The organism is Bartonella sp. CL434QHHD, assembly GCF_042195145.1.
In the GTDB taxonomy this organism is placed as follows: Bacteria; Pseudomonadota; Alphaproteobacteria; order Rhizobiales; family Rhizobiaceae; genus Bartonella.
This window is the reverse complement of sequence record NZ_JBHINT010000005.1, coordinates 1-54,882: the sequence shown is the minus strand read 5'-3', so window position 1 is coordinate 54,882 and position 54,882 is coordinate 1. Positions and strand designations below refer to the sequence as shown.

At 39.3% G+C, this 54,882-nt stretch carries 65 protein-coding genes, 1 tRNA gene and 4 pseudogenes (1 of these 70 only partly in view); 44 read left to right on the top strand and 26 right to left on the bottom strand.

The genetic code is table 11. The annotated features are described in order from the left end of the window. The 3 genes in view from ACFILN_RS00720 to ACFILN_RS00710 are tightly spaced (at most 22 nt apart) and all read right to left on the bottom strand, a layout consistent with a single transcriptional unit that may run on beyond the window. Positions 1-2,323, bottom strand: the 5' portion of a protein-coding gene (locus ACFILN_RS00720) for a VirB4 family type IV secretion/conjugal transfer ATPase (RefSeq protein ID WP_375670639.1). It extends 38 nt beyond the left edge of the window; only the first 2,323 of its 2,361 coding nucleotides appear in the window; it begins with the start codon at positions 2,321-2,323; its stop codon lies off the left edge, out of view. After that, positions 2,320-2,646: a type IV secretion system protein VirB3 gene (locus tag ACFILN_RS00715; protein ID WP_375612517.1), complete on the bottom strand. Its 327-nt coding sequence runs from the start codon at positions 2,644-2,646 to the stop codon at positions 2,320-2,322. Before ACFILN_RS00715 ends, ACFILN_RS00720 begins: the two co-directional genes overlap by 4 nt. A 22-nt stretch (positions 2,647-2,668) precedes the next feature. After that, positions 2,669-3,016 (bottom strand): TrbC/VirB2 family protein, encoded by a 348-nt coding sequence (locus tag ACFILN_RS00710; RefSeq protein ID WP_375657485.1) that lies wholly within the window; start codon positions 3,014-3,016, stop codon positions 2,669-2,671. A 158-nt stretch (positions 3,017-3,174) separates the two neighbouring features. Here ACFILN_RS00710 and ACFILN_RS00705 point away from each other — a divergent pair, with 158 nt between their 5' ends. Next, the gene (locus ACFILN_RS00705; protein WP_375643286.1) at positions 3,175-3,918 is read left to right on the top strand and encodes a nuclease; all 744 of its coding nucleotides are present in this window, start codon (positions 3,175-3,177) and stop codon (positions 3,916-3,918) included. A 583-nt stretch (positions 3,919-4,501) separates the two neighbouring features. Here the strand turns inward: ACFILN_RS00705 and ACFILN_RS00700 are convergent. Together ACFILN_RS00700 and ACFILN_RS00695 are read right to left on the bottom strand one after the other, a co-directional pair. After that, positions 4,502-4,945 (bottom strand): hypothetical protein, encoded by a 444-nt coding sequence (locus ACFILN_RS00700; RefSeq protein ID WP_375630955.1) that lies wholly within the window; start codon positions 4,943-4,945, stop codon positions 4,502-4,504. A gap of 3 nt (positions 4,946-4,948) precedes the next feature. Continuing rightward, positions 4,949-5,287 carry a YqjD family protein gene (locus tag ACFILN_RS00695; protein ID WP_375613241.1) on the bottom strand — a complete coding sequence of 113 codons (339 nt, stop codon included), beginning with the start codon at positions 5,285-5,287 and terminating at the stop codon, positions 4,949-4,951. A 928-nt stretch (positions 5,288-6,215) separates the two neighbouring features. On the opposite strand from ACFILN_RS00695, the gene ACFILN_RS00690 reads away from it, so the two are divergent. The 3 genes from ACFILN_RS00690 to ACFILN_RS00680 all read left to right on the top strand — a co-directional run bounded on the left by ACFILN_RS00690 (position 6,216) and on the right by ACFILN_RS00680 (position 8,593). Beyond that, positions 6,216-7,118 (top strand): MotA/TolQ/ExbB proton channel family protein, encoded by a 903-nt coding sequence (locus tag ACFILN_RS00690; protein ID WP_375670638.1) that lies wholly within the window; start codon positions 6,216-6,218, stop codon positions 7,116-7,118. Next, the gene (locus ACFILN_RS00685; protein WP_375670637.1) at positions 7,115-7,696 is read left to right on the top strand and encodes a biopolymer transporter ExbD; all 582 of its coding nucleotides are present in this window, start codon (positions 7,115-7,117) and stop codon (positions 7,694-7,696) included. The genes ACFILN_RS00690 and ACFILN_RS00685 overlap by 4 nt, the downstream gene beginning before the upstream one ends. A 774-nt stretch (positions 7,697-8,470) precedes the next feature. After that, entirely contained in the window at positions 8,471-8,593 is a 123-nt protein-coding gene (locus ACFILN_RS00680; RefSeq protein ID WP_375670636.1) for a hypothetical protein, read from the top strand. A gap of 155 nt (positions 8,594-8,748) precedes the next feature. Here ACFILN_RS00680 and dut (ACFILN_RS00675) read toward each other — a convergent pair. From dut (ACFILN_RS00675) to ACFILN_RS00665, 3 genes and pseudogenes are all read right to left on the bottom strand, one after another. After that, positions 8,749-9,319, bottom strand: a pseudogene (gene dut, locus ACFILN_RS00675) (dUTP diphosphatase). Between the two features lie 82 nt (positions 9,320-9,401). Then, positions 9,402-9,932: a dUTP diphosphatase gene (dut, locus tag ACFILN_RS00670; protein WP_375643289.1), complete on the bottom strand. Its 531-nt coding sequence runs from the start codon at positions 9,930-9,932 to the stop codon at positions 9,402-9,404. A 259-nt stretch (positions 9,933-10,191) separates the two neighbouring features. Continuing rightward, on the bottom strand, positions 10,192-11,001 hold the full coding sequence (locus tag ACFILN_RS00665; protein ID WP_375627767.1) for a VIT1/CCC1 transporter family protein: 810 nt from the start codon (positions 10,999-11,001) through the stop codon (positions 10,192-10,194). 1,070 nt (positions 11,002-12,071) lie between these two features. Between ACFILN_RS00665 and ACFILN_RS00660 the strand changes: the two genes are divergently transcribed. Both ACFILN_RS00660 and ACFILN_RS00655 read left to right on the top strand, forming a co-directional pair. After that, positions 12,072-12,710, top strand: a complete 639-nt coding sequence (locus ACFILN_RS00660) for a hypothetical protein (protein WP_375670635.1) — start codon at positions 12,072-12,074, stop codon at positions 12,708-12,710. A gap of 293 nt (positions 12,711-13,003) precedes the next feature. Continuing rightward, entirely contained in the window at positions 13,004-13,216 is a 213-nt protein-coding gene (locus tag ACFILN_RS00655) for a hypothetical protein (RefSeq protein WP_375670634.1), read from the top strand. Positions 13,217-14,288: 1,072 nt separating this feature from the next. Here the strand turns inward: ACFILN_RS00655 and ACFILN_RS00650 are convergent. The 3 genes from ACFILN_RS00650 to ACFILN_RS00640 all read right to left on the bottom strand — a co-directional run bounded on the left by ACFILN_RS00650 (position 14,289) and on the right by ACFILN_RS00640 (position 16,301). Continuing rightward, positions 14,289-14,813, bottom strand: coding sequence for a type II toxin-antitoxin system PemK/MazF family toxin (locus ACFILN_RS00650; RefSeq protein WP_273790913.1), 525 nt, complete (start codon positions 14,811-14,813; stop codon positions 14,289-14,291). A gap of 297 nt (positions 14,814-15,110) precedes the next feature. Then, on the bottom strand, positions 15,111-15,683 hold the full coding sequence (locus tag ACFILN_RS00645) for a disulfide bond formation protein B (RefSeq protein WP_273790912.1): 573 nt from the start codon (positions 15,681-15,683) through the stop codon (positions 15,111-15,113). 12 nt (positions 15,684-15,695) lie between these two features. Further along, positions 15,696-16,301 (bottom strand): YqaA family protein, encoded by a 606-nt coding sequence (locus ACFILN_RS00640; RefSeq protein WP_273790911.1) that lies wholly within the window; start codon positions 16,299-16,301, stop codon positions 15,696-15,698. A gap of 222 nt (positions 16,302-16,523) precedes the next feature. Between ACFILN_RS00640 and ACFILN_RS00635 the strand changes: the two genes are divergently transcribed. Further along, positions 16,524-16,608: transfer RNA gene (locus ACFILN_RS00635), tRNA-Leu, on the top strand. A 1,589-nt stretch (positions 16,609-18,197) separates the two neighbouring features. Here ACFILN_RS00635 and ACFILN_RS00630 read toward each other — a convergent pair. After that, complete coding sequence (locus tag ACFILN_RS00630; protein WP_375630962.1) at positions 18,198-19,085, bottom strand: outer membrane protein; 888 nt, start codon at positions 19,083-19,085, stop codon at positions 18,198-18,200. Between the two features lie 646 nt (positions 19,086-19,731). Further along, positions 19,732-19,947 (bottom strand): annotated as a pseudogene (gene fumC, locus ACFILN_RS00625) (class II fumarate hydratase); the annotation flags it as partial. 720 nt (positions 19,948-20,667) lie between these two features. Between fumC (ACFILN_RS00625) and ACFILN_RS00620 the strand changes: the two are divergent. Next, a complete protein-coding gene (locus ACFILN_RS00620) occupies positions 20,668-20,838 on the top strand; it encodes a hypothetical protein (protein WP_375670633.1) in 171 nt (56 codons plus the stop codon). 278 nt (positions 20,839-21,116) lie between these two features. On the opposite strand, the gene ACFILN_RS00615 is transcribed toward ACFILN_RS00620, so the two are convergent. Next, positions 21,117-21,293 (bottom strand): hypothetical protein, encoded by a 177-nt coding sequence (locus tag ACFILN_RS00615; RefSeq protein ID WP_375670632.1) that lies wholly within the window; start codon positions 21,291-21,293, stop codon positions 21,117-21,119. Between the two features lie 133 nt (positions 21,294-21,426). Further along, on the bottom strand, positions 21,427-22,815 hold the full coding sequence (fumC, locus tag ACFILN_RS00610) for a class II fumarate hydratase (RefSeq protein WP_375630964.1): 1,389 nt from the start codon (positions 22,813-22,815) through the stop codon (positions 21,427-21,429). A gap of 227 nt (positions 22,816-23,042) precedes the next feature. Between fumC (ACFILN_RS00610) and groES the strand changes: the two genes are divergently transcribed. The 3 genes and pseudogenes from groES to groEL all read left to right on the top strand — a co-directional run. Continuing rightward, a complete protein-coding gene (groES, locus tag ACFILN_RS00605) occupies positions 23,043-23,339 on the top strand; it encodes a co-chaperone GroES (protein ID WP_005774667.1) in 297 nt (98 codons plus the stop codon). A gap of 58 nt (positions 23,340-23,397) precedes the next feature. Next, entirely contained in the window at positions 23,398-25,041 is a 1,644-nt protein-coding gene (gene groL / locus ACFILN_RS00600) for a chaperonin GroEL (RefSeq protein WP_273790908.1), read from the top strand. 70 nt (positions 25,042-25,111) lie between these two features. Further along, positions 25,112-25,317 (top strand): annotated as a pseudogene (gene groEL, locus ACFILN_RS00595) (chaperonin GroEL); the annotation flags it as partial. A gap of 688 nt (positions 25,318-26,005) precedes the next feature. On the opposite strand, the gene ACFILN_RS00590 reads toward groEL, so the two are convergent. After that, positions 26,006-26,203 carry a hypothetical protein gene (locus ACFILN_RS00590; RefSeq protein ID WP_375637789.1) on the bottom strand — a complete coding sequence of 66 codons (198 nt, stop codon included), beginning with the start codon at positions 26,201-26,203 and terminating at the stop codon, positions 26,006-26,008. A 167-nt stretch (positions 26,204-26,370) separates the two neighbouring features. Between ACFILN_RS00590 and ACFILN_RS00585 the strand changes: the two genes are divergently transcribed. Then, positions 26,371-26,685 (top strand): hypothetical protein, encoded by a 315-nt coding sequence (locus ACFILN_RS00585; protein WP_375670631.1) that lies wholly within the window; start codon positions 26,371-26,373, stop codon positions 26,683-26,685. A gap of 321 nt (positions 26,686-27,006) precedes the next feature. On the opposite strand, the gene ACFILN_RS00580 is transcribed toward ACFILN_RS00585, so the two are convergent. Genes ACFILN_RS00580 through ACFILN_RS00565 form a run of 4 tightly spaced genes read right to left on the bottom strand, consistent with a single transcriptional unit; the run spans position 27,007 to position 28,231 of the window. Further along, complete coding sequence (locus tag ACFILN_RS00580; protein ID WP_273790904.1) at positions 27,007-27,207, bottom strand: hypothetical protein; 201 nt, start codon at positions 27,205-27,207, stop codon at positions 27,007-27,009. Further along, on the bottom strand, positions 27,200-27,412 hold the full coding sequence (locus tag ACFILN_RS00575; RefSeq protein ID WP_273790903.1) for a hypothetical protein: 213 nt from the start codon (positions 27,410-27,412) through the stop codon (positions 27,200-27,202). The genes ACFILN_RS00580 and ACFILN_RS00575 overlap by 8 nt, the downstream gene beginning before the upstream one ends. Next, on the bottom strand, positions 27,336-27,572 hold the full coding sequence (locus ACFILN_RS00570) for a hypothetical protein (RefSeq protein ID WP_375606489.1): 237 nt from the start codon (positions 27,570-27,572) through the stop codon (positions 27,336-27,338). The genes ACFILN_RS00575 and ACFILN_RS00570 overlap by 77 nt, the downstream gene beginning before the upstream one ends. Then, on the bottom strand, positions 27,569-28,231 hold the full coding sequence (locus ACFILN_RS00565; protein WP_375643299.1) for a lysozyme: 663 nt from the start codon (positions 28,229-28,231) through the stop codon (positions 27,569-27,571). Before ACFILN_RS00565 ends, ACFILN_RS00570 begins: the two co-directional genes overlap by 4 nt. Before the next feature lie 324 nt (positions 28,232-28,555). Here ACFILN_RS00565 and ACFILN_RS00560 point away from each other — a divergent pair, with 324 nt between their 5' ends. Next, positions 28,556-28,834 (top strand): hypothetical protein, encoded by a 279-nt coding sequence (locus ACFILN_RS00560; protein ID WP_375637791.1) that lies wholly within the window; start codon positions 28,556-28,558, stop codon positions 28,832-28,834. Positions 28,835-29,007: 173 nt separating this feature from the next. Here ACFILN_RS00560 and ACFILN_RS00555 read toward each other — a convergent pair. Together ACFILN_RS00555 and ACFILN_RS00550 are read right to left on the bottom strand one after the other, a co-directional pair. Beyond that, positions 29,008-29,933: pseudogene (locus tag ACFILN_RS00555) on the bottom strand (YopJ/AvrA family T3SS effector serine/threonine acetyltransferase). A 340-nt stretch (positions 29,934-30,273) separates the two neighbouring features. After that, positions 30,274-31,218, bottom strand: a complete 945-nt coding sequence (locus ACFILN_RS00550; RefSeq protein ID WP_375670630.1) for a YopJ/AvrA family T3SS effector serine/threonine acetyltransferase — start codon at positions 31,216-31,218, stop codon at positions 30,274-30,276. Positions 31,219-31,921: 703 nt separating this feature from the next. Between ACFILN_RS00550 and ACFILN_RS00545 the strand changes: the two genes are divergently transcribed. Next, positions 31,922-32,071: a hypothetical protein gene (locus ACFILN_RS00545; protein ID WP_375670629.1), complete on the top strand. Its 150-nt coding sequence runs from the start codon at positions 31,922-31,924 to the stop codon at positions 32,069-32,071. A gap of 132 nt (positions 32,072-32,203) precedes the next feature. Further along, positions 32,204-32,395, top strand: coding sequence for a hypothetical protein (locus ACFILN_RS00540; protein WP_375670628.1), 192 nt, complete (start codon positions 32,204-32,206; stop codon positions 32,393-32,395). Positions 32,396-32,971: 576 nt separating this feature from the next. Here ACFILN_RS00540 and ACFILN_RS00535 read toward each other — a convergent pair. After that, positions 32,972-33,538, bottom strand: coding sequence for a hypothetical protein (locus tag ACFILN_RS00535; protein ID WP_273790898.1), 567 nt, complete (start codon positions 33,536-33,538; stop codon positions 32,972-32,974). Positions 33,539-35,318: 1,780 nt separating this feature from the next. Here ACFILN_RS00535 and ACFILN_RS00530 point away from each other — a divergent pair. The 24 genes from ACFILN_RS00530 (at position 35,319) to ACFILN_RS00415 (ending at position 47,157) form a co-directional block, all read left to right on the top strand. Continuing rightward, a complete protein-coding gene (locus tag ACFILN_RS00530; RefSeq protein ID WP_375665130.1) occupies positions 35,319-35,840 on the top strand; it encodes a hypothetical protein in 522 nt (173 codons plus the stop codon). A 38-nt stretch (positions 35,841-35,878) separates the two neighbouring features. Continuing rightward, a complete protein-coding gene (locus ACFILN_RS00525) occupies positions 35,879-36,403 on the top strand; it encodes a hypothetical protein (protein ID WP_375630975.1) in 525 nt (174 codons plus the stop codon). A 48-nt stretch (positions 36,404-36,451) separates the two neighbouring features. Next, positions 36,452-37,009 (top strand): hypothetical protein, encoded by a 558-nt coding sequence (locus tag ACFILN_RS00520; RefSeq protein ID WP_375670627.1) that lies wholly within the window; start codon positions 36,452-36,454, stop codon positions 37,007-37,009. Positions 37,010-37,220: 211 nt separating this feature from the next. Next, complete coding sequence (locus tag ACFILN_RS00515; RefSeq protein WP_375670626.1) at positions 37,221-37,487, top strand: hypothetical protein; 267 nt, start codon at positions 37,221-37,223, stop codon at positions 37,485-37,487. 568 nt (positions 37,488-38,055) lie between these two features. Continuing rightward, positions 38,056-38,277, top strand: coding sequence for a hypothetical protein (locus ACFILN_RS00510; RefSeq protein ID WP_375670625.1), 222 nt, complete (start codon positions 38,056-38,058; stop codon positions 38,275-38,277). A 10-nt stretch (positions 38,278-38,287) separates the two neighbouring features. Beyond that, positions 38,288-38,494: a hypothetical protein gene (locus ACFILN_RS00505; RefSeq protein WP_375670624.1), complete on the top strand. Its 207-nt coding sequence runs from the start codon at positions 38,288-38,290 to the stop codon at positions 38,492-38,494. Positions 38,495-38,618: 124 nt separating this feature from the next. After that, positions 38,619-39,137: a hypothetical protein gene (locus ACFILN_RS00500; RefSeq protein ID WP_375670623.1), complete on the top strand. Its 519-nt coding sequence runs from the start codon at positions 38,619-38,621 to the stop codon at positions 39,135-39,137. 8 nt (positions 39,138-39,145) lie between these two features. Further along, entirely contained in the window at positions 39,146-39,694 is a 549-nt protein-coding gene (locus ACFILN_RS00495) for a hypothetical protein (protein ID WP_375667232.1), read from the top strand. Between the two features lie 57 nt (positions 39,695-39,751). Next, positions 39,752-40,309, top strand: coding sequence for a hypothetical protein (locus ACFILN_RS00490; protein ID WP_375667233.1), 558 nt, complete (start codon positions 39,752-39,754; stop codon positions 40,307-40,309). 199 nt (positions 40,310-40,508) lie between these two features. Beyond that, positions 40,509-40,868 (top strand): hypothetical protein, encoded by a 360-nt coding sequence (locus ACFILN_RS00485; RefSeq protein ID WP_375670622.1) that lies wholly within the window; start codon positions 40,509-40,511, stop codon positions 40,866-40,868. A 507-nt stretch (positions 40,869-41,375) separates the two neighbouring features. After that, complete coding sequence (locus ACFILN_RS00480; RefSeq protein WP_375670621.1) at positions 41,376-41,579, top strand: hypothetical protein; 204 nt, start codon at positions 41,376-41,378, stop codon at positions 41,577-41,579. 289 nt (positions 41,580-41,868) lie between these two features. Then, the gene (locus tag ACFILN_RS00475; RefSeq protein WP_375670620.1) at positions 41,869-42,099 is read left to right on the top strand and encodes a hypothetical protein; all 231 of its coding nucleotides are present in this window, start codon (positions 41,869-41,871) and stop codon (positions 42,097-42,099) included. Between the two features lie 225 nt (positions 42,100-42,324). Continuing rightward, positions 42,325-42,690, top strand: a complete 366-nt coding sequence (locus tag ACFILN_RS00470) for a hypothetical protein (protein WP_375670619.1) — start codon at positions 42,325-42,327, stop codon at positions 42,688-42,690. A gap of 231 nt (positions 42,691-42,921) precedes the next feature. Then, a complete protein-coding gene (locus ACFILN_RS00465; protein WP_375670618.1) occupies positions 42,922-43,287 on the top strand; it encodes a hypothetical protein in 366 nt (121 codons plus the stop codon). Between the two features lie 13 nt (positions 43,288-43,300). Continuing rightward, positions 43,301-43,477: a hypothetical protein gene (locus ACFILN_RS00460; RefSeq protein WP_375670617.1), complete on the top strand. Its 177-nt coding sequence runs from the start codon at positions 43,301-43,303 to the stop codon at positions 43,475-43,477. Further along, positions 43,470-44,453, top strand: coding sequence for a DUF6990 domain-containing protein (locus tag ACFILN_RS00455; protein ID WP_375670616.1), 984 nt, complete (start codon positions 43,470-43,472; stop codon positions 44,451-44,453). The genes ACFILN_RS00460 and ACFILN_RS00455 overlap by 8 nt, the downstream gene beginning before the upstream one ends. A gap of 89 nt (positions 44,454-44,542) precedes the next feature. After that, a complete protein-coding gene (locus ACFILN_RS00450) occupies positions 44,543-44,917 on the top strand; it encodes a hypothetical protein (RefSeq protein ID WP_375637676.1) in 375 nt (124 codons plus the stop codon). Positions 44,918-44,927: 10 nt separating this feature from the next. Then, the gene (locus ACFILN_RS00445) at positions 44,928-45,500 is read left to right on the top strand and encodes a hypothetical protein (protein WP_375663574.1); all 573 of its coding nucleotides are present in this window, start codon (positions 44,928-44,930) and stop codon (positions 45,498-45,500) included. A 15-nt stretch (positions 45,501-45,515) separates the two neighbouring features. Further along, complete coding sequence (locus ACFILN_RS00440) at positions 45,516-45,692, top strand: hypothetical protein (RefSeq protein WP_273790878.1); 177 nt, start codon at positions 45,516-45,518, stop codon at positions 45,690-45,692. Between the two features lie 259 nt (positions 45,693-45,951). Next, complete coding sequence (locus tag ACFILN_RS00435; RefSeq protein WP_375670615.1) at positions 45,952-46,155, top strand: hypothetical protein; 204 nt, start codon at positions 45,952-45,954, stop codon at positions 46,153-46,155. Between the two features lie 81 nt (positions 46,156-46,236). Beyond that, complete coding sequence (locus tag ACFILN_RS00430; protein WP_375670614.1) at positions 46,237-46,404, top strand: hypothetical protein; 168 nt, start codon at positions 46,237-46,239, stop codon at positions 46,402-46,404. A 100-nt stretch (positions 46,405-46,504) separates the two neighbouring features. Beyond that, a complete protein-coding gene (locus ACFILN_RS00425) occupies positions 46,505-46,642 on the top strand; it encodes a hypothetical protein (protein ID WP_375670613.1) in 138 nt (45 codons plus the stop codon). A 109-nt stretch (positions 46,643-46,751) separates the two neighbouring features. Next, a complete protein-coding gene (locus ACFILN_RS00420; RefSeq protein ID WP_375670614.1) occupies positions 46,752-46,919 on the top strand; it encodes a hypothetical protein in 168 nt (55 codons plus the stop codon). A gap of 100 nt (positions 46,920-47,019) precedes the next feature. Next, a complete protein-coding gene (locus tag ACFILN_RS00415) occupies positions 47,020-47,157 on the top strand; it encodes a hypothetical protein (RefSeq protein WP_375670613.1) in 138 nt (45 codons plus the stop codon). A 341-nt stretch (positions 47,158-47,498) separates the two neighbouring features. Here ACFILN_RS00415 and ACFILN_RS00410 read toward each other — a convergent pair whose 3' ends face one another. Next, a complete protein-coding gene (locus ACFILN_RS00410) occupies positions 47,499-48,014 on the bottom strand; it encodes a short-chain dehydrogenase (protein ID WP_375670612.1) in 516 nt (171 codons plus the stop codon). Positions 48,015-48,032: 18 nt separating this feature from the next. Continuing rightward, positions 48,033-48,596, bottom strand: a complete 564-nt coding sequence (locus ACFILN_RS00405; protein WP_273790873.1) for an NADPH-dependent FMN reductase — start codon at positions 48,594-48,596, stop codon at positions 48,033-48,035. Between the two features lie 983 nt (positions 48,597-49,579). Here ACFILN_RS00405 and ACFILN_RS00400 point away from each other — a divergent pair. The 5 genes from ACFILN_RS00400 (at position 49,580) to ACFILN_RS00380 (ending at position 53,309) form a co-directional block, all read left to right on the top strand. Continuing rightward, complete coding sequence (locus tag ACFILN_RS00400) at positions 49,580-50,113, top strand: hypothetical protein (RefSeq protein WP_375658262.1); 534 nt, start codon at positions 49,580-49,582, stop codon at positions 50,111-50,113. A 30-nt stretch (positions 50,114-50,143) separates the two neighbouring features. After that, a complete protein-coding gene (locus ACFILN_RS00395) occupies positions 50,144-50,353 on the top strand; it encodes a hypothetical protein (protein WP_375643477.1) in 210 nt (69 codons plus the stop codon). A gap of 427 nt (positions 50,354-50,780) precedes the next feature. Further along, a complete protein-coding gene (locus ACFILN_RS00390) occupies positions 50,781-51,065 on the top strand; it encodes a hypothetical protein (RefSeq protein ID WP_375670611.1) in 285 nt (94 codons plus the stop codon). A 691-nt stretch (positions 51,066-51,756) separates the two neighbouring features. Continuing rightward, the gene (locus ACFILN_RS00385; RefSeq protein WP_375637683.1) at positions 51,757-52,128 is read left to right on the top strand and encodes a hypothetical protein; all 372 of its coding nucleotides are present in this window, start codon (positions 51,757-51,759) and stop codon (positions 52,126-52,128) included. Between the two features lie 17 nt (positions 52,129-52,145). Next, positions 52,146-53,309, top strand: coding sequence for a DUF6990 domain-containing protein (locus ACFILN_RS00380; protein WP_375670610.1), 1,164 nt, complete (start codon positions 52,146-52,148; stop codon positions 53,307-53,309). 559 nt (positions 53,310-53,868) lie between these two features. Here ACFILN_RS00380 and ACFILN_RS00375 read toward each other — a convergent pair. Continuing rightward, positions 53,869-54,192: a hypothetical protein gene (locus tag ACFILN_RS00375; protein ID WP_273790865.1), complete on the bottom strand. Its 324-nt coding sequence runs from the start codon at positions 54,190-54,192 to the stop codon at positions 53,869-53,871. Between the last annotated feature and the right edge of the window lie 690 nt (positions 54,193-54,882).

Genomic DNA, 54,882 nt, shown 5'->3' with positions numbered 1-54,882 from the left:
TTTCTGGAGATTGTCCAACTTCATCCATAATGGTCTCTAGGAGTTCAATATTCTTGGTGGTGCCACTTAAAATGGCTATTTCATCATCAAAGCCGCGTAAATTTAGTTCTGCTACAACTGAACTTTGTCCTTGTTTGATGAGAAAACGCCGTGACTCACGGCTTAATTCTGATTGTATCAGGTTAAATTCTCTGTCCGATAATTTAAAACCTTCTACATAATCCCCATGATTGCCCTTTTGATTGGGAAAATAAATTTGTGTTGGGCATTGCTCTATAATGGTGTGGGCAATGGTCGAATTGATCGCATCTTTGGGAGATTGCGTTGCAAACAACATCAAACCATTTTGTTTACGGATAGTTTTCAGCCTGTCTTGCGCAAAGGCTTTAAAGGAATCATCCTCTAAGGCTTTCCAAAACTCATCAATGACAATGATAATACGGCGCCCATCAATCAGAGACAAAATTCTATGAAAAAGATACATCATCAAGGGTGGACGAATTTCATTATTGTCTAAAAAATCCGTCATGTCATAACCAATAAATTTTGCATCAATGCCAATGTCGTCATCAGGATTGTCAAAAACCCACCCTAAGGCATTGCCTTTACACCATCTTTCTAAACGACCCGCTATCCCCTCCCTGTGCGTGGTGTCAAAAAACATTTGTAAGGCGGAGATCGTCCGTTGTTCTTTGGGTAATAAGGCAAGTTGGTCAACAGCTGCCGTAATGTCTTGTCTTTCTGATTCACTGATCTTTTGATCTTCAGACGAAACAAGCTTTATAATCCATTGGCGTAAAAAAACTCTATCTGCTGGATTGTTATAGTCTAAGCCTTTTAGCGGTGCTATGCCTGTCGGTCTACCATTCTTCAAGGGCATATAAGTGCCGCCACCCGCTCTGACAAAAAGTTCTGCACCCCGATCTTTGTCAAAAAAGACCATATTGGGATCATGCTTTTGAAGTTGCGCTAAAAGAAAATTGACAATAACCGTTTTCCCAGAACCAGAGGGACCACAAACAAACGTATTGCCTAAATCACCAAAGTGAAAGTTAAAATAAAACGGTGAACCAGCAGAGGTTTTCATCAAGGCTACCGCTGGTCCCCATACATTGCCATCTATTTTCCCAACCGGAAAAGAATGAAAAGGAGAAAGCGCTGCATAATTGCGGCTTGTTATTGCACCAGAGCGGGTGCGATAAGCATAATTGCCAGGCAATTGTGCCCACCAAGCCGCCGCTAACCCTAAGTCTTCCCGCGCAATGACAGCCCCACCATCTGTAAGACGAGAACGCGCTTTGGCAAGATTATCCGCTAACTCTTGCGGCGTATCAGCAAAAACTGCCAATGATAAATGATGCTCCCCTAAAACAAAACGATTGGATTCAAGATCATCAAGCGCATCATCCAGTTCCATAATTTGTGAACCTGCTCGATCTCCTGCATTGACCATTTGATTCTGTTTGCGCCCCATAATCTGTTTGGCAGCATTTTTGCTCTTGAAAATAAAAGATTGGGTGAAAATAAACTCAAAGGGAAGGGTGAGCAAACCATCCGCCATGCCTACCCTGGTTTTTGCTGGATATTCTTTCCAACCAAACATGCCCGCAAACCGCTGTGCCGCCTCGGTGCGTATTTCTATGATCTCTTTTCCAAAAATGAGACGGTCTGAATAAACAGTCGAAGCTATCGTCCCCCATGTGAGAGGGATACGTTCACGACGACCTCCCACCAATTGGTGGATAAACTCACTTTGCTGCGAATAAATATTGCCTTCATGTTCATAAAGACTCAATCTTCTTGCACCATAGCGCTCTAAATTTTGAATAAGATCTGTGGTAATATCTTCAAGCTTGCGAATGGACTCTGCATCAACTTCTGTCTTTTCTTGCTTGGCTTTGCCTAAACGTTTGAAAAACTCCACTAATTTATCCGTTTGATCAACGTGTGGATTCCACAAAATAGAAAGATAAAGATCATTGCGATAAAGCTCCTGTGAAATCATCCGGTCGCGATATTTATCATCTAATTGCTTGGCAAATGCCGATCTGAAAGTCCCATCCGGATAAACAGTTTCACGCTTTCTGATAATATGGCTATAAAGCGCTATCCGTTCATCCGCTATGTTTTTAAACAGATTATTGAGCTGTTCGTGAAGCACATTCAGATCAATAATATCCGCTGTCTCAAAGTTAATGCCTTCAAGTTTAATAACGCTCATGAGAGCGCGTGAATCCAGCGCAATGATGTGCTTGTTGACATGGCGCACATAAGGAATGATCGCCTCTGGCTGCTTTTCACGTTTGCGCTCTGTTCTATTCATTGTAATTCCTCATAATTACGAATTAATCGTAATGGAGAAATACTTCCCCCACCCCATAGACTCGAATTTCTGGCAAAAATAGATGTCTTTTGCCATGTCAGAAGAATACGAAATTTGTTATGGTCATGCTTTAGGATTTCCTTGAATATGAAATGCAGCATCACACCAAAGGTTAGAAAAAAAATATTGCCTGCCATAATGAACAATATCATCGTTCCTATCCCATTTAATCCCATAGCTTCCACCGTCACGCCTGCGATCATTGCAGGGCGCGTGCAAGCAAGAAATAACGTATCTTCTGTTAGCTTGTCGTGCTCTTTCATGGCTTTGAAAGGCAAAGTTTAATTAGGAAAGCATTGATACGATTTGCGATGCACCCATAACAATGCCGATGCCAACACAAACGAAAAAAGCTTTACGCATTTCAACATAACCAGCAATCCATGCAAGCCCAATACCAGCAACGGCAATGGTTGCGATTGATTTTGCAATGTTTCCTGTTAAAGCTTCAATTATTTTTTTAAGCGCATCGTCAACTTTTCCGAAGTCACCTGCGGCAAATGCTGGTTCACTCAGTGCGATGAAGGCAATAAACAGCATTAATGCTGCTGTTAACCATTTCTTTTGGGTGTTGGATAGAATAGTTTTTTGTAAGGTATGTTCATTAATGAACGAATTATTCATGTTTTTCATGAAAATTCCCCCGCTTTATGTTTAAGTTAATCACAAAATTAATATTCAAAATATTAATCGGGAATCATATAAATGAAAAAAATAAATTTTTCTATCGATAAATTAATAATATTTAATCTTTTATTATTTAAGAACAATAAAATACAGCAATATTCAAAATGATACTTTTAAAATATCTTCGATCAGCGCCTAAATATATTATCTTAATTTGTATTATTATTTTAGGATACTTTTATTTAAGTCAACATAATGAACAACTTACTCAAACTTCTTTTTTAAAAGGATCAGAAAAGACAATTGGAAACCCCGTTCAAAATCCGAAGTCACAATTGATAGATTATGCAAACCAACAAGACGTAAACCAACAAAATGTGGTATTGCATCCAGAACCACTCGCATCACAATTTTATGAAGAAAATGTGCCGGTCTATTCCGGTGCTATACAGGTTACAAGTGGTGTGACCTTTAAAATGATCACGCTTGTAGATGATGGATGGAGAAAAAAGATCATCCGTGATATCCGCTTATATGGTGTGGAAAGCTGTGAAATGAGGCAATTTGCCTCACGCAACGGAGTTAAGTGGCCTTGCGGCGCTTTTGTTACGGCTTGGCTTGTTTCAAAAACAATTGATAAAAAGGTTACTTGTCGGCAAGCACGTGTCGTTCAACAGGTTCATTATGCACAATGTTTTGTTGATGGGGTTGATCTGGCGCGGTTGGGGCTTGCTGAAGGGTTGATGGTGTTGACAAAAGATCAGCATCATTTTCCATCCCCAGCAGACTATAAAACCCTACAATCTGCTGCTCAAAAAGCACAAAATGGTTTATGGTCGAGCCAATTTCAACAACCAGAAGATTGGCGAAGAGATCATGGAAGCTATAATCCCATTGACCATAATTGATAAAGCGTTCTCTCAAGCGCTATTTAAAAATCAAGACAATATTCTACTGCAAATCTTATCAGAAAAAAGTTAATTATAATCCACACAGTCCTTGGTGGACAACGCTCGTTATGGAAAATTGTTGTGTTTAAAGCTCGCTTACGCATATAGGTTGCTCACTACAGCGCTATGGGAGAGCGCGTTTCCTTCCCCTAAACAAAATAGTCATTGTAACAAACATGAGTGTTCAGAAAAATCTGAACACATGCAAACTACTGATGTGACCTATGGTCATGAAAAAAGGCTTATGAAAAAATAGAGAAAAGGTAAAACTGAAAACACCTTGCCTTCAAAAAACAACCAATTGCTTCAAATCAAACCAGAATTTTTAATGTAAGTTTTGCCTTATGTTGTTATGTTCATGAAATATGGGTTGCAATCTGAAAGAGAGTGTAGCGGTTCTATGGAATTTTTAGCAAAATGAAGGGGATTTTTTTTCAGGCTTTTGAAGAAGCTAAAGAGACTATGAGGAAAAAAATGTGCTTTCTTTTGCTATAAAAGAAAGCACACTGAGGGGGAATTTAGAGTGACAGTTTTACATATTTTACTTTGAAAAGCGGTCTTTTTTATCTTTTTTCCACAAAAAATAAGTTGCAAGTCCGAGAATGGGAACACCCAATTTGGCAAAAGGGAGATGTTGACTGAGAGCTGCAAGGCTGGAAACGGTCGCATCTGTCATGAGTTTGTGGCGTTGTTCTTCTGTCTTTTTTTGTTGGTCATAGCGTTGATAAGTTTTGAGAACGCGACTGATAATAAGACCTAATCCTGCAAGAGAAAGACAAATTAAAAACATGATACTGGCGGCAGCAAGAGGCTTCATAACAGAACATAACGCAATAAAACCGATGGTACATAAAAAAAGCAAAGACATGAAGAATGAAATGCCAATAAACCCATAGAAAATTGCTTGAAGGCGTACTTGCTTGACTGTGCTTTTAAGCCCTCCACCGACAAGATGGTTTAAAAGAGGCGCGATAAACTTATGCATTGCTTAACGACGCAGTAATTGAGAAAGAATAAAACCAACCCCTGCGGCAAACAAAACGCTTTTGCCAGGATTTTTGCGAACGCATTGATTCATGGTTTGTTCAAGATCACTGATTTTGTCTTTTGCTTGAGACATCATGTCTTCACCACTTTCTTTCGCTGAGTGATATAGTTTTTCCGCTTTGTCTTTGGCGGCGTTGAATTTGTTTGCACCAAGATCTGTTAGGGTTGAGGTAATCCCTGAAATTTCAGTGCGTAACGTTTCTAATTGTCCTTGTAGGTCTTTTTGTTGGTCTTTTTCTACGGCTGATTTATCGTGCTGTGTTGTTTTATTATGGGCCATGGTATTTTTCCCTCTTGATTCATTATATTTGTATTGGTGTGTTCATAGTGATCATTTGCATTGGAGTGAAAATTTTCACTGCTTGAGTAACGCCAAAAGCTTTTTTTGGTTCCTTTCATTTTGTCGAATTTAAAACTGTTTTTGATAAAATAAATCTTTCCTATACGATATGCTTTGTCTGTAAAGGGTCGCATCTGTTGAGAATTGTCTTATGCTTTTGCAGCAATTTAGCACCATTCTTCAGTTTCTCGTGGCGCAGTTTTTTATAAAAGTTTTTTAAAAAGCCTGTTGAGGTTTATTTTTTAGGCTTGTGACAGGTAAAAAACATCGTTGTTGCGATTTTGCGGCAGAAATAATGTCATTTTTATGCTTTTGCAGAAGAAAAAGAAAATAATATTGCGATAGTTCTTTTTTTAAACGTAAGGTATATTTTTATTTTAGGATAGGGACTTCAGTGCACGGGTTTTTAGAGATGTGCGTATCCTTTTCTTCAAGAGTTTTATGATATTTTTTCTGCTTGTTTCATGTAAGAAAATATTTTGTTGGATTTAAAAGAGCCGCTGAAATGAGAGAAATTTTGCGATATGAGAGATTTATTTAACAGGAACGATGATAAATTATTCTTATAAATTAAAATATTATATGCGATACTTCTTGTAAGTTTATCATTTTGCCTAATTTATGCAATAAATTGATTGGGTAAGATAAACTTGTTGAATTGTTAGAGAAAAATTTCTTGAGTAATTTCTTTAGAATTAAGAGAGAGCTTGTGAAATAAAACTATACTTGATTTATCAAGTTTTCTTTCTTAAGAGGAATACACAAGTGACGTTAAAAGGGTAGTGGCATTTTGGAACAGTGATGCTATGCGGCGGGGTGACGATCCAGCTCATAAATAAAGATAAGAGCACAAGAATGTGAGATAAAAATGGAATCTGAAACAGTCCCTTTAGATAAAACAGTCCCTTTAGATAATATGTCTGCTGTATTGACAGTGCATGATTTTTCTCCTCTTTCTATGTTTATGGCTGCTGATTGGGTGGTGAAAGCCGTTATCATTATTTTGTTACTTGCTTCTCTTATGTCTTGGACAATTGCTTTTGTGAAAATTGTTGAGATCACTTTGGTAAAACGAAGAGTACGTCATGAACTTCAATTGGTTCTAAATGCTCAGACTCTTACGCGTTTGGCAGCGAGCTTGAAAGAAAGCAAAGGGGCTGGTGTGTTTTTTCTCAAAGAAGTCCTTAAAGAGGTGTATCTTTCTGCACAACAGGTTCATTTTTCTGCTCCTGAAGGGATAAACGAAAGCTCTGGTGAAAAAAACAGTACAGAGGAAAGGGCACAAACGATTGAAGATATTCTCTTTTATGAGGAGAGCAATCAATATGAAGATGTTTCCCGCGATGTTCGCGATGCTAAGGCTCGCGATGTTCATGAAGGTTTAAAAGAAAGGGTTCATTCACTTTTGTCACGCTGCTTGCTGGCTGCTACACGCCGTGTTGCATGTGGAAGCGCTGTTCTTGCAACTATTGGCGCAATTGCTCCTTTTGTTGGTCTTTTTGCAACTGTTTGGGGAATTATGAATTCTTTTATTGGGATTGCTCAGTCTCAAACAACGCGACTTGATGTGGTGGCGCCTGGAATTGCTGAAGCCTTATTCGCAACGGCTGTTGGGCTTTTTGTGGCTATTCCCGCCGTTGTTATGTATAATAGCCTTATGCGTGCTTTGAGTGGTTATCGTAGTGATTTAGGTGATATCGCTGCTGCTCTTGAAAGGCTCTTGAGCCGTGAACTTGATAGACAAAGACAACAGAAAAGTCATAAAAAATGAAAGCAAGCCTTAATAATGATTGGGATATAGACGAGAGTGGGTTGCAAAGCGAAATCAATGTGACCCCTTTTATTGATGTTGTATTGGTGTTGCTTATTGTTTTTATGGTTGCAGCGCCTTTGGCAACATCTGCCATTTCCGTTCAGCTTCCTTCTATAACTCAAGCACCTTCAGTGGTTCAGTCTGATGAACCTCTTTATGTTACGTTGCAAAAAGATCGTTCTCTTTACATTGGTGATCATCTTGTAGAACAAGCAGCTTTGAGAGAAGCTTTGTTGAGGGAAACGACGCAAAATTTAGAGACAAAAATTTTAATCAAAGCGGATAGCGAAATTGATTATGGTACTGTCATCGATTTATTAAATCAAATACGCATGGCTGGATATCATAAAATCGGTCTTGTAGGATTGCAAAACTCTACCAATCTTGTCTCAAGAGGTGAGATCAATAATAAAACAACAGGGGTAGCGAACGCTGCTGTCGATGGAGCGGGTGGTAACGTTGTGGGGCATGTGGATGCCGTAACAACGAGCACTACGGGAAACGCTAATATTCCAGCCGATGCCTCTGATCAGTGATAAAAAACAGCCTTTGTTGCAGGAAGCAAAGCATATTACTCAAAGTCGTAGAGTGAAATTGATGAGGGTTCCGTGGATTTATTAAACCAAATACGCATGGGTTTGATATTATGCAGGGGGTTCATATATTGAATCGGTTTTTTAGGATTAAGCACTACTCATCTTGCCGCAAGAGGTGCGATCAAGAAAACAGCAGAGGCGATTGTTGTGTGTCTTAATACATCTTAAAGCCCTTTTTGCGGCGGTGTTCATAAATGGTATAACGGTAAAGCCCCCGTAAAATAATCAAAAAATCTATCGAACCTCACTCTCTTTATGCTTAATAAAAGAGTAAGCGAGCACCATTATCGTATTTATATTTTTTTCCAAGACAGTGTTAATATACGTATTCATTGTAGGCATTTTTTCAGTTTTTATCTACATGCTAGCCACGTTTGGAATGTGAGAAACATGCTTTTGATTGATTTAATATAAATAGGCTTGCCATGAAACAATCTTACAGTACTGAGATCTCTCATTTAAGTTGAAAGACAATTCATTATTATTATAAATCAATATGATGTATAGATTGTCGACATTACAAGCAGTGTGTGAACGCTCAATGGTTAATGCCAATGTTTTTGTTATGGGGAAGGGGGATCGGGTGATAATGAAATTTTGTATAGCGCACGAGACGTAATTGAGAGATGATTATTTAGAGGGGCGTTTAGTGAAAAAACTTTGAAAGCAAATGCGCATTCCCTCTGCACTTTAAAAGCGCAAAGAATTTCCAGTATGATGTATAGATTGTCGACATTACAAGCAGTGTGTGAACGCTCAATGGTTAATGCCAATGTTTTTGTTATGGGGGAGGGGTATCTGGTGATAATGAAGTTTTGTATAGCGCACGAGACGTAATTGAGAGATGATTGTTTAGAGCAGCGTTTAGTGAAAAAACTTTGAAAGCAAATGCGCATTCCTTCTGCACTTTAAAAGCGCAAAGAATTTCCAGTGAAAGAGTGGTTGGAATAAGTATGTGTGTTATTTTGAGAGGAGCGATTTTTCAGAGCTTCTTAAGTGTGTCCCGTTGAACCAAAACCTCCTGTTCCACGGCTCTCGTTATGGCTTTGGGTGTTTTGCTCTGGTTCAATGGCGCAAACATTAACTTGAGATACGGGGGCGATGACTGTTTGGGCAATGCGCATGCCCTGTTTAAATGGAAAAGTCTTCTTGTCCTAAATTGATAAGAAGGAGTTTGACTTCACTTCCGGATAGTCACACTCAATCGTTCTTAGAGTGTTGAGGCATGTGATGCCCGTGTTTTAAGGCTAAGCCGGAGCGTGGACGGATGCGTGCTTCAAACCCCACGTGATAAATGAAAAATGAGACCTGTTGGAATAAGTGCCCGCTGCCCAGGGGCAAGAACAAGCGTTTCTTCTTTACCAATTTGCTGCTTGTAAATCCAAGACCCGCAGAACCAGCCGTTGCGTAATGAGGAAGCTTTCTTGTCCCAAGTGCAAGATGCTGAACGGATAAAGTCTGGGCATGTGAAGATTGAGAAGAGACAGGAGAAGAGTAAGGATGCCCGTTTAGAGGGGCGTTTAGTGAAAAAACTTTGAAAGCAAATGCGCACTCCTTTTGCACTTTAAAAGCCCAAGGGGTTTTAAGTGAAAGAGTGGTTGGAATAAGTATGTGTTATTTTGAGAGGAGCGATTTTCAGAGCTTCTTAAGTGTGTCCCGTTGAACCAAAACCTCCTGTTCCACGGCTCTCGTTATGGCTTTGGGTATTTTGCTCTGGTTCAATGGCGCAAACATTAACTTGGGATACGGGGGCGATGACTGTTTGGGCAATGCGCATGCCCCGTTGGATTGAAAAGTCTTCTTGTCCTAAATTGATAAGAAGGACTTTGACTTCACCACGGTAGTCACTATCAATCGTTCCTGGAGTGTTGAGGCATGTGATGCCGTGTTTTAAGGCTAAGCCAGAGCGTGGACGTATTTGTGCTTCAAACCCAAGAGATAAATGAAAAATGAGACCTGTTGGAATAAGTGCCCGCTGCCCAGGGGCAAGAACAAGCGTTTCTTCTTCTCCAATTGCTGCCCGTAGATCAAGACCCGCAGAACCCGCTGTCGCGTAGCAAGGAAGTTCTAAACCTTGTCCGTGTGCAAGACGCTGAACAAATAAAGTCTGGGCACGTGAAGATTGAGAAGAGACAGGATGGTTGTTTAGAGAGGCGTTTGTTTCAGTGTGCGACATGATCGAGGCATTTCCAAAATATGAGGTCTAGAAGAAAATGATACTTTAACAAAAGATATCTATAAAACCAAGTCGATAAAGGTGTGTGGATATAGGTTGTCCCCAGAGCTTGCTTATCATCTCTTACTGACCTAAAATATTCCACAACACCACCTAACATTATCAATGGCATTTTTCAATAATGGCATCATCAAGGATGGCTTATGCCTAGGGGCATGCGCTTATTTGAGATCTAAATTATGGTTACAGATAAGATTTTTTAGATACTACCGATAAGAATACCCGTGGCAAAAACCAGAGCACCACCAATGATGACCTGTAAAGAGGCGCGCCAAAAGGGAGTGGACATGAATTTGTTCTGAATCCAGACGATGGCGCCTAGTTCGAAAAAAACAATGATAAAAGCAATAATTGTCGCTACATAAAAAGAGTTGATCAAATAGGGAAGAGTATGACCTAGTCCTCCTAATGTTGTCATAATGCCGCTGGCAAGACCTCTTTTTAATGGCGAACCACGCCCTGATAATTTGCCGTCATCATGGGCTGCTTCTGTAAAACCCATTGAAAGTCCCGCACCAATTGAAGCTGAGAGCCCTATCAAAAAAGTTTGATGCGTGTCTCCCGTGGCAAAAGCTGCGGCAAAAATGGGGGCAAGGGTAGAGACAGAGCCATCCATTAACCCTGCAAGACCTGGTTGAATCCAAGTCAAAAGTGTTTGTCTTTGCGTTTTTGAAGGTTTTTTTATGGTGTGATTTGCCGCTGTTGTTTTTTGGGAGGGATGGCGGCTCTTTCCTTTCACAAGAGAAGTTTTGTCACATAATGAACCGATAGTGTTTGCACGATTATGACAAGAAAGGCACAAAAGTTGCTTATAATTTTTAAGCTCTTGAAGCCCCATAGCGGTAAAAACCGCGGCTTCCTTAGAGGAATAAGGTTCTAGAGCTTTTGCATATTTTAAATAGAGCGCCGCATGTTGCTCTTTTAATTTGAGCGCTTTAAGTATCACGTTTTGTGCTGAACGAAAGGACAGAGCTTTACGTTGTACAAATGAAAAAAACGATCTCAACATTTTCTGTTCCTCTGCACTTTAGAATAATTCTAAAACATAAGAAAAATAAACCGAAAGTCAATCTAAAAGTTAAAAACTGACAAATTACAAAAAGGTTGCACTGAGAAAAAAGGTGCTGGGATGTTGAGAAAGTACAAGGAGATTCATTAAATGGAGACGACAGGGGCGCATGAAAGAAATGATTACGTGAAAAAATTTAAGAGACAATGTGCTTTATTTTGCTACAGGGGCGTTTGAATGGAGCATTCTAATGTATTGATGCTCGAGAATATAGGAAAGGAATAAGCTAGCATCATCATTCATTTGATGCGTTCAAAAGACTGTAACAGCTCTTAGAATTTGAAATGATTCTTTAAAAGAGACCTTTTTCAAGGGATAAAAGCCCATTTCGCGAGGGGACTCGTGAAGAATATAGAAGGGTAGAGCGGCAAAATTTCCATGAAATAATATAAACTCCATTGAGTCTTCTTAATCTTTACGCTTCATAAAAGAGCAAGCTGGCATCATCATACACCTTAGCTCCCAGTGTTGCGACAGTCTTTAGCACGGTTCATTATAGGCATGGCATTTTATTGTACAGTTTTACGCCACTCATTCTGCTTGTGGAGGTGTAAGACAGTATTCTTATGATATTTACGCGCATTTTAGCGTTGTTACAGCTTTTGCATTTAGGTGGATTTGTTAGCGTGTAACGAATTATCTTTTGTGCTGTAATTTCAGGGGCAGATTTAAGGGTGGGAGTGCATAAATGAGAGAGATATTATCATATCAAATTATTTGATCACGCATAAAAATTTACACTTTATGAAGGGGCATTTATCGCCTTGTAACTTGCCTGATATCTTGTATGAAAGCCCAAAATTCAGTAGGATTCTCTCATTTCAAAACTTCTTATATTGAAACAATTCAAATCATTTTCTTGTGGATCACAAGGAGGGGTGTGGTTGTGGGATTATTAAAAAGTGTGATAAGCGTGCAATGTGAGGGGAGTATAATCTCTGTGTAGTGAAGGAGATTGCTCTTAGCATTTTGAAAAATATGTTAAGTTTCGTAGAAAAAGCGGGGAATATATGGAAATTGACGAAAGTTTGAAATTTTGGCGGCTTTCTGAAAAACTAACAATACTGCAGGCAGCGCTTTTAATAGTTGGATTAAATCCAGGAAAGTATTTGTTTGTCAACAAATTAGAACCAGAAAAAAGTGATATTTACGAAGATAACCTTTCCGTATCATCAGAGAAAACTGCTAATTTCCGTGCAGCCTATCATGCTATCGTTCAAGCGGGAAAAAGCAATCAATTAAAGATAGAATGGTCGTATGATCATTTTGGTGATATAGATCTAGATTCCTCATATGTTCGCGTTGATGATTTAAAAGAATGGCTTTCATCGCGTGGTCTGTACCCTCCATTTTTTTTCCCTGAGGATGATTCTCGTGACGTTAAGGATCAAAAATATGCGTTTCAAGATCCAACGCATCCACGTTATGCTCCAAAGCTTGCTGCTATTGTTGCGGCATGGGAAGCGGTGAGTGAGGCTGAGGGTGGTAAAACTGTTAAAGGAACGCTTATAAAGTGGCTTAGTGAAAATGCCATTCAGTACAAGTTGGTGGATAATAATAATTTACCAAGAGAGAATCTCATTGAGGAATTAGCGGCTGTTGCGAATTGGGAACCTACCGGAGGGGTTCCTAAGACACCTGCCAATTAATTTTATCAAAAGAAAAAAAATAAAAAGATCACTAAAATTGTGTTGCTTTTTTTGATAATTTTGAAGGTAATCTCTTTTTCTGGGGGAGATTCTTACTTTTCTTCCCTAGATTATAAGTAATTGTTTTTCAATGAAAATAATTTTTATACTGTTCCAATGACTGTTCAGGCGGGGGAAAATAGACATTTTGGGGCAGTAAAATTTACCCTGTAGTTTTCGTAACTTACCTCTCTATTTTTGTTTGATTTTTTTGGGCATTTTTAAAATCAAGATCAACTGAAATGGATTTAAATATGAGAAAAATATTTTCTTTTTTTACGGTGCGTGGAAGTGCAAAAAATCCTCAAGTCAATGCACCGATAAATACACCGATATTGGAGCAGCCTGTTGCCGATGAGGTAGTGCGTAAATCGTTGAGAGTAGGTCTATTATCGTTTTGGTTAAAGTTTGAACTTATCGTTGTTATAGAAAAGGTCAAAGCTGAGCGCCATACGCTTTCTCCATAAAGAAATCTTGTCATCTATGAGCGAGTGAGGATTTCTCTTGAAAAATTTGCACAATAGTAAAACTCGTTAGCAAAACCCGTTTTGTGGTGTAACAAAAAGGATGTCATAAATGATTATCTCATCATAAATATGCTTTAAGAATAACCCGTGCGTGGCGAAAGTCTATGGCGTAGTCGCTATAGATTTTTGCTCCGTGTGTGATGATCAATACTCTTGTTTATCTCTTGTCAATGCAAGTGCCAATGAAAGTGATGGATGTCTATTGCTCCGTTGTGATGTTTGGTTGTTCATGTTTAGAAACGACAAGTGTATTAAATGCGATAGGGCTGATAGAAAGGAAAACGTATCCTGTAAAAATAGGTATGTCTTTAAAATAAAGCTGATAAACGAAATTATTTTTTATCTACCTTTTATATGGTGAGAAAAAAGGCATTCAAAGTGCAAGCATAAGCAATTCAGCAGTAAATCCCAAAATAGCATAGATCGTTTCTAGGAGAACAGGGAAGAAAATCTATCTGCAAAAACTATGTTAGGTCATGTGACCGGTGAAATAATGTGGTTAGGGCAATAAACAATTGTTTTTGGTGCAGAGATAGAAATCGGTCGGGTGTTGATTTCTGGTTTATTAGAGAATTTTCTTTGTTATCTCGTCAAATACGATCGTTTGAGGTGTGGTCATATAAAGCGAAGCTTTTTTTCAATCTTGGAAAGATATTCCCATTGCGGAAAATCATATAAAGTTTAAGCAACGGCAGCACGATTTTTTGTGCAATGAAATGATAAGTATGTACAATATCTCGGTAATCTCCATGGGAAACTTTACCGGATCCAAGGTGTGGATATTGTCTTCTGCTTACCCCAAATCGCAGATATTTCAAAACAACAACGGTGGAGAATGAAGGTTGGATATGTTCTAGGGAAGGTTGCAAAAAATGGCAGTTTTCAAAAAAATACTAAAAATGACGAAAGGAGCGGTTTCCCACTCCTTCGTTCCTATCTCCCCTTGCGGGGAAGCGGCCACCATTACTGATGCCGTGTATGCTGATATAGGTACACTTATTTTTCCCAAAAGTCAATACTGTAAATGCGGTAAATATTTGAGCATCAGAGCTACAACTTTATGAAAATCTTCGCAGGATAACCTTGGAACGGTACGTGAGCAACTTAAACGACTTACAGAAACTGTTGTGACATAATTGCAGATAATCCACGCTTTTTTATTCTCTATGGGAGATTGTATTGGATACGCAGCGGGATTATTGGGTTGTGATTTCGTTGAAAAAGGTAAAACTGTCACATTTCCATATAATTTTGCATTCTTAGAAAGCACTAAAACAGGCCGCTTTTTCCAAAATTCAGGGAGTATCGAATCATGAGGAAAATCGCACCAAAAAACTTGCCTGATGCGTGGTGCCGATTTGATTCGTGGTTTTATATGAGGTGGTTTTTCGTAAGGCGCATTTAAATCTCTTTCTTTTATATGCTCACGCCATGCATTATGATCATGTTCCATCATAACACATGGTTCTTCAAGTTTGGTTATATCTAAGGAAATAGGTGATAGGGTAGAAGGCTCTGTGTTCTTATCTTCAGCCATAGCAGACCATTTATATTTATTGGTCCCCTCACTTATTATTTTACGGCTTTTCTATCACGAGTTTTTATCAAAATGTTGCTTATAAGTACAGAGAGGTGAAACCATAAAATGGATGTATCTGCTTATTTTTGTCTTTTGAGTACAACGCTAGAGGAGAGATGTTGGTGACTCGTTGGTGTTGGTGGGTTGGTTTGGCGGTGGGTGGTTTTGGGTGGGGATTGGTGACTGGAGAGTTGTTGGTTAGGGGGGAAGCGATTGGAGAGAACGAGTGAACGCGGTTTCGTTTCTATTTTATGGTTAGAGTTTTTTATTGCTTGAAAGAATGCCTTTTGAAGTAATATAGAGGCTTATAAGGCTGAAAAATAGGCTTGAGACGACATTCCAACCGGCAAATGAAAGAAAAAGAAAGCGTGCGGATGCTTCAGAACAAGAAGGGGGATGAATGTTGTTTAATTGGCTGAGCAGCTGGTTAATGTCTGAGGTTTTTCTGACTGCGCTTAAACCACAACTGAGGGGAGCAGCCCAAAAGCCATATTCAACACCCGCATGATAAATGGCTAAAACAAGGCTGATGCACATTAAGACAAAAACACACAAAAATAAAAGTTGTACCCAAGCAGTTATGCGAAAAAAATATGCCCCAAAACCTGCTAAAAGCAAAAATGGTATGGCCCCATAATAGGGGAAACGCTCTATGAGACATAAATCGCAAGGAAGATACCCTCCGAAATGTTCAAAACCAAGAGCAATACCTATTGTGGCAGACAAGCAAAAAGCAAGAAAAAAAGCCCACAAACTTTGTTCTTTTCTGCTGGGTTCAAGATGAAGGTGCTTGTGTAAAAGTGGGTGAGAAGACAAAACGCATGCCATTAAGTCTGTTCCTTATAAAAGCTTCCTGTTTAAAAAAGCTATGAAAATCCCATAAATTAAAAGGAGGCTAACACAACCAATGAGAACAATCCATTTGAAATGCTGTACTAAAAAATTCATTGCTTTTTGTCCAAAATGTTTAATCAGCCACGCGAGAAGATAAAAACGAGCGCCTCTAGAAAAAATACAAATAAGCATGAAAAGTTCAAGACGTACACTCATTACACCGGCCAAAATTGTGACAATCTTGATGGGGGGAAGATGAAAAAAACCTGATGTTATCAGTAAAATGATTAGAAATTGCAGGGTTGCACTATTTTTCAGAGATTCAAAACTTTCAACCTTACCATAAATTTCTAAAATGGGTTTGGCAAGGGTATCATAGGCAAAATGTCCGATAAACCAACCGGCAATGCCTCCTAATACAGAACAGATTGTCGCAATCAAAGCATAGCGATAAACCCGCTTTTGATGGATAAGAAGCATCGGAATATATAAAACATCTATGGGAATTGGAAAAACAGAACTTTCAATAAAGGCAATGAAACCAAGCCAGTGTGGTGCTGTACGCCGATTTGCTAAAGAAATCGTCCAAAGCTTTAATTTGTTTAATATCATGAGGCTTTTTATAAGTTTAAGAGGTAAAGACTTTACAAATGAGATTGCTATAAATCCGGTAGAGAAATCCAATAAAGAAAATATTCCATAAAATAGATCAGAAAATGATATGAATTCTTAAAAAATGAGAAGTCTTCTGTTGACGAATCTGTGCTTCTTCATATAGTGCAAAGGAATAATCGACAAGTCTATCTTTTATAGTCCTGTCTTTTATAAAAGTGTGCGGGTGTGGTGGAACTGGTAGACGCGCCAGACTCAAAATCTGGTTCCGAGAGGAGTGTCGGTTCGAGTCCGACCACCCGCACCACTTCATAAATATTTCCCTTGATCCTGTTATGGCGCATCACTTTGGTTTATAAAACATGGGATTTATAGACCGTGTTCAATGTTTTGCATGTTGAATGAAAAACCTCGAATACCGTAGGATTCTCTCATTTCAAGTCTGCTTATAGTAAATCAACCAAAATCATGTCGCTCGTACGTTACAAGCTAGATGAGCTCGCGTGGAGTGAAATTTTACAAAAAATGAATAAAAATGCCTCTTATGCCGTTTCAAGGGCATCATTGGAGGTAAAGTGTATGATGGATGGTGCCAGCTTGCACTTTTATGAAGTGTAGAGATGGTGCTTTATAGATTTTATATTCTTGTAGGTGCTTTCGCAAAATGGGCTTGAGGGTTTTGAGAGATGTTTCTTTAAAACACGCATGTGCATTGGCAACCAAAGTGTCTTGAATTTGAGTGTGTTTGGTTTGAAGCGTTGTCGTATGACATGAGGGGCGTGATCGCCAAAAAGATATGTGAGCAACAAAAGCATGAGGCAATGCGTAATCTCCACTCTTTAAAAGACAGAGTTTTAGAGGTTTAAAAAATAGTGCTTTAGAGGCTTTATAGATTTTATATTCTTGTAGGTGCTGTCGCAAAATGGGCTTGAGGGTTTTGAGAGATGTTTCTTTAAAACACGCATGTGAGTTGGCAACCAAAGTGTCTTGAATTTGAGTGTGTTTGGTTTGAAGCGTTGTCGTATGACATGAGGGGCGTGATCGCCAAAAAGATATGTGAGCAACAAAAGCATGAGGCAATGCGTAATCTCCACTTTTTAAAAGACAGAGTTTTAGAGGTTTAAAAAATACTGCTTTAGAGGCTTTTGAAAGTTGTAAAGCAGAGGGAAATGGTAAGGTTGGAAATTGGTTTTTTACCTTGACAACTTCATGTTCTCTCCAAATGAAGATGTCTCCCCGTTACAGAAATTACATAAACAGAAAACCGCAATATCCTTTCTCCACTCTGGCATACAATAGCTGTAAAATACGGTCGTTTGAAGTGTGGTAATATAGGGCATACTTCCTTGAAACGTTACAGTATTTTTTCGCTGTGTGTTGAATATTCTTCAGTGTGTTTGTCTTGCTTTAGGCTTAAGGGCATTCCATGAGGAGGAGCCCAGAGAAGCTCGCCCAAGATCCCCCTAAGAGTCCCCAAGAGTTTTTGTGCTTTTATAAACGGACATGGTGTTTAAAAATGGGTGTTTTAAAATGGGTTTTTAGAATCTTTATCCTTTAAGAGCGGGGAGGCCAAGTCAACATCATCCTATAAAACTGCAATTGATGCACAATATCCATATTTCTTTTAAAGAAATATCTCTTAAATACCGGCTCTCATTTATTTTACGATGGCGCCCAGTGGTATGGTGGTAAAGCTTTTATATATTCCCAATGCACGACATGAAAGGCTGAGAGGATAGGAGCTTGCTTTAAGAGAGGGAGAGGTTGGATTGTTTCGTGATTATTTGTTTACAGTTTAGTACTGGTTTTTAGAATCTACGTCTTTTTAGTGCAAAGGGGCATTAAAAAACCCCGTTTTTAACAGGGTTTTTTAATCGTTCAATTTTTCTACAAAACTTAGAATTTATAAGCGATACCAAAGCGAACATCATGCGTTTGAGAAGAGATTTTAAGGTTATCGTTTGCAAATTTCTTTTTAAAAAAATCTGAATAACGATATTCTGTACGCATGATGATATTATCTGTCATTGCAAGATCAAAACCACCACCAACAGTGTAACCAAACATTGTTTTTGTCTCATCTAACACATTGCCAGAAGCAAAAATTGTCGAATCTTCTTGCGATTTTGATAAAAGTGACATGATATATTGCATCTGTCTATAGGCTATACCCCCTGCAATATAAGGCATAAGACGGTGGGAAGCAAAACCAATACGCGCGCGCGCGGCACCAGACCATGTTTCTTTCAATGTTACACCGCTAACAACAATGTCACCATGGTTGGGTATCGTTTCATCCTGAGCGGCAGGTTTTATGATAGGAATTCCAGCTTCTTCAAAGGCAATGTTAATGGAGTCTAATTTATCTAGAATTTTCTTTCCATTGTCTGTTTGGGTACTTTTCTTCCCAGACCAAACCATGTCCGTATCAAAACCGAAAACAAAATCTCCCAGATCAATATTAGAACCTGCATACAAACCTGCTCTCAATCCTGATAGTTTCGGTGATAAATCTCTATCAACCAAAGCCCATTTTCCGTCCCTAGCTTCTTGTGCGTAATTTAGAGTATTTTTATTGGAAAAATATCCAATTTGTCCTCCAAAATAAAAACCAGACCAAGAAAAAGGCGCAGAAACAGTAACCGGTGAAATACGTGATGATGAATCATTTTGCAATGAAACCTTCGGTTTTGATTGCTCAAAGATTACCGTATCTGCTGCTTGCGCTGTTGAAGCGGTAATGAAAGTGAAAATAGATAGTGCAATTAAACATTTTGTTTTCATAAAAACGTCCCCAATTCATTTAAAATACAAAGCGCATTATACACGAATTGGTTAAAGAAATCTATATTTAATATCATTATGAAAATTAAAATACTCAAAAACTCTATAATTATCCATATTTAAGTGTTCTTAAAACTTGTTTTCATGCTATTATCCCGCGTTTGTATTGATTTTTAAGGATTTTTTATATACACACTCTTCAGTGTTCTCTGTGTTTTAGAAAAAAATATAATATAGTAAACAGGCTTTTTATTTGTTTAAAAAATATTATTTTATATATATTAAAATCACTTTTTGTTATTAAGTGTTAAATATATTATCCACTATGATTGATATCAAAGTGCTTAATATTCAATTGGTCGTAAAAAATGCATATTGGCACCATCATATTCTTTATCGTATTCTTTGCTTGTTTCTGATATTGCGTAGCTTTGTATGGCGATAGCCTTTTGAGCACTTAAGGGGATGAGCGACTTTATTTCTTTTTTATCTATACGCTACTTTTTCTTATGACAATCCAAGCGAATAGTTTTGATTGATTGAATGGAATACGAAGAATAAGAAGGAGCAAAGGGCGAGAATCTCAAGTTTCAAGAGGTTTCTCATGTGCCATGTAAAATGATAAACTTTCCGTTCGCTTAAAGACGGAACGTGGATGAGAGCCTAAAAACTGAATGTCGTTGGTTATTTTAAAGAGATTAGCGCGTGCATTCAGGTTTTTGTGGAAATGGGTGAGGGCGCCATAAGGGGCAAATGCCTCAAATTTCTTGCGAGCTGTCAAGGATATCCCGTCAGAGAGTGGATTGTTTCAGCAAAGGTCAAAACCTTTCAGTGCATCGAATTTTGTTCCAACAGCTGTTCCTCTATTGAGAACCTCTTTTCCGCTTCATAAAGGAGACATTTCTCAATGTTCCTAAACCCATTTCACGACAGCGATTGTGAATGGTATAACGATAAATCTATTGAGCACCTCTTTTCCGCTTCATAGAGGAGACATTTTTCAATGTTCCTAAACCCATTTCACGACGGCGATTGTGAATGATATAATGATAAATCTATTGAGCACCTCTTTTCCGCTTCATAAAGGAGACATTTCTCAATGTTCCTGAACCCATTTCACGACAGCGATTGTGAATGGTATAACGATAAATCTATTGAGCACACTCTTTCACGCTTCATAAAGGAGACATTTTTCAATGTTTCTAAACCCATTTCACGACGGTGGTTCGTGAATGATATAATGATAAATCTATTGAGCACCTCTTTTCCACTTCATAGAGGAGACATTTTTCAATGTTTCTAAACCTATTTCACGACGGTGGCTCGTGAATGGTATAACGATAAATCTATTGAGCACCCATCTTCACGCTTCATAGAGGAGACATTTTTCAATGTTTCTAAACCTATTTCACGACGGTGGCTCGTGAATGATATAATGATAAATCTATTGAGCACCTCTTTTCCGCTTCATAGAGGAGACATTTTTCAATGTTCCTAAACCCATTTCACGACGGTGGCTCGTGAATGGTATAATGATAAATCTATTGAGCACCTCTTTTCCACTTCATAGAGGAGCAAGTCGGTGCCATTACTATATTTGCCAGTTCGTGGGTGTTGTGACAGTCCTCTCCACAATGTTGTGACAGGCCCCTTTGGCCGTTGTGAAAGTCCTTGGCACTTGAGGTGGTTCATTAGAGGTGTTTTTAGTCCTTATCTTATACAATTTCTATCCATACATTCATTCCGTTTGTGATGTGCTAGTCAGTGATTTTGATTGATGCAACATGGGACAGATTTAAAATGAGAAAATCTTACGGTATTTAGGATTCTCATTCAATATGGATAACGCTAGATTATTATTATAAATCAATACATTATCTCATTGAGATAAGAGTTATCTACCCAATGTTATCAATAATGATAACATTGTAAGCGTAACTACTATGAATTCATTAATCTTTTTTACTTCGATTGAAATTATGTCTATTAATACTGATTTTTTTGAGCTAATTCTTTTTGGTTGATAGCTAATTAATTTTTAAAATCAAGACGTGAAGCTAGAATGAAAAACACCTTACGGTCATATCCATTTAAATCACTTTCTGCCAGTATAGCCATTGGGTGTTGAGCCATGACTATCCATTTCTTTCCAAAACCGTTGTGCCTTTTAAGTACAATATAAGCAACATAAGCAACAAAACCACCCATAGCATAAATGCGGATCAGAGCCTAAAATGAACGCTGTGGGTAATGGTTATCGGTCATCATCGGGGTGTTTACACCCCGATCTTTTGACAGAACGATTTGTTTTAAGACGTTTGCATCTTTTTTAGTGGGTTGTTTATTGGGGAGCAATCATCTTTTTGGGATCAACTAATCGGTCATAATCCTCTACAAAAACGCCTGCTTTTAATGCTTCGGTGCGCAAAGTTGTATCATTTTTATGCGCTGCTTTGGCAATTTCAGCAGCTCTTTCATAGCCAATTTCTGGTGCTAGAGCTGTGACTAACATGAGTGAGCGCTCCATGAGCGAGTGAATATGAACGCGATTGGCCCGTAATCCTTGGATGCAATGCATATCAAAAGAACGCATGCAATCACCAAGAAGGGTAATTGATTGTAAAACGTTATAGCCAATAACAGGTTTATAAACGTTGAGTTCAAAATGTCCTTGGCTTGCGGCAAAGGTTACGCTGGTGTGATTACCAAAAACTTGGCATGCGACCATGGTTAAGGCTTCACATTGTGTGGGGTTGACTTTGCCGGGCATAATAGAAGATCCGGGTTCATTTTCAGGAAGACTGAGTTCCCCTAAACCAGAACGTGGACCAGAGCCTAAAAACCGAATGTCATTGGCAATTTTAAACAGATCAGCAGCGAGAGCATTCAAGCTTCCGTGGAAATGCGCAAGGGCGCCATGATGGGCAAGTGCTTCAAATTTATTGCTGGCAGTTTGGAACGTTACTCCTGTGAGAGTGCTCACTGTTTGCGCAAAAGCAACGTCAAAACCTTTTGGCGCATTCAGCCCTGTGCCAACAGCCGTGCCACCTTGAGCAAGCATGTGGACATCGGTTAGAGCATTTTCAATGCGCTGACGATTGGCTTCTAATGCGGCACGATAGCCTGAAAACTCTTGCCCTAAGGTTAAAGGTGTTGCATCTTGCGTGTGGGTGCGACCGATTTTAATGATGTCTGCAAATTCTTGCTCTTTTTGTTTTAATGTCGCAATAAGAGCTTCAAGGATTGGCAATAAGTGTTGGCGTGTTTGCAACGTGGTGGCAATGTGAAGCGCCGTGGGAAAGGAATCGTTCGATGATTGGCTCATATTGACATGGTCATTGGGATGAACTGGTTTTTTGCTTCCAAGTTTTCCTCCCAAAATCTTACTAGCACGATTAGCAATGACTTCATTGACATTCATATTGCTTTGTGTGCCAGAACCTGTTTGCCAGACGGACAGTGGAAAATGCTTATCAAAATCGCCAGCAAGCACTTCATCAGCGGCGGCAATAATTGCTTTTCCAATATTTTCTGGTAGTTTTCCTTTGCCCATATTTACAATCGCTGCTGCTTTTTTGACAAGGACTAAGGCATAGATGATGGCAAGAGGCTGCTTTTCACTGCCAATATTAAAATTATGCAGAGAACGTTCAGTTTGTGCGCCCCAATAACGATCTTGACGTACCGAAATCGTTCCAAAGCTATCCGTTTCCTGACGTGTTTCAACCATGATAAGATCCTTTTTTGTTCACGGGTTCTCAAAAAAGATAGATAACGCGAAAGTGCAATAAGAGGCAAGACTTTGAAGCTTCATTTAGAGAAATTATTTTTATGGCTATTCTTGACATTGAGAGATGCCGATTTTATATCTAACACATGCTAGCACTCGTAGTTTGAGAGTGCTAGCAAGAACTTTTAAGATTAATGCAATTATGTTCAGTTTTAAGGATTTAAAACATGGCTAATATACAATTCCGCCCACTTCACGACCGTGTCGTTGTCCGTCGGGTTGAATCTGAAAATAAAACGGCTGGTGGGATTATCATCCCTGATACAGCAAAAGAAAAACCCCAAGAAGGCGAAGTGATTGCTGTTGGCAATGGCGCTCTCGATGATAACGGAAAGCGCGTGCCTTTAGAAGTCAAAACAGGAGACCGTATTTTGTTTGGAAAATGGTCTGGAACTGAAGTCAAGATTAATGGGGAAGATCTCCTCATCATGAAAGAATCTGACATTATGGGAATTATGGGCTAATTGAAGCACTTAGTTTTTCATTGTGTACTATTTTGAGAAAACTCCAAGGAGAAATTAAATGGCTGCTAAAGAAGTCAAATTTGGCCGTGAAGCGCGTGAGCGTTTGTTGCGCGGTGTCGACATCCTTGCTAATGCTGTTAAGGTGACACTCGGCCCTAAAGGTCGCAATGTGGTGATTGATAAATCATTCGGTGCACCTCGCATCACAAAAGATGGTGTATCCGTTGCAAAGGAAATCGAACTGGAAGATAAGTTCGAAAATATGGGTGCACAAATGTTGCGCGAAGTTGCATCTAAAACCAATGATATCGCTGGTGATGGAACAACAACAGCAACTGTTTTAGGACAAGCTATTGTGCAAGAAGGTGTTAAAGCTGTTGCTGCAGGCATGAACCCAATGGATTTGAAGCGTGGGATTGATGCTGCTGTTGAAGAAGTGGTGGCAAACCTCTTCAAAAAAGCAAAAAAAATTCAAACTTCAGCAGAAATTGCACAGGTGGGAACAATTTCCGCTAATGGCGCTGCTGAAATCGGTAAAATGATCGCTGATGCTATGGAAAAAGTGGGCAATGAAGGCGTCATTACCGTGGAAGAAGCTAAAACCGCTGAAACGGAATTAGAAGTCGTTGAAGGAATGCAATTTGACCGTGGGTATCTTTCCCCTTATTTTGTCACAAATGCTGAGAAAATGGTCGCTGATCTTGATGATCCTTACATTCTCATTCACGAAAAGAAATTGTCTAATTTGCAATCTCTTCTTCCTGTGCTTGAAGCTGTTGTGCAATCTGGAAAACCACTTCTCATTATCGCTGAAGATGTGGAAGGTGAAGCTTTGGCAACGCTCGTTGTTAACAAATTACGTGGTGGTTTGAAAATTGCTGCTGTAAAAGCTCCTGGATTTGGTGACCGTCGTAAAGCAATGTTAGAAGATATCGCTATCTTGACATCTGGACAGGTTATTTCTGAAGATGTGGGCATTAAACTTGAAAATGTCACTTTGGATATGCTTGGACGTGCAAAGAAAGTGAATATTTCTAAAGAAAACACCACCATTATTGATGGTGCTGGACAAAAGAGCGAAATTACTGCTCGCGTCAATCAAATCAAGGCTCAGATTGAAGAAACAACTTCTGACTATGACCGTGAAAAATTGCAAGAAAGACTTGCTAAACTCGCTGGTGGTGTTGCTGTTATCCGTGTGGGTGGTGCAACAGAAGTTGAAGTGAAAGAAAAGAAAGACCGTGTTGATGATGCTTTGAATGCAACACGTGCTGCTGTTGAAGAAGGTATTGTTGCTGGTGGTGGTACCGCATTGTTGCGTGCAGCAAATGCGTTGACCGTTAAGGGAAGTAATCCTGACCAAGAAGCTGGTATTAGTATCGTTCGTCGTGCTCTACAAGCACCAGCGCGCCAGATTGCAAGCAATGCTGGTGAAGAAGCCGCTATTATTGTGGGCAAAGTGCTGGAAAATAATGCTGACACTTATGGTTATAATACCGCCACGGGTGAATTTGGTGATTTGATTGCTTTGGGAATTGTTGATCCTGTGAAAGTTGTGCGTTCTGCTCTTCAGAATGCGGCTTCAATTGCGAGCCTTCTGATCACAACAGAAGCAATGGTTGCTGAAGTTCCAAAGAAAGATACACCAATGCCTCCGATGCCTGCTGGCGGAATGGGTGGAATGGGCGGAATGGATTTCTAAGCTCTTTTCCATAGAAATAATAAAGAAACGGGTCTTCTGTGCCCGTTTTTTTTATGCTTTTTCATGTTTTTCAGCCGGTGAATTTGGTGATTTGATTGCTTTCAAGAATTGTTGATCCTGTGAAAGTTTTTGCGTTCTGCTCTTCAGAATGCGGCTTCAATTGCGAGCCTTCTGATCACAACAGAAGCAAAGGTTGCTGAAGTTCCAAAGAAAGATACACCAATGCCTCCGATGCCTGCTGGTGGAATGGGTGGAATGGGCGGAATGGATTTCTAAGCTCTTATTCCATAGAAGTAATAAAGAAACGGGTCTTCTGTGCCCGTTTTTTTATATATTTCTTTTGTTCATACGAATTTTCCTTTTATGACAGTTTCTTTATCTTATAGGATTGTTCTACTCTCCTCTGGTTGATCTACCGTCATTGTGAATGAAGCTCACTCTTAATCCATAGCTTTTTCTCTTGTTTTTATGAAATGTTTCTATTGTGTGGGGATCGTGGTTTCCTTTGAAAATATTGTGCTAATAAAAATATAACTCTTTGATTTATAGTCATTTATTCCTAATACAGTTCTATTTTTTCATTTTAGGTTTATGTATGCACCGTTAAAAAATCCTGTGTTTGTGCTTCATAAGGTGAGAGGTCACTACGGTTTTATGAACCAACGCAATCATTAAAAGTCAGTAGCTAAGAGTTAGTACCTATTGAGCGTTGGAAAGACAGAGTTGAAAAGAGCATGATGGGGCTGGGTTGTTTTTTTATGAATAAGATGCTGGTATTTCAAGCTTTTGCATAGGAGAATAAGCATCTCTCTGTTTCGTTGATCTCTGAAATGGGGAGACTGCTCCATTTGAGAAGCTTAAAGATAAAAGCTAATTTTTCGCCTTGCTCTCATCTTTTTTCGGTAAGTTCATCACCTAAACTGGAGCCAAACCCATGTTGTTATACTCAAGTTCTGTTTGTTGCCTATATTGTGACAGAAAATTCTTGAGTGGGGAGCAATTTTTGAACTAAGGGGACCATGACAGGTAGCCGAAAAAAATCATTACGAGACAGTAGGCGCGCTTGTTTTAGAATTTTTAATGCTTCTGATGATAAAGGCACGCGAAATTCTGTTGTAGCCTCATGCCTTCTTTTCATATTTTCGAGCCAAGGATTTTCCATATATTCTCTTCAACTTGACCTTTATGCATAGAACATAAGGGCATTGGGAGGCAGGGAATTGAGGAGGCAGGGCATTGGGAGGCAAGGGCATTGGGAGGGTGGAAATTGAGAGGCAGGGCATTGAGGAGGCAGGGAATTGGGAGGCAGGGCATTGAGGAGGCAGGGCATTGGTAGGCAGGGCATTGGGAGGCAGGGCATTGGGAGGCAGGGCATTGGGAGGGTGGAAATTGAGAGGCAGGGCATTGGGAGGCAGGGCATTGAGAGGCAGGGCATTGGGAGGCAGGGCATTGGGAGGCAGGGCATTGAGAGGCAGGGCATTGAGAGGCAGGGCATTGGTGGGAGGCAGGGCATTGGGAGGGTGGAAATTGGGAGGGTGGGAGGAGCCGGCTTGCTTTTTTATTCAACGTAAAGATGAGAAGTTTTATGTAAGGCTACCATTACATTGCTTGTTTATGCGCTTCTTTAAAAGAAATGTCTTTTAATACAAATTCTTGGCAATGCTATTTATGAAGAGTATAAAATCATTTGGATATCAATAGTTTATTAAAAAAATGTACGTTGGTATGATCCTTTTCTTATGTTACCAAAGTTGCTGACTTACGCGTTGGTTAAAAATCTCTCTTCATGCCCTTAAATTCATTTCATGAAAGCGTTTGTGAAGAGCGCGACGTTTGTGAGGCGTGTAAAAATTTCTCGTGAGACGTGAAAAAATCATCAATAAAATCTCCGTGTTTTCAAAAAATAACGAATGGCTTTTTATATTTTAAAAAAAGATTTAACACGTCTCACGTTTTTTATTTATTTTAGAGCTGAATATTCGATTTTTGTGTAAAAATACTTCCCAGCACATCTATGATCCGTGAAAAATCAAGTGCTAATAAGAAAATGATGAATATAATCCACTTCGTATAGCGTGACATCATTTTTACACTTTTATACGTTGTGATGATTTCTTGTAGGATTTCTTTTTCCTTTTCTGTAAGCTCTGTTTTTTTTCTAGCCATGTTTCCACCCACACAAGCCTTCCCCTTGTTTGTTATGCTTTAAAATATCTCTTGCGAGATTTGAACTGATGATATTGAGATCTTTTTTGTCTAAATAAATGGGCATCCAACCAACGCAAGAAAAAGGCTCATTGATTGTTTTTATCGCGCAACCAGTGAGTAAGAGAAGCGCGTACATCAGCATCACTTTTTTGATTAATTTCATTTTCCACCTCTAGCCGTGTTGTTGATGACTTTAGCGTTTTTTCTATTTGCTTTTGTTGTTCAACCTTCTTTCCAAGAGTGAAAGCTTTTGCTAAAGCGATAAAAAAAGCGGTCAGAGCCGCTCCTGTTATCATCAGATTTTTTTTCAACCACCACATCATAAGCGCTGCTCCCGAAACCGTTTTGCCACAAAGAAAATGCCAACGCAGGCGGCTAAAACCATAATGGTTGCCAATGCCCATTGGATGGGACCATTGCCTGCCAATAAGCCCCCAAGTCCAGAAAAAGAACCAATAATCGGTGTAAGCGCTTCTGCTTTGAAAAATCCCATGGGTGTTTGCGTTTCTACGGTTTGGTAGTTGGGAGAAACATAAGCCCCTTTTGCCCATAATCCCGCTTCTGCTGCACGACGGTGCACTAAACCGTGAAGACGTTTTCCTCCTGCTTTAGTCCACTTTTGTAACTCAGCAGGGACGGCTTCATATTCGCCATTATTGAGTTTTTTGAGCAGGGTCGAATTACAAAAAGCCGATGTTCCTATATTATAGCAAAACGATACGAGCGCGGCGAATTGTTCATCCGTTAAGGAAACCCGCACATGTTTTTCAACGGTATTCTCAAATTGTCTTAAATCTTGAGAAAGAACTTCTTCTGCTTGTTTTTCAGTAATGATCATGCCCTTGTGAACGAACGGTTTGCCAGCCGTGTTGGTATGACCATAGCCGATTGTCCACACCCCGATGGCATCTTTATAGGCATGTAAACGCAATCCTTCCCATTGTTTAATGAGTGCAAGCCCTGCTTTAGATATTTTTCTCATTTGCTTCTCCATAAAATAAAGCCTCACGGTAACGTGAGGCTGGTTGACAGATTAAAAATGAAATTTTTCACGCTTCAAAAACAGAAGAGATGTGAAACTTTTATGAAATCAAAAGGTTGGTTGTGACATCTTAGGGAATGGGGATAATGGTTGGCAAAGAGGGATAATAGTTGGGCAAGAGGGGTAATGGTTGGGCAAAGAGGGATAATGGTTGGGCAAAGAGGGGTAATGGTTGGGCAAGAGGGGTAATGGTTGGGCAAGAGGGGTAAATAGTTGGGCAAGAGGGGTAATGGTTGGGCAGGTGTTTTCCGTTAAGAGAGGTTGTTGATTTTAAGACCTTGTCCTGGTGTTTTTGATGGAGCCTTCTTGGTGGGGGCGGTTGTTTGGTTGATGCACGATAAGCGTGGTCTATTGCGGTTGTTTGGTCGTATGGCATTGATGTGGGGGTGTTTGAGATACGAAGTGGATACTCTCAGAAAAACAAGACATATGCTTTTACTGAAGACGAAAGCATTAAATATTTTATGTATCAAGCGTTTTGCTTATCCAAATAGTCTCATTATTACAAAGAGCTTTGGGCTAACAAGAGCTTTGGAATTTTGATGCAATTTTAAGAGGGGATGGTTTTTATAGGACAATGGTGCTTTTTCGTTAAGAGGAAAGTTGTTTGCTATTTTTGTTTTATGAGCGCAAAAGCTGGTTTGCTTAGAGAAATCTTAGCTGTAAAGCAGCCTCTCTTCGTTCTTTGATGAATAGGAATATGGAAAAAGCTTCAATTACATCGATAAAGATTTGTATTCAGTGAGCCTTTTTTGGTGGGAGGAAACAGAAACAGTTTTTCCTTCTGTTGTTCTTAAGTTTTTTTCAAATCTCTCCCTCAGGGTTTCACCTTTTTTGTTTACTGTTTCATGTTCAGCATCCGGATTGGCTTTTAAATAGTGTTCTAGACGTCTTCTGCCTTGCACGTGTTTATAAAAAGTGGTTGGAAGATAGGAATCTAACTTTTCAGCAGATAAAGATGAATTTTGTTCACATAATACACCCTTAACATTATCTTTGTGCAGTCTTGCTAATTTATCAGATTCAAGATGAAGCTTTTTGGCTAAGCTTAAGCTGAACATCCCACATTCAGAAGAGCTTCGCTGAATATCCATTTCTGCCGTGGTAAAAGAATAAGGAGGCAGTTGAAGACATTGAAGGGTTTGATTTATTTTTATCCCTAGTTTGCAAGCTGTGATATTCTGAAATGTTGTAGGTTCAAGCATAATCAAAGAGATTTTGTCATCAACTTTTTGATAATCAAGGACGGCAAAGTGGATTTTGCTTCCCGAATTGACTATAAATCGGGCAGATTTTGCGTCGCTCTCAACGACTTCTTTTAGTGCGTGCGAAAACTCTTCTGCTGTAAGAGCCAATTTGGGATTCATGTCTGGATATTTGCTGTTTGCTTTTTCTACGAGAGCCGGCATCAATCTAATATCTGTGTTTTCATAATAAGCGTTAATCCAACGGCCGGTGACGAGATCATCTTCTAAGCCTGTAATAATTCTTTTAATTCGTCAGAACTTGGTGCAACATGTTCTTCTTCTGTTTGGATGGAACTTTGCATCAAACGTGCAATAAGGTCTTCTAAGGATTCATTTGCACTTGCCCCTTCTGGTGTTTGTGAGGAATGAGGGAGGGAAGAATCTTGTGGCTTCATACTATTAGCCTCCATATTGATAATTGGTAGAAAATAATATTTTCTTCAATTCTGGCTAAACAATGTTTGCAGGAAAGATTTTTTAGCTAAAAAAAACAAAGAGATGAACTCATCTTTTTTAATTTTTTTGTTACGAAAGACAAAACCCCACGCTTTTCAGAGTCAAAGGCAAGGTATCTTTTTGTCTTTTAAGAGATCATGTTGCTTACTGTTTGCATCTTTAGCTCTTTACTTCTTTCAAAGGGAAAAGAAGATTTGCTAACAGCAACTTATATCTTACCGTAAAGCCGCAGAGCTTCATTCTTTGTGGATGTGGAATAGGGCTATGGCCAAATGCTTATTACATCATTAGAGATTTGTATTCTGTTGCTCTTTTTCTGTGTTGTGAAACAGAAACAGTTTTTGTCTCTGTTGCCACCAAGCTTCTCTCAAACCTCTCGTTTAGGGTTTCGCCTTTTTTGTTTACTTTTTCATGTGCTGCTTCTGGATTGGCTGTTAGATATTCCCTAAGACGTCTTCTGCCTTGCACGTGTTTGTATAAACGAGCTGGAAGATATGGATCTAATTTTTCAGCAGGTAAAGGCGTATCTGGTTCACATAACACACCCTTAATATTATCTTTGTGTAGTCTTTCTAATTTTTGAGCTTCGAGATAAAGCTTTTTAGCAAGGCTTAAGCTGAACATTCCACATTCAGAGGAACTGCGTTGAATATCCATTTCTGCCATGGCAAAAGAACAGTTAGACAATTCATGCGCTTTAATGGCCAATTGTGCCCTTAATGCTAGCACTGCTGATTGCATGTTTTTAAATGTTGTAGGTTCAAAAAATATCACGGACGTTTTGTCATCGATAGTTTGATGATCAATTACTGAAAAATGAATTCCTCTATCTTTTGTGTGAATGATAAATCTAGAAGATTTTATGCCTTTTTCGAGTGTTTCTTTTAGTGCAAGGGCAAAGTCGTGAGATGATGCTACCAATTGAAGACGCATTTCAGGATATTTACGATTTGCTTGATCTACCAAGGCTGGCATCAGTTTAAGATCTGTACTTGCATAATCAGCTGTAAACCAACGACCCATTAAGATGTCATCTTCTAAACGGGCAACAATATCTTTTAATTCCGCACGATTGAAAGGAGTGTTTTTTATTTTTTCGATGTTAAGCCGTTCTAAATGTGCAGCAAGAGTGTCTAATGATGCATTTGCATGCGCCCCTTCAGGTGCGCTTGCGCCTTCTGGTGTTTGTGAGGAATGAGGTGGGGGAGAATCTTGTGGCTTCATAATCTTAGCCTCCATGCTGATGATCGATAGGTGATATGATCTTCTTCAATTCTGGCTAAACAATGTTTTGAAAAAAAGCCTTTGCATCTTGAAAGGTGAGGCGATGAGAGCATAATGATGCCGTTTTCATATTTTTATGCGTGTATTGCTCATCATTGCTGTGATGTATGATATTGGTATTTTATGGGGGGATTATTAGGGCGTTCTGTTGGGAGCCCTTAGTGAATACGACTTGTTTTGAAAATCTCAAAATTATGGGGCTGTTGGTGATGCAAATTGGGTGATGCAAAAGAAAACAGTCAGAAAAAGACGAAAGATACCTTCAAACCGTAAAGTTTTAAACATTGTCGCGAAACACACTGTTTATAACAGTCTATAATAACTTATAATAGTCTAAATAATGCGAAAATTTTATGATGAAATCTGGACGCAGAAAACCCCTTACCGCACCTGTCATTAAATACGATTTTTCATATTCTGTCAACCGCAAAACGATTATTTTTCCTTTTTTATCGTGGAAAAAAATCTACAGAAAAAAGCTCATTCATTAGCTATGCAGCAAAATATCTTGTTTTAATGGAAAAGTTTTTGATGTGGCAAAAAACATTTTCTCCTTTGAGAAAGGCGTGGACAAGATGAAGGGAGAATTGTGGTTTTGAAATCCGTGGTATTTTATTGATGAAATTGGGAAGGCGGTGGTTGGATGGTGTTGCGGGGACAAAGCTTTAGGTGTTGCGCAGGGGGTGTTCCGTGGGGGATGACGAGGTGGGGTGTTCCGTGGGTGGTTAGAGGCGTGATGGCTCTTCGAGTGGCTGTTGGGGTCTCTAAAGGTTTCTGTATAAAGATTTATTGAGTAAACGCTTTTTCTCCTTTGAGAAAGGCGTGGACAAGATGAAGGGAGAATTGTGGTTTTGAAATCCGTGGTATTTTATTGATGAAATTGGGAAGGCGGTGGTTGGATGGTGTTGCGGGGGCAAAGCTTTAGGTGTTGGCGATTTGTGGGGGCGATTGGGGTTGTGCTGGCTGTCGTATTAGTGGTGGTGTGATGGGTGGAGGGTTATCGGTGCAGTTGTTGATGAGGGAGAAGATTGTTGGTAGGGGCTTTTTCTTTCCTTTAAGGGATGATGCTTTTAATTGTGTAAAGAAACTATGGGTTGTTTTAATGATAAGCTATTGATTTATAGTGGATATTTTATCATTATTTATTTTGAATGAGAAACCCAGATTATGCTGAAATAAAAGCCATAGCTTTTGTCCGTCATAAGATCAGGAAAGCCATATAGAATTGTACAAGAAAAGACGTAAAATGACGATAATGAATTGTCTTAAAAGCTAAGGATGTCGCGATATTGGGCGAAGTTTATGATGAGGGCGGTTTGTTACAATGGGGGTAGAGGGGAGAATGTTGCTGTTTTAAAGAGGGGCAAATATTTATCCTGCCCATGCCGTGAATATGCCGTGAATTATTGTCCTTTGAGGCATGGTTAAGTGAGGCATGGGTAGATATAAGGTTAAGTCTCTTTGACAGGTTGAAGTATTTTTTTTTAAGGGCGTGGTGGATATTTTAAAGCTTGTTTGTTGTGCGCTTTAAGCTTGTTAATTCTATGAAATTCTATGAAAGGGCAAGCTCAGTGGATCTCAAGTGCACCCTGCCAAAAGGGGACTTTATAAAGGAGCTGGTTATAAAGAGGCATGTTATAAAAGGAGGGGGAGAATCTTTATCCTGTGTGAAGGAGAAGAAACAATGGGTGTTTTAGCAAAGGCTCTTTGGGGTAGAACTGTCAAAATGTTTATAAAGGGCATCAAGAATAATACGCAACGAACCAACAAGATTAGGCAGCGGTTGATCTTCTATAACAAGATAGTGTAATGCCGCATGAAAGTTGTGTTGACGATGTAGATATTGTGCTTCTTTAATCGCTTCTTGCATATCTTCATAGTGTTCCGTTGCTCTTTGGACCCATTGCTTTTTTGCTTTCTCATCTGATGCGCTGTGTGTAAAACCATCGTAATAGCCGTTTGGTAAACCTTTTGCACATAAATAGTCGTTTCTAATTTGCAAGTATTGTTGTGCCGTGTCATATTGTTCTTTACTGATGCCTGATGAAGCCTCTTTATAGCCAAGCAAACAAAGACGCCCAATATAGGTCCCAACAAGCGGATTTTTCGCTTCTTCGAGGCTTAAACCAAAGTGTTTTGCACGCATTTCAATCGCAGATTGAAGCGCAGATTCGCTGGAGCTTTGGGCACGTGAAATACGTCCTTTGGGCTCTCGCTTTCCTGTTATTTTCGGTCTACCGCGTTTTTTACGTATTTTCATGAACTTAACCATTTGAATGAAAAAGAAACTGTCTGTTGATGGGGGACAGTGATGTAAAAAGCACTTGGCGCAAATATTGGGGGGAGCAAATACTTAAAAGGAGGAAAATACTGGGGGGGGGAGTGAGCAAATACTGGGAAATATCAGCCGTTGCAGATCAAAAAACAAACGATACTAAAGGCGTCTTTAAGCACAAAGAAAAGCAACGGTGTGGGGCGAAAAAATCATCTTTTTTATCTTATCCCTATCAGTTTTATCTTCCGCCCCTATCATGCTTATTTTTTCATGGATAGCGAATTATTTGCTTTTTAAATATTTCTTAACTGTTCTTGAGAGATTGAAGGAAAATTTTTGTCAAATGTGAATGAAAAAATAAGAATGGATTTTAAGGGCATGTCATTATCTTTCTAATAGGAAGTTTTTTCTAATGGGATTATTTGTCTCTTTTTTCACGAGCGCTTTGTGGAAACTTTTCAATTCCACCTTTGAAAAGTCATTGTTTTCTTAAGTTGGGAGCTTGTTATTTGGGTTCTCTTATTTTTTTGTTGGTGGGCGCTTTCCCAAGATATTTGATATACATCACGCTGTTAAGCATATTTTTATCCTTTATAGGAGATATGTTGTCTTCTTTTGAGTGGCAGAGAGCGGCAAAAAGCAAACCTCCGTATCCTATTATAATAGCATAAGATGCTCTATGTTTTCAAATAAAATATCGTTTATCGGCTTAAAATAAACTGTGAATGATCTCGCTATTTGGTTTGGTATTTCCTTTATAAGTATCCTTTATAGAGTATAAAATTTTCCGTTTTAATGGATCTCATCATAAGACGAGGGGATGTCGTTTAAAGGAAAGGATGCATTATCGAAAGAAGCTGTTTTTATAAGAAGAAAATGCCTTTATAAAAAGATGCTTTTATGGGAGATGCCTTGATGAATGTAGGGGCTGTATAAATGTGGGGGCTGTGAGATATTTCATCTTTAATGAAGCCTTTTTAATTAAGAAGCTTTCAAATGAGGATTAAGGTTGTTTGTCGCGCGCTTTTCATACTGGATAATCGGTTGCTTGTTCGACTTTGTGTTGTGTTGCTTTTTAAAGAGCCATGTCTTAGGGCTCTCTTTTGACCATTTCGCAAGGGTGCTCATGAAGGGTATAACGATAAAGTCCCCCAATGAAATCCATATAAAGTTTGAATAATATAAAATCTATTGCACACTTCCATTTTTACGCTTGTGAAGAAGAAAGTCCATAGCATCACACATTTTGCCAGCTCTCATTGTTGCGACAGCCCTTGGCATTTGAGACGCTTCCTTAGAGGCATTTATCATCCTTTCTTAATATTTTACTCTATATGGCTCTTTCTGCTTGTAACGCGCAAGAGACATGGTTTGGATTGGCCCAATATGGAACAGGTTTGGAATAAGACAATCCTATGCTATTTAGGGTTCTCATTTAAGGTGCTAAATAATAAATTGTTATAAATCAGTATGTTATTAGTAAAATTTTACACATCATATATTTTTTAGATTGAATATTTTTGCTTGTTGAGTTTTGTGAAACATTGTCTTTTAAGGTGTGGGTCATAGATAAGGAGACACAATAGCGTTTGTGCTTGTAAGCCTGAGAGATTGTATGTTGTCGCGTATAGGGAATTTAAAAAAATAGACTTAAAAAGTCCTATAGCACGGGTTTCATGGTGAAAAGAGTGCTCGATAAATCGGTTTTTCTGGTTGCATGTTTTCAAAGAGTGAATGGGCATTTTAGAAGTGAGAAAATATCCATATGATCGAAGATAAATCACAACACCAATCTATCCATGAGGAAAATACGGCTTTTGCATCACAGCCAGGGGTGAATCAGTCTGCAGTTTTTAAAAAATGGACGGCTCTCTCAAGAAGAGATTACGTCATCATTTTGTGTTGGGCTATCCCCTTGTTGGTGCTTTTTGCCGCGACTGTCTATATGAGCCCTTTGGAGTTTTTTCACATTATATCTAAAGAACAGCTTCAAGCACTGGAGAAAATGGAACAAGGAGATCTTCGAAAAATGACTAAGGAGATTTTGAAACAGCCTTTTGAAAATAATCCTGCTGTCTTGTTTTTGCGTAACGTAGGATGGAATGGTGTTTGGGCTTGTTTATGTTTCTTACCGCAAATGATTTGGTTTTGTCTTGTGCTGTTCTTTCCATTCTTTTTTGTCTTTAACGCCATCTCTAAACGGGATGTCAAGGAAATGATGAAGCTGTGGGATACATTGCCAGAGCAGCAACAGTTAGACAACCAATCTCTCAACAGAACACAATAGGGAAACGAGAGGCTAATTCTTTTGTAAGGAGTTTTGGAATGTTGATCACAGGAGGGTTGGGTGCTTTCATGTTTCTCGGGGAGATCATGATACTGTTTTCTACCGTCATGACAATCTTTGCACTTTATTATTCGTTGATAAAACGGACAATATTGTTGTTTTGGATGCGGCGCAAATTAAAAAAGGGTGCAGCGCAGAATTTGAGGCATAATCAGGCAGGAGGGAAAGGACAGAATACAGTTTGTGCAATAGAATTAAGCCCCCTTTCTTTTAAAGAATCTTTGGAACTTTCAAGAAAAGATTATTTTATCATCTTTTTTCTAGCCTTCATTGTGATTGTGTCTCTTACAGGTTTGATAGCTTTTTTTTCTTTTCTTATAAAATCTGCGATTGTTTTACACGGTTATATGGTTCTATTGTTTACGGTTGGCATGTTTGTCATGCAGCTGCTGTTGTGGTTCTGGCTATGGATTATTGTTTTTTTACCTGTCATTTTAATTCTCCATAGTTTCCTTCAGTATGGCGTGGAAAAAACAATGAAGAGGTTAGAAACATTTGTTTGAGCAGAGGATAAAAATGATGATTTCATATCAATGCGATAGGGGGGAAAAATGACTATTGTTATAAAATGTTTGGCTGTTTTAGGGATCACCATCATTGCCATTTTAATGGCTATAGTTATGGTCAGGCTTCCTTACCTGTTGATCAAGCATATGAGGTTATCTTTTAAAATCGCTCAAGACTTGAAAAAGAGTACGATGCAACAAAAACAAGCCATACAACAATTGCGCAATGATCTGGGAGAAATGAAAAGACACAATCTCGCCCATAAGACCCTTGATGCGAAAATGCGCTTTCTTAACTTCAAAGAATCTCTGCCTCTTTCTTCAAAAGAATGTAAAATAATCTTTTTTATCTTTGTCCTCTTTTCTGTTTTGCGGGCTGCTTGCTCTATCGCAAATTTGGTATGGTGGAAGAGTGATATGATCAGCGGGATCATGTCACTGTTGAACGCTTCTCTATGGATTGGATTTCTTCTCTTTTTTCCGATCATTTGGGTGATGTGCATAAAGTTAACAAGAAAATTGAACAAAATACTTCCACAATTGGAAGAAGCAATAAAACAACGCGATCAGGCAATTCGTATGCAGAATGGGCGTGGAGGATAAAATGACGGGTAGTCTTATAACATTAATAGCCATTTCTTTCCTGTTATATATGATCGTAAATATTTTATTGTGGGTGCCAGTTTGGACAATTTGTTACTTGTTTATCAAGCGTGCGAGGCTTTATTGTCGCGTGAAAAAGGAACTGAAATGCGTGCTGAATGAACGCGATATTGCCTTAAAACAGATCTCCCAAAAATAAAAAAGCAGCAGAATGTTTGATAAAAAACAGCTTTCTCTTGTTTGGCAAGACTATAAAAAAATATGCTATCTTTCTACGGTTATAGTGACTGCTCCAATAGTTATAACTGTTGTCGTTAAGATATGGAGAGGGCAGGACTTTGTTTCTCTTGTCGTATTCGAGCCACTAGCATGGATGCTTGCCTGTGTTTTTTTTATTCTTACCGATTGTTTTTATTATGCGTTTTATCGTGACACGTCAGTTGAACAAAATGATACGGCAATTAGAAGAAGAGGTTGAGCAGAAAGGAGCACCCGTCATATTATACGATGTGAATGAGGGAAAGTGAGCGAGGGAAAGTGAGCGAGGGGAAAAAGTGAAGAGAGGCTTTTGTTGAGCCTTGCTTTTGACTTGTTCATTAAGGTGCATGGGGGTACTTCTCGTTTTATGCTTTTTTATATTTGTGTCGTGTTTTTTAAAGAATTGGTGCTTTTGCTTGAGAGGTGCTCTTGCTTGAGTGGTACTTTTGTTTGAATGGGATTCTTGTGAGCTTTTAAGGGGAAAGTGAAGAGGGGCTGCTCTTGGACTTTACTTGCTGTTTCTGTTCTCTTAAAGAGAGAAAATCTTGTAACTTATTTTCTTTTATCAAGCATAAAAATGTGTCTTACCAAGCGATATTGAGAGCGAAAAATCTATACTTAAAGCAAAAGATATTCTGGTGTTTGGGGAAGAAAAGCCCATTTTCTTGCAGGTGGAGAGGCAAGACGCATAGAGAAGACGCGCCAAAAGCTTAAGTTTTTGATCAAGACGTTTTGCTCTATGGAAAGGGCAACAGTGCTTTTAAAGAGCTTGGGGTGGAGGGGGGAAATTGAAAGAAAAGAGGGACATCTATTTATTTACGAGACCGCTAAGGACAGTTTTTCTCTCTCTGGATGAAAAAGGTTTTGTGCAATTTGGTTATGGAATTGTGAGAGACGCTGGTATTCATGCGGCGGCTTGCCAAATAATTAATCCTTATCATTTTGAGGCTTTATCATTTTTGGGGGGCCAGATTGACAACGAGGCATTGAGGCAAAGGGGTGGGTTTTAAGGAAAAGAGATTGAAAATTTTTGAGGAAAAGGTAAGCGTAGGGCGTTTACGTCGTGTGCTTGAGGAAGCTTTAGATGAGGCAATGACTGAGGTTGATCTGGGACTGAGGGTGATCTTGGCAGCGTGCTTGGCTTTCAATAGAGCACCCTTCCTTGGAAAAAAGGGTGTTTTGGCTTGTAAGCGCGCATGTATAAGCGCGTATAGGGCAAATGAATAAAATACGTAGAGGGGATTTATAGTGCTTGCATTACTCTGAGAAGGGTGCTAAGCGAATTTACCGCGCTGGTGGCGTGCTATCAAATATTGAAGAGTGGGAATTTTAGAAGTGGGGGAGTATCCGTATGATCGAAGATAAATCACAACACCAATTTGCCCATAAGGGAGATAAGGCTTTTGTATCACAGTCAGTGTTGGATCAATCGGCAACTTTCAAAAAATGGATGATGCTTTCAACAAGCGATTATATCATCATTTGTTGTTTGGCTATCCTCTTGTTGGTGCTTTTTTCCGCGTCTGCCTATATGAGCCCTTTGGAATTTTTTCACGTTATATCCAAGGAACAGCTCCAAGCACTGGGACAAATGAAACAAGAAAGTTTTCAGGAAAGACTTCAGGAAAGTCTTAAACACCCTTTCCAAAATCCTATAATTCAGCATGTTCTTGATGCGGGGTGGAATAGTGTTTGGGCTTTTTTATGTCTCTTACCGCAAATAATTTTTGGCGGTCTTTTTGGGTTGTTTCCGCTCTTTTTTGTCTTTAACGCCGTATTTAAACGGGATGTGAAGGAAATGATGCTACAATGGGAAACCTTGCCAGAGCAGCAACAGCTAGACAACCAATCTCTTAACAGAAGACAATAGGGGGAAAAGTGACCGCTTCTTTAATCATTGGAATGTTGATTGCCGTAGGGACGGCAATTTTTATTTGTTCTGCAATTTTTATGGTATTCCTTTCTACCATGGTGACAATCGTTGCACTTTATTATTCGTTGATAAAACGGACAATCTTGTTATTGGCGACGCAGCGAAAATTAAAAAAGGGTACAGCGCAGAATTTGAGGCATTATCAGGCAGGAGGGAGAGGACAGAATACAGTTCTTACAACACAGTTGCGTGCCTTTTCTTTTCAAGAATCTTTGCTTCTCTCAAAAAAAGATTATTTTATGATCTTTTCTATCGCCTTCGTTATGGTTGCACTTTGCACAGGTATTGTCGTTTTTTCAGCTTTTCTTCCAAAATCTGCGGTTTTTTTGCACAATTACGCGCCTATAGTGCTTCACATTATTGATTTTGTCATGAAACTGCTGTTTTGGGTCTGGGCATGTATTGTTGTTTCTTTACCTGTCATTTTAATTCTCCATAGTTTCCTTCAGTATGGCGTGCAAGAAACAGTAAAGGAATTAGAAACATTTGCTTGAGAAGAGAATAAAAATGATGATTTCACATCAATACGATAGGGAAAAAAAGGGAGCATTATGATGCAACATTTAGCTTTTTTAGGGGGCATCGTCATTGCCATTTTAATGGTTATGGTCATTGTTAGGCTTCCTTACTTGTTGATCAAGCATATCAGGTTATCTTTTAAACTCGCTCAAGGCTTGAAAAAGAGTACGACGCAACAAAAGCAAGCCATACAACAATTGCGCAATGATCTGGGAGAAATGAAAAGACACAATCTCGCCCATAAGACCCTTGATGCGAAAATGCGCTTTCTTAACTTCAAAGAATCTCTGCCTTTTTATTCAAAAGAATGTAAAATAATCTTTTTTATCCTTATTCTCTTTTCTGTTTTGCAATCTGCTTTCTCTATCGCAAATTTTGTATGGTGGAAAAATGATAATGTTGCCTTTATCATGCAGCTGTTGAGCCTTATATGGTTAGGGGTTCTTCTCTTTTTTCCGATCATTGGGATCATGTGCATAAAGTTAACGAGAAAATTGAACAAAATACTTCCACAATTGGAAGAAGCGATACAACAACGCGATCAGGCAATGCGTATGCAGAATGTGGAAGGGGGACAAAATGACGAGTAGTCTTATAACATTAATAGCCATTTCTTTCCTGTTCTTTACGCTCTTAAGTGTTTTAATATGGGTGCCAATCGTTGTCATTTATTACCTGTTTATCAAGCGTGCGCGGTTGTATTGCCGCGTGAAAAAGGAACTGAAATGCGTGCTGAGTGAACGCGATATTGCCTTAAAACAGATCTCCCCAAAATAAAAAAGCAGCAGAATGTTTGATAAAAAACAGCTTTCTCTTGTTTGGCAAGACTATAAAAAAATATTCTATCTTTCTACGGTCATGGCGACTGCTCCAATAGTTATAACTGTTGTCGTTAAAATATGGAGAGGGCAGGACTTTGTTTCTCTTGTCGTATTCGAGCCACTGGCATGGATGCTTGCCTGTGTTTTTTTATTCTTACCGATTGTTTTTATTATGCGTTTTATCGTGACCCGTCAGTTGAACAAAATGATACGGCAATTAGAAGAAGAGGTTGAGCAGAAAGGAGCACCCGTCATATTATACGATGTGAGCGAGGGGAAAGTGAGCGAGGGGAAAGTGAGCGAGGGGAAAGTGAGCGAGGGGAAGTGAGCGAGGGGAAAAAGTGAAGAGAGGCTTTTGTTGAGCCTTGCTTTTGACTTGTTCATTAAGGTGCATGGGTGTACTTCTCGTTTTGTGCTTTTTTATATTTGTGTCGTGTTTTTTAAAGAATTGGTGCTTTTGCTTGAGAGGTGCTCTTGCTTGAGTGGGGATTCTTGCTTGAGTGGGGATTCTTGTGAGCTTTTAAGGGGAAAGTGAAGAGGGGCTGCTCTTGGACTTTACTTGCTGTTGGTGTTTTCTTAAAGAGTGAAAATCTTGTAACTTATTTTCTTTTATCAAGCATAAAAATCTGTCTTACCAAGCGATATTGAGAGCGAAAAATCTATACTTAAAGCAAAAGATATTCTGGTGTTTGGGGAAGAAGAGCCCATTTTCTTGCAGGTGGAGAGGCAAGACGCATAGAGAAGGTGAGCCAAAAGCTTAAGTTTTTGATCAAGACGTTTTGCTCTATGGAAAGGGCAACAGTGCTTTTAAAGAGCTTGGGGTGGAGGGGGGAAATTGAAAGAAACGAGGGACATCTATTTATCTACGAGACCGCTAAGGACAGTTTCTCTCTCTCTGGATGAAAAAGGTTTTGTGCAATTTGGTTATGGAATTGTGAGAGACGCTGGTATTCATGCGGCGGCTTGCCAAATAATTAATCCTTATCATGTTGGGGCTTTATCATTTTGGGGGGGTGCCAGATTGACAACGAGGCATTGAGGCAAAGGGGTGGGTTTTAAGGAAAAGAGATTGAAAATTTTTGAGGAAAAGGTAAGCGTAGGGCATTTACGTCGTGTGCTTGAGGAAGCTTGAGATAAGGCGATGACTGAGGTTGATCTGGGACTGAGGTTGATCTTGGCCGCGTATTTGGGCTTTCAATATGGGGGCACCACCTTGGGGAAAGGAAATTGTTCTATCTCTCAAGTGGCTTCTTCTTTACTTGCACACCCTTGGGGCTTTGACATTGCTTGCTGATGTTAACATTTGGTAGCTTTCTCATAAAAGCTTTATGGAAGATGAAAGTTTGGGCTTTGAAAAAAAATATCGAAAAAATCAATTTGGGCCGGTTTTGTTGTTGATGATTCAAATCGTCATAAAGACAAAGCAACTTCGTTACGATTTTCTTGCACTCGTTTGCTTCTTCTTTAGAAAGCAGCTTATCTTCCTGAAAATAAAAAGAGCACTTAGAATTTTAGAGTCAGAGACCCAAATTTGTGCAATAGAAGAAGATATTTTATGAAAATTTGATCGACGAGAAAAGAGAAGCCTTAAGACAGCAGAGGATATATTGTGGGGAATAAAAACATGATGTTTGAAGTTGATGAAAAAAAAGCACCCCTGATATTGTCTTTATAAAAGATGAGGGATACAAGCGCTTGATATTGATGAACCCTCATCCATTGTGAGGACGAAAGCTTCGGTTCATGAAAATGGCTTGAAAATTGAAACAAATGAGGGATAAAAAATGAGGGGCAATGGAAAAAATGCATCATTGGATGAAGAATTACGGTCTTTTTCGCTTGAAGAAGCGTTTTTAACAAGCAAAAATTATAAAGTCATCTTTTGCATTGCTTTCATTGTGGCAGCTTTAAGAACGGCTCTTCTCTTCTTACTCATGTGGCTTGAGTGGAAGTTGGCGGGGTGGGAAGGGGATGTTATAACAGTTCTCTTTTGCATCGTGCAGGTTATATTAGAGTTTATTTTTGTACTCATTCCTGTTGCCTTTGTGGTCCGCATCATCTTTACGCGTTTGTTGAAAAAAAAGATTGATAAGTTGGATCAAGAAATCTGGCAGCGAAGAAAAACCGCTTCTCAACAAAACAGCGCGTGAAGGGAGGGCAGAAAATGAATACTGGTCTTTATATATTCTCATGCGTTGTAGGAGAGACCTTCTATTCGTGCGATGTTTGAAGGTGATGGAAAAAAAATGCACCCTTGATATTGTCTTTATAAAAGATGAGGGATACAAGCGCTTGATATTGATGAACCCTCATTCATTGTGAGGACGAAAGCTTCGGTTCATGAAAATGGCTTGAAAATTGAAACAAATGAGGGATAAAAAATGAGGGGCAATGGAAAAAATGCATCATTGGATGAAGAATTACGGTCTTTTTCGCTTGAAGAAGCGTTTCTGACACGCAAAAATTATAAAGTCATCTTTTGTATTGCTTTCATTGTGGCAGCTTTAAGAATGGCTCTTCGCTTCGTACCCATGTTGCTTGGGTGGAAGTTGGCGGAGTGGGAAGGGGATGTCGTGGCAGCTCTCTTGTTAATCATGCAGCTTATATCATGGTTTATTTTTTTGTTCATCCCTGTTGCCTTTGTGGTTCGTATCATTTTCACGGTTCTGTTGAAAGAAAAGATTGATATGTTGGAGCAAGCACTCTGGAAGCAGAGAAAAACCGCTTCTCAACAAAACAGCGCATGAAGGGGCGGGGAAAATGATAGATATTAAAATGATGGATATTATTGTTGTACTCTCGTGGGGTGTGGGCTTGACGCTTTTCACGCTGCTTTCTGCTGTGTGCGTGATGTTTATTTGGGCATTGTATTACTCTACTTTCAAGCGGGTGAGACTGTATTGCCAAGTGACAAAAGAAGTTAAGCCGCGTGCTTGAACAACCTATCGCTTTTGAGCCGTCTAGTGGAGCAACGCCGATGATTAAGCTGTTATCTGAGGAAAAAGAGTTTTCTCTTTCTGATGAGGAAATCTTAACGATGGAAAGTGCAACGGCGCTTTTAAAGAGTTTGGGGTGGAAGATGGAAATTGAGGGAAAAGGGGATCATTTGGCCACCTATTATTTACCAGATCGTGAAGTGCAGTTTCTTTATAATGCTGAGAAGGGGTATCCGCGATTTGATTGTGCAATTGCGGTGGTTTCTGGTATCCATGCGGCGGCTTGCCAAACGATAGACCCTTATAATTCTGGAGGCTTGATTGCTCTTGAATTGAGTTTTGATGTGAAGGGGGTGGAAATTTTTGAAGAAAAGGTAAGCGTTGGATGTTTACGTCGTGCACTCGAGAAAGTTTTAGAAAAGGCAATGACTGAGGTTGATCTTGGCAAGATGCTTCATTCTCAATATAGAATCCTGCCTTGGGAAAACAAAACTGTGGTCCCTCGGTTGGCTTCTTATTCCCTGCGTTATCTTGCAGCTCTGGCTTTGATGGGCGATGTTGAAACTTTACACTCTTATCAGAAAAGCTTTATGGAAGGTGAGAAGCTGGGCTTTGAGACAAGCATCGAAGAGGAGCATCTGGAACGCGCAATGGTGATTGCTCAGGCGGTAGAAAAGACAAAGCAACCCAGTTACGATTTGCTTCAACAGGCGGCAAAGGATTTTTCCATGGAGGTAGAGAGCTATGAATGTTTTAGAGCTACAGATCCCAATTTGTGCAATAGAAGAAGAGATTCTTATGAAAATTTGATCGAGGAAAAAAGAGAAGAATTAAGGCAACAGGGATATTTTGTTTACGAAAAGGACGCGATTTGTGAGGTTGATGGAAAAAACTATCGTCCTCATATTCTTTACATAAAGGATGGGGAGTTAGAATATATGGATGTAGAAATTAGGGTTGAGGAAAAAAATTATTGAGAAAAAATAAAGCGTTTAGATAAATTAAAAAGAGCTTAAACCTAAAAATAGAGCGTAAAAAGCGCGAAGCGTAAAAGCAGAGGGGAACAATGCAGGAGAAAAAAGCAACATTTGAAGAGTCTTTCTTTTCATTTAGAAAATTTATGGTGTCTTCAGTGGAAAGGCGTAAAGGGGTGGGAAGGTGTAAAATAATAGGGTGCCGCTTTTTTATCATGTTTTGTACGTGCCTTATCATGATGGCTTTAGAAGTTTCTGCGGGTGCAAAATCTCTGGTACAGCCGTTGCAATGGACAAGATGGGAAGGAATTGGTTCTCTTATTTTTCTCTTACCAGTGTTGATATGGTTTTGTCTTCTCACACCCCTTCCTATTTTGTGGGGCATTTGTCGTTTTAAAGAGCGTAAATTGGAAAAAATAAAGAAAAAACTAAAAGAAAAAATAAAGCAGCAAGAGATTAATCAATGAGGTTATACACATGAGGAGTGAGGCCGCGGTTTTTATTTTGTTTCTGCCGATTGGATGTTTTTTTCTAAATGCAGTTACAGTTTTTGCCATTTTTGTGAATATGATTATTGTGGCGCCTTATTATTCTTTAATAAAGCGTTTGAGGCTCTATTACAGAGTGAAAAAACAAAGACGTTTGATGAAAGAACATCCACAGCGTTTTTGTTTCTTTGAAAAAAGCGGAAAAGAAAAAGAGAGAGTGCCGCAAAACTTAGCACTAGAAACACAGATAAGTTTCTATTCGTTAAAAAAATGGCTCGCTTTTTCACGCAAAGATTATATCCTCCACGCATGCCTCTCTTTCATCATTATATTTTTCAAAGCTTATGTCTATGTGATTTTCTTTAAAGGGATAGATGAGATAGATGAGAGCAGATTTGAATATTTTGCCATTCTCTTGCTTTTCTGGTTTTTTTTATCGGTATGTATTTTTGCAACGATCCCTGTTGTTGTGATCCTTCGTGAAATTTTAACTCATCGATTGAAAAAGAAAATTCAGCAATTGGAAGAAGTGACTGAAGCAACCCAATCAATCAATTTATAAAGAGAAGGGGATAAAATGCATTACGAAATGGCGGCAGCTTGGACGGTGATTTTGATCATTCTGCTGGGGGGTGTTTTTGATTTTTTCTTAACAATACCCATTGTGGCACTGTATATTTCTTTTATCAAGCGTTTGATCTCGTATTACAAGGTTACCAAACAATTAAATGCAGCGCTGAAAAAGCGCATGTAGTGCTCGTGTCATGGGGGAGGCATAAGTTTTAGATCATGCCATTGCTTCACGGCTTGGGAGGAGGGCATCGATTGTTTTTCTCATTTTACGCTGATCTCTGGGGGAATGGAGGGCGTTGGGGGAAAAGGGTTGATGGCAATGAATAGGCTGGTGATAGGTTTGTAATAGGCTTGTATAGGCTTTAATGGAGCGGTTGATCGGAAGTTTGTTGTTTTCTGTGAATTTGCAAAATCGTAAAAACGTGGAACTGTAAAAGCGGGTGTGTGGTTGCTCAAGAGCCGTGACGGTTGTGGGGCGGTTGGGGAGAAAAGGTGCCAATGGAGGATGGTTGGATTGTGCAATGCGTCAAAATTGGAATGGGGGATTGGGGGATTGGGGGATTGGGGGATTGGGGGATTGGGGGATTGGGGGAAAAGGGCTGATGGCAATGAATAGGCTGGTGATAGGTTTGTATAGGCTTTAATGGGGCGGTTTATCGGCAGTTTGCTTGTTTTCTGTAAATTTTTAAAATCGTAAAAACGTGGAACTGTAAAAGGGTGTGTGGTTGCTCAAGAGCCGTGATGGTTGTGGGGAGGATATGGGGAGAAGAGGGTGCCAATGGAGGATGGTTGGATTGTGCAATGCGTCAAAATTGGAATGGGGGAATGGGGGAATGGAGGGCGTTGGGGGAAAAGGGTTGATGGCAATGAATAGGCTGATGATAGGTTTGTAATAGGCTTGTATAGGTTTTAATGGGGCGGTTTATCGGCAGTTTTGTTGTTTTCTGTGAATTTGCAAAATCGTAAAACGTGGAACTGTAAAAGGGTGTGTGGTTGCTCAAGAGCCGTGATGGTTGTGGGGAGGATATGGGGAGAAAAGGTGCCAATGGAGGATGGTTGGATTGTGCAATGCGTCAAAATTGGAATGGGGGATTGGGGAATTGGGGGAAAAGGGCTGATGGCAATGAATAGGCTGGTGATAGGTTTGTATAGGCTTTAATGGGGCGGTTTATCGGCAGTTTGCTTGTTTTCTGTAAATTTTTAAAATCGTAAAAACGTGGAACTGTAAAAGGGTGTGTGGTTGCTCAAGAGCCGTGATGGTTGTGGGGAGGATATGGGGAGAAGAGGGTGCCAATGGAGGATGGTTGGATTGTGCAATGCGTCAAAATTGGAATGGGGGAATGGAGGAATGGAGGGCGTTGGGGGAAAAGGGTTGATGGCAATGAATAGGCTGATGATAGGTTTGTAATAGGCTTGTATAGGCTTTAATGGGGCTGTTTATCGGAAGTTTGCTTGTTTTCTGTGAATTTGCAAAATCGTAAAACGTGGAACTGTAAAAGGGTGTGTGGTTGCTCAAGAGCCGTGATGGTTGTGGGGAGGATATGGGGAGAAAAGGTGCCAATGGAGGATGGTTGGATTGTGCAATGCGTCAAAATTGGAATGGGGGATTGGGGAATTGGGGGAAAAGGGCTGATGGCAATGAATAGGCTGGTGATAGGTTTGTATAGGCTTTAATGGGGCGGTTTATCGGAAGTTTGCTTGTTTTCTGTGAATTTGCAAAATCGTAAAAACGTGAAACTGTAATAGGGTGTGTGGTTGCTCAAGAGCTGTGATGGTTGTGAGAGGGGGATAAGCCCGTGTGAGAAGGGTTAGAAAAACGTTTGGTTTTGGAGCTGTTGATATAGGCATGCTGTTTAGAGGCGTAAGGGAGGGGGATTGTTCGTTCTCAAAGCCTATGATGTAAGAGAGTATGGGCTATTCAAGAGGGTGTTCGGGTATGGATAGAGATTGAAGGGGCACTGCTTCTTTGCAAAGCCATAGGTGTTGTTCATAAGTTTTGTTTATTCATATGTTTTTTTATGGCATCCAGTACCTGTTGGCTTATCTCCTTATGGGTCAGCCATCGTAAACCTTTGGGCGTTGTTTTTTGTCCTAATTGAATGGGGATAAAATCAACCTTGTTTTTGCGCGCGCACTCGAGGATCATTTGATCATGCATGTTGGAACCAAAAATATGAAGAATACATGGCGGTTTAGGCAAAAGAGCCAACTGCTCAATTAATGCGCAAGAAAATGCATAGGCGGGCGAATGAATCCATAATATGCAATATTTTAGATCATGCCATTGCTTCACAGCTTCTAAAAATTGCGCCTTTGATGCCGCACAATCATAATCCAACGACACACACAACTGTTTGTTGTGCAATGCCTCAAGCTGGACTTTATGGGAAAGAAAGCGTGCAGCAATAATCACTTCTTGCGGCTTTAGTGATTGATACAAAGGGGCAAGCATCCCTGTACCCCCTACCACTAAATAACGATAGTGCGCATCCTTTTTTTTCATGCCCCCTCCCTTATTACTTTAAATCCCACCTCTTTGCTTTAAAAATGTGTACATTTCATCAGCAAGTCTTTCACAACGTGTTTGTACCTCTTCACTTGTAACTTTCCAAGTACGACCTTCATCATCTGAGGAAAAATCTTCGTTGGAAGAGGCGATTTGACATTGGAGTGTATAACCATAAAGCGTGTGTACCACCGGAACTAAATGCTCACACGGTTGTGCGCATTTTTTGGCCGTACTCCCATGAGAGATAAGCCCAACAGGTTTATTTAAAAAGGCATTATAGCTCAAATTATCAAGAGCATTTTTTAAAACACCCGAATAAGACCCTTGATAAACGGGGCTTGCTAGAATAACGCCATCAGCCGCTGCAATGGTTTTTACAAACTCACGGACCGCAGCACTTGGATTAGCCTCTACCTGCTGATGATAATCGGGATCTGTCATCGGCAAGGGCTGTTCACGCAAATCAACCCACTGAAGTGATGCACCCCGCTTTATGAGGCAATCCGCTAAATAATTGGCTAAAGTTCTTGTTAAGGAAGGTTGACGCACAGACCCCAAAATAATTGCTATATTCAACAGGATTCTCCTTTATCTTTTCCCCACAAGCCTATAACGCAAGGCTTATAAAGAAGTGTGAGTAAAATGGCGCGTATCAATGCTGTTTATAAAGAGCAATTGTGTTGATATCGCATAGTTATAGAATCAATCCATGCTAACAAGATTGTTGACAAAACAACACCTCAAATTTGCAAGGGAATGTTAGTGCTTTCATTAATATTAAAATGCTTGATCTCAAGAATTGCGGCTGTCTCTCTGTCTTAGAAGCGCTTTTATGAATATATTCTAAGCTATTGGCTTGCAAGATCCCCAATGAAGAATGGAATATATCGTCATATTTTGAATGATCATTGATCCTTTTTAATTGGAATAAGAAAGTTGTAAGATTTTCTCATTTCAAATGCTCTTATTGCGCGATCATTTGCAAATCAATGGAAGTTCCTTTTTTCATGTCTTAAGTGGGGGGTCCGAAAACAATTGAGAAAAGAATAAAAATGCTTCTGTCTTTTCAAGGGATAAAGGCTATCGTAGAAGCTAGATAGGGCTGTTTTTTGGGCAGGGGGTGGGGTTGTCGTAGGAGCCTTACGCTAATGGGGTTGTCCGTGTTGAGGAACGAGTTATGGCGTAGCTTGTTGCAAGGGAGGGTAAGGCTATTGTAGAGGCCGCAGGGGGCGTATATGAATGGTGCCGGATTACATTTTTTATTGAAACAATGGTGGTGATAGAGTTTATAGTAAGGGGATATATTCATGGGAGCGCTATTGTTATCCCCTTCATGGGGGCTGTTCATGAAATGGGGTGTACGCGCGTTGGTTTGGAAGTGTTGAGAGATTTCTTTAAAACAAGCACGTGAATTGGCAAAACTATTGGCAACATGAATATGCAATACGAGTGTTTTCTGGGGTGTTCTGTTTGACGATAATGGATGCAATGGTGCTTTGAGAGATTATGCGTGTCCTTATAAAGTTAGGGACAAACAGTTGCATAAAAGGGAAGAGCAAATGAAGGGGGAAAATTCCACATTTTATAACAAACGGTGCTCTCTTTTTTTGGGAAAATCATTTCGTTCTTATAAAGATCATATGATTATTTGTCTTATTTCTATCCTTATTGGGATAGGTTATAAAGCTCTTTTGATCCCATTAGAAGCCAAGTGGCCGTTGAGTGTATCGCAGGATAGCACTCTTTTGGCGCTTTTTGTGCTGCGTGAAGTCATCATGGTGGTTGTTGTTGCCTTGATGCCTGTTTTATTGGTGCTTTATCTCATCTTAACGTATTTGTTGAAAAAAAAGATTCAGCAGTTAGAAGAGGCTATCCAGCAACGGGGTCACACAATCGATCAACAAAATAATCCGGTAAAAAACAATAGAGAAAAAATAAGCTGTTTTTTTATCGTATACTTTTGGTTGATATTTCTGCTAAACGTCTTTTTTCCTGCGGGTGTTGTCATGCTCATTTTAGAATTTTACTATTTTGTTTTCAAGCAGGTGAGAACGTATCGTAAAGTGAGACGGGCATTAAAACGCGTAAGATAAAGAGAGTGACAAGGCGCTTTTGTAGCTATCGTGAGGGGTAAGAGGCAATGTTTAGAAGCTCTCGTGACACAAGAAGAGGGGATGGTTGGAAAATCATCTGGCAAAGAGGATAGCCTATTTTCGTTTGTAATGAGGAGGATGCTCTTAATCATTGGGAAGAGCAACCGCGCTTTTAGAAAGTTGGGGGTTTTTGTTGAAAACAAGGGAAGCGCCATGCATCGCACTTTTCGTGGTTCTTAAAAGAGCGGGCATGAGATAAAGAAATGCGTTTTTCATAAAAAAAGGAAGAGCAATGAAGGGGAAAAATTCAGCATTTTATAATGGACTGCGCCATTTTTTCGAAAAAAGTATTTTTTCTGTGCGAGAGCATGTTGTCATTTGTTTTCTCTCTCTCATTATTGAGCTATGGAACAGGATTTTCTTTCTTGAGCTATGGAACAGGATTCTCTCTCTCTCATCCTTGGATAGCAAAGAGTACAGCATTTTTTCTCTTGAGCTGTGGAACAAGATTTTCTTTCTCCTATCCTTGGGTAGCAATGGGGAACGGACAGGGTGGTGGGATACACCTCTTTTTCTCTCTCTGTATGCGTTTTGGAAAGTTATTATAGTGTGTGTTTTGGTCTTATTCCCAGTTATGTTGATACTCTACATCATATTGTGGTTTTTGTTGGTAAAAAATATTCGGAAATTGAAAGGAATAGATCAGCAACGGGGTAAAATAACCGATCAAAAGGATTGGTATAAAAAAGGCGATAGAGAAAAATGGAGTGATATTCTTGTTACAATATTCGGTCTCGTGCTTATGTGCGTGACATTGGTGGTTGCTTGTATTCCTATGATGATTTTACAACTTTATTATGGTGTCTTTAAGCAGGTGAGAACGTATCGCTGTTTAAGAAAAGAACTGAAAAACGTCTTGCAAGAACAGGATACAGCGTTTGAGAAGTCATGAGAGGGAAAAATAATGAAGAAATTATGAGAGATTCAGCCTTTATAGGGATTGCTCTCTATACCATTTTGCCTCTGATATTTTTTGGTGCTCTTTCATGAGGTGTCCGTAAACATTGCTCTAAGGAGCAGTGTTGAGGGTGGCATTGAGTGAAAGAAAAGCCGATTATGGATTAGTATTGATTTAAGGGAATAAGAGCCCTTGGGGTTTAGAGCCTAGAGTGAGTGCTTGGGACTTACTTTATCGTTTGAGGCGTGAGGAAGGAACGGTTTTGCTTGTAGGGGCGCGCGGTATATGGGTTGTTTTCGTATTTTTATGAGCCTTGTTCATTCAAGCTTTGAAATGAATCCTATTGAAGTGGGGTTGCAGGGTGATTTTCTTGAAAATAAGAGAATTTTTGGGAAGAAAAAGCTGAATTGTGACTATTGTTTACAGATTGGCGTGGTTTGAAAATCTTTATTGTTTGCAATGTGAGGAAGGTAAGAGGGTGGCAAGGTAGCAGGAATATTATAATTTTTATTATGACGCAAACCATAATGGTCTGTGTACTTTTCTTTATTCCGGTGGTATTTGGGTTTTGCATCATCATAATGCGTAAATTGGAAAAAAATCCAGAAACGAGAAGAGGCAATCTCTGTGTGATAGCAAATAAGCTCTCTGTCGCACGGGTCTTTTCAAAGAGAGAGGGGAATACATGAAGGAGCAAAATTGGGCATCAGAGCAAGAAACGCATAAAGGAGTGCATTCTTTTTCGCTCCAGCACGTGTTGCTCTCAGCAAAGGATTATAAAATTATCTTTGCTATTGCTGTTCTCATTATCATGTGGAAAATGGTGCTAGAAATACCAGGTGTATTGAATTGGCAGCTGACAGGGTGGCAATATGTTGTGCATGCCGTTCTCTTTAAAACAACGGACATCATAACGGTCTGTGTTATTATTTTTATTCCGGTTATGTTACGGCTTCGCACCAAAGTGACGGGTGAGTTGCGAAAAAATATTCAGAAACTAGAAGAAGCAATCTCTGTAGGAGAGCACATAAGCTCTCTGTCGCACGGGCTTTTTTAAAGACTGAGAGGGGAAAAATGAACAGTGATCCTATAGCCGTATTTCTATTAGATCCCGGATTCTGGGTGATGATTGTTATTTGCATGATCATTATCATGCTTATTTTAGCTCTTTATATCTCTGTCTTTAAACGGATGAAAATGAATTTCCAAGTGAAAGGCGAGCTGGAAAGAGTGCTTAAAGAAAATGATCTTGCAACGCAGCAGTTTTGGAAAGATGAAGCTGTGGTGCAGGAGAGGCGTTTGCAACTAAAGGAAAAAGAGTTCTCTGCCGATTATGATGATGATGATGAAATTCTCACGATAGAAAGTGCAACAGGGCTTTTAAAAAGCTTGGGATGGTCGGTGGAAATCGAGGGAAAGGGAGATTACTTGGCAACCCTCTTTTTACCAGATCGCGAAGTGCAGTTTCTTTATAACGAGCAACGAGTGGAAGAGTTTTCGCCTTTTGATCGCGGACTTTTAATTATGAGCGGTATTTTTGCGGCGGCTTGTCAGACGATTAATCCTCATAATTCTGGGGTTGTGCCAACGGTATTTATGAATTTTGTACCCAATGGATTGGAAATTTTTGAAGAAAAAGTGAGCGTCCAGCTTTTAAAGAAAGCACTCGATAAAACTTTAAAATGGACAATGGAAGATGATTCTTTGCATGAAATGTTTCGCTCTCAATATGGTATTCCCCCTTGGGAAAAAGACTCTTTATCTTGGGCAACGGATGATGACATAGAGCTCGCACCTTATGCTTTGCTGCATCTTGCTGCTCTTGCCTTACTTGGCGATGTTGAGACTTTAGCTTCTTATGACGAAAGTTTTACGGCAGGGGAGAAGCTTGGCTTTGATGAAACCATTGAAAAAGTCCATTTGGAACGCGCGATGGTGATCGCTCAAGAAGTGAAAAGGGAAGGAAAGTTCAGTTACGATCTACTGGAACGGGTTGCTGAGAAGTTGTCTATAGCCATGGACTATCAGCTTTTCAGAGTGAGATCCCCTAATACGTGTAATCAAAAACGTGCTTTTCATAAAAAATTAGTCGAGGAGAAAAAACAAGAATTAAGGGAACAAGGATTTGATGTGAGTGATGAACAGTTCGTGTTTGAAGCAGAGGGGGTAAAACATGCTCCTGATATTACTTATATTAAAGATGGTGAACCTGCATTTATGGATATAAAAATTGATTAGTGTTGTACTCTCCTGTTGAAGGAAAGCACTCTTATTTAAAAGATGTGAAAGCGCCATGATTGAGACGCTTTCACACCTTTCTTACCAGAGCCAAATAAAGGGCTCGAAAAATCAAGAATAATAGCCAAGATTTTAAAAAATAGACTGGAAATAGCTTGATCCTCAAGAATAGGGGGAAAAATCAATTATAAATTCTACTCTCTTCTTTAAGACTGTTCTGTTGTTTTGTTAGAAAATGCTCATAAATTATCGCTTATTCAAGTGCCTTATTCAAGCGGTATGAGGGAAAGATCCATTGACTAAAGCGCTATGGGGGGAGCTTTAAGGGTTAGAGCCTTTAAGGGTTAGAGCCTTTGTCATTTGAGGGGAGAGGAAGGCAAAAAATGGCATTTTTGAAGGCTGTGATATTTGGCCAATAAAAATAAAAACACAATAAAAATTAAACTAAAACAAAGGAAAAATTAAACTAAAAAAGGCCCCATTTAAAAAGGGCCTTTTTATTTAAGTTTTACAATATATACAAAATGTATATAACTTTACTTTAAGAACTTTTTGTATCTTATACTCTAGTAGAAACAAGTTGTATGAAATATATAATAATTGATCCTAAAAAACTAGCTATTGCATTCAATAAACTTTTTCCTTTCTCGTATATATCGTTTATTGATGCTTGTTCTGATGCGCTTCTATTACTGACTCTCAGTATATTCAATGTATCCGATGTGTCCCTTACTTGTTTAACAAACTGTAAATTTGTTTTCTCAATAGTATAAGGTGCAACAATAGGAGAGGGCTGTTTATTGACTATACGATCAGATTTTTGAATCGCGAGAGCTAAACCACTTGTGATAGCCCCCGCTATGAAAAAATATCTGATATTCATAGTTTTTCTCCTATATTTATTTCGATAAATAAATATCGATACGTATCATATATAAATTCGATTTAAATAACTATAGTAAAAATACAACAATCACAAAAAAGAATAAACTTTGTCTATATTTTGACAAAATTTACCCTTAATTGCCTTAATGAATTCTTTTAGATTCGATTTTATGAAGGCGTAAAAAGGTTTGAAAGCTCTGTAGGCAAGTGGAATCCCATAAGATGGGTGATACGGCAGTCGCTAGAAAACTTCCTTTTGTGCCTTTGACCAAGGATTCATAAAAATGAGGGTTCATAAAAATGAGATGCGATGAAAATTGAGTAAAACCCTTGAAGGGAAGGATGCACTCTTTTGAAGGCGGAGTGCATCCTCTTATGGATTGGATACTGCCTTTATGAGGGTTTGGCAGTTTCCGTTGAGGGGAAGGATGCCCTCTTTTGAAGGCGGAGTGCATCCTCTTATGGATTGGATACTGCCTTTATGAGGGTTTGGCAGTTTCCGTTGAGGGGAAGGATGCACTCTTTTGAAGGCGGAGTGCATCCTCTTATGGATTGGATACTGCTTCATGAGGGTTCGGCAGTTTCCGTTGAGGGGAAGGATGCACTCTTTTGAGGGCTAGAGTGCATCCTCTTATGGATTGGATACTGCCTTTATGAGGGTTTGGCAGTTTCCGTTGAGGGGAAGGAT

Bases quoted from the DNA above. Each gene is read 5' to 3' on its own strand.
- ACFILN_RS00715 (WP_375612517.1), bottom strand. From the start codon at position 2,646: ATGAAAGAGCACGACAAGCTAACAGAAGATACGTTATTTCTTGCTTGC.
- ACFILN_RS00710 (WP_375657485.1), bottom strand. From the start codon at position 3,016: ATGAAAAACATGAATAATTCGTTCATTAATGAACATACCTTACAAAAA.
- ACFILN_RS00705 (WP_375643286.1), top strand. From the start codon at position 3,175: ATGATACTTTTAAAATATCTTCGATCAGCGCCTAAATATATTATCTTA.
- ACFILN_RS00700 (WP_375630955.1), bottom strand. From the start codon at position 4,945: ATGCATAAGTTTATCGCGCCTCTTTTAAACCATCTTGTCGGTGGAGGG.
- ACFILN_RS00695 (WP_375613241.1), bottom strand. From the start codon at position 5,287: ATGGCCCATAATAAAACAACACAGCACGATAAATCAGCCGTAGAAAAA.
- ACFILN_RS00690 (WP_375670638.1), top strand. From the start codon at position 6,216: ATGGAATCTGAAACAGTCCCTTTAGATAAAACAGTCCCTTTAGATAAT.
- ACFILN_RS00685 (WP_375670637.1), top strand. From the start codon at position 7,115: ATGAAAGCAAGCCTTAATAATGATTGGGATATAGACGAGAGTGGGTTG.
- ACFILN_RS00680 (WP_375670636.1), top strand. From the start codon at position 8,471: ATGATGTATAGATTGTCGACATTACAAGCAGTGTGTGAACGCTCAATG.
- dut (WP_375643289.1), bottom strand. From the start codon at position 9,932: ATGTCGCACACTGAAACAAACGCCTCTCTAAACAACCATCCTGTCTCT.
- ACFILN_RS00665 (WP_375627767.1), bottom strand. From the start codon at position 11,001: ATGTTGAGATCGTTTTTTTCATTTGTACAACGTAAAGCTCTGTCCTTT.
- ACFILN_RS00660 (WP_375670635.1), top strand. From the start codon at position 12,072: ATGGAAATTGACGAAAGTTTGAAATTTTGGCGGCTTTCTGAAAAACTA.
- ACFILN_RS00655 (WP_375670634.1), top strand. From the start codon at position 13,004: ATGAGAAAAATATTTTCTTTTTTTACGGTGCGTGGAAGTGCAAAAAAT.
- ACFILN_RS00650 (WP_273790913.1), bottom strand. From the start codon at position 14,813: ATGGCTGAAGATAAGAACACAGAGCCTTCTACCCTATCACCTATTTCC.
- ACFILN_RS00645 (WP_273790912.1), bottom strand. From the start codon at position 15,683: ATGGCATGCGTTTTGTCTTCTCACCCACTTTTACACAAGCACCTTCAT.
- ACFILN_RS00640 (WP_273790911.1), bottom strand. From the start codon at position 16,301: ATGATATTAAACAAATTAAAGCTTTGGACGATTTCTTTAGCAAATCGG.
- ACFILN_RS00630 (WP_375630962.1), bottom strand. From the start codon at position 19,085: ATGAAAACAAAATGTTTAATTGCACTATCTATTTTCACTTTCATTACC.
- ACFILN_RS00615 (WP_375670632.1), bottom strand. From the start codon at position 21,293: ATGGGTGGTTTTGTTGCTTATGTTGCTTATATTGTACTTAAAAGGCAC.
- fumC (WP_375630964.1), bottom strand. From the start codon at position 22,815: ATGGTTGAAACACGTCAGGAAACGGATAGCTTTGGAACGATTTCGGTA.
- groES (WP_005774667.1), top strand. From the start codon at position 23,043: ATGGCTAATATACAATTCCGCCCACTTCACGACCGTGTCGTTGTCCGT.
- groL (WP_273790908.1), top strand. From the start codon at position 23,398: ATGGCTGCTAAAGAAGTCAAATTTGGCCGTGAAGCGCGTGAGCGTTTG.
- ACFILN_RS00590 (WP_375637789.1), bottom strand. From the start codon at position 26,203: ATGGAAAATCCTTGGCTCGAAAATATGAAAAGAAGGCATGAGGCTACA.
- ACFILN_RS00580 (WP_273790904.1), bottom strand. From the start codon at position 27,207: ATGGCTAGAAAAAAAACAGAGCTTACAGAAAAGGAAAAAGAAATCCTA.
- ACFILN_RS00575 (WP_273790903.1), bottom strand. From the start codon at position 27,412: ATGAAATTAATCAAAAAAGTGATGCTGATGTACGCGCTTCTCTTACTC.
- ACFILN_RS00570 (WP_375606489.1), bottom strand. From the start codon at position 27,572: ATGATGTGGTGGTTGAAAAAAAATCTGATGATAACAGGAGCGGCTCTG.
- ACFILN_RS00565 (WP_375643299.1), bottom strand. From the start codon at position 28,231: ATGAGAAAAATATCTAAAGCAGGGCTTGCACTCATTAAACAATGGGAA.
- ACFILN_RS00550 (WP_375670630.1), bottom strand. From the start codon at position 31,218: ATGAAGCCACAAGATTCTCCCCCACCTCATTCCTCACAAACACCAGAA.
- ACFILN_RS00545 (WP_375670629.1), top strand. From the start codon at position 31,922: ATGGTGTTGCGGGGACAAAGCTTTAGGTGTTGCGCAGGGGGTGTTCCG.
- ACFILN_RS00535 (WP_273790898.1), bottom strand. From the start codon at position 33,538: ATGAAAATACGTAAAAAACGCGGTAGACCGAAAATAACAGGAAAGCGA.
- ACFILN_RS00530 (WP_375665130.1), top strand. From the start codon at position 35,319: ATGATCGAAGATAAATCACAACACCAATCTATCCATGAGGAAAATACG.
- ACFILN_RS00525 (WP_375630975.1), top strand. From the start codon at position 35,879: ATGTTGATCACAGGAGGGTTGGGTGCTTTCATGTTTCTCGGGGAGATC.
- ACFILN_RS00520 (WP_375670627.1), top strand. From the start codon at position 36,452: ATGACTATTGTTATAAAATGTTTGGCTGTTTTAGGGATCACCATCATT.
- ACFILN_RS00515 (WP_375670626.1), top strand. From the start codon at position 37,221: ATGTTTGATAAAAAACAGCTTTCTCTTGTTTGGCAAGACTATAAAAAA.
- ACFILN_RS00500 (WP_375670623.1), top strand. From the start codon at position 38,619: ATGATCGAAGATAAATCACAACACCAATTTGCCCATAAGGGAGATAAG.
- ACFILN_RS00490 (WP_375667233.1), top strand. From the start codon at position 39,752: ATGATGCAACATTTAGCTTTTTTAGGGGGCATCGTCATTGCCATTTTA.
- ACFILN_RS00485 (WP_375670622.1), top strand. From the start codon at position 40,509: ATGTTTGATAAAAAACAGCTTTCTCTTGTTTGGCAAGACTATAAAAAA.
- ACFILN_RS00475 (WP_375670620.1), top strand. From the start codon at position 41,869: ATGGAAGATGAAAGTTTGGGCTTTGAAAAAAAATATCGAAAAAATCAA.
- ACFILN_RS00470 (WP_375670619.1), top strand. From the start codon at position 42,325: ATGAGGGGCAATGGAAAAAATGCATCATTGGATGAAGAATTACGGTCT.
- ACFILN_RS00465 (WP_375670618.1), top strand. From the start codon at position 42,922: ATGAGGGGCAATGGAAAAAATGCATCATTGGATGAAGAATTACGGTCT.
- ACFILN_RS00460 (WP_375670617.1), top strand. From the start codon at position 43,301: ATGATAGATATTAAAATGATGGATATTATTGTTGTACTCTCGTGGGGT.
- ACFILN_RS00450 (WP_375637676.1), top strand. From the start codon at position 44,543: ATGCAGGAGAAAAAAGCAACATTTGAAGAGTCTTTCTTTTCATTTAGA.
- ACFILN_RS00445 (WP_375663574.1), top strand. From the start codon at position 44,928: ATGAGGAGTGAGGCCGCGGTTTTTATTTTGTTTCTGCCGATTGGATGT.
- ACFILN_RS00440 (WP_273790878.1), top strand. From the start codon at position 45,516: ATGCATTACGAAATGGCGGCAGCTTGGACGGTGATTTTGATCATTCTG.
- ACFILN_RS00410 (WP_375670612.1), bottom strand. From the start codon at position 48,014: ATGAAAAAAAAGGATGCGCACTATCGTTATTTAGTGGTAGGGGGTACA.
- ACFILN_RS00400 (WP_375658262.1), top strand. From the start codon at position 49,580: ATGAAGGGGGAAAATTCCACATTTTATAACAAACGGTGCTCTCTTTTT.
- ACFILN_RS00385 (WP_375637683.1), top strand. From the start codon at position 51,757: ATGAAGGAGCAAAATTGGGCATCAGAGCAAGAAACGCATAAAGGAGTG.
- ACFILN_RS00380 (WP_375670610.1), top strand. From the start codon at position 52,146: ATGAACAGTGATCCTATAGCCGTATTTCTATTAGATCCCGGATTCTGG.
- ACFILN_RS00375 (WP_273790865.1), bottom strand. From the start codon at position 54,192: ATGAATATCAGATATTTTTTCATAGCGGGGGCTATCACAAGTGGTTTA.